At 45.3% G+C, this 57,671-nt stretch carries 66 protein-coding genes, 1 pseudogene and 1 riboswitch (2 of these 68 cut by a window edge); of the genes and pseudogenes, 64 read left to right on the forward strand and 3 right to left on the reverse strand.

Going from position 1 to position 57,671, the window contains the following annotated elements:
• From MKX40_RS07950 to MKX40_RS08105, 32 genes and pseudogenes are all read left to right on the forward strand, one after another.
• Positions 1-43 carry the end of a hypothetical protein gene (locus MKX40_RS07950; protein WP_339240640.1) on the forward strand. Its footprint begins 359 nt before the window's first position, so only the last 43 of its 402 coding nucleotides appear in the window; its start codon lies off the left edge, out of view; the stop codon is at positions 41-43.
• Between the two features lies 1 nt (position 44).
• Positions 45-548, forward strand: a complete 504-nt coding sequence (locus MKX40_RS07955; protein ID WP_339240641.1) for a DUF4188 domain-containing protein — start codon at positions 45-47, stop codon at positions 546-548.
• A 25-nt stretch (positions 549-573) separates the two neighbouring features.
• Positions 574-1,074 (forward strand): hypothetical protein, encoded by a 501-nt coding sequence (locus MKX40_RS07960; RefSeq protein WP_339240642.1) that lies wholly within the window; start codon positions 574-576, stop codon positions 1,072-1,074.
• A 209-nt stretch (positions 1,075-1,283) separates the two neighbouring features.
• Complete coding sequence (locus MKX40_RS07965) at positions 1,284-1,730, forward strand: LytTR family DNA-binding domain-containing protein (RefSeq protein ID WP_339240643.1); 447 nt, start codon at positions 1,284-1,286, stop codon at positions 1,728-1,730.
• Positions 1,727-2,137, forward strand: a complete 411-nt coding sequence (locus MKX40_RS07970) for a hypothetical protein (protein ID WP_339240644.1) — start codon at positions 1,727-1,729, stop codon at positions 2,135-2,137. The genes MKX40_RS07965 and MKX40_RS07970 overlap by 4 nt, the downstream gene beginning before the upstream one ends.
• A gap of 15 nt (positions 2,138-2,152) precedes the next feature.
• Positions 2,153-2,551 carry a hypothetical protein gene (locus tag MKX40_RS07975; protein WP_339240646.1) on the forward strand — a complete coding sequence of 133 codons (399 nt, stop codon included), beginning with the start codon at positions 2,153-2,155 and terminating at the stop codon, positions 2,549-2,551.
• 40 nt (positions 2,552-2,591) lie between these two features.
• Positions 2,592-2,999, forward strand: a complete 408-nt coding sequence (locus MKX40_RS07980; protein WP_339240647.1) for a hypothetical protein — start codon at positions 2,592-2,594, stop codon at positions 2,997-2,999.
• A complete protein-coding gene (locus MKX40_RS07985; protein WP_339240649.1) occupies positions 2,989-3,336 on the forward strand; it encodes a hypothetical protein in 348 nt (115 codons plus the stop codon). Before MKX40_RS07980 ends, MKX40_RS07985 begins: the two co-directional genes overlap by 11 nt.
• A gap of 239 nt (positions 3,337-3,575) precedes the next feature.
• On the forward strand, positions 3,576-4,085 hold the full coding sequence (locus MKX40_RS07990) for a hypothetical protein (RefSeq protein WP_339240650.1): 510 nt from the start codon (positions 3,576-3,578) through the stop codon (positions 4,083-4,085).
• Positions 4,086-4,150: 65 nt separating this feature from the next.
• Positions 4,151-4,993 (forward strand): adenylyl-sulfate kinase, encoded by an 843-nt coding sequence (locus MKX40_RS07995; RefSeq protein WP_339240651.1) that lies wholly within the window; start codon positions 4,151-4,153, stop codon positions 4,991-4,993.
• A gap of 42 nt (positions 4,994-5,035) precedes the next feature.
• A complete protein-coding gene (locus tag MKX40_RS08000; RefSeq protein ID WP_339240652.1) occupies positions 5,036-5,287 on the forward strand; it encodes a hypothetical protein in 252 nt (83 codons plus the stop codon).
• A gap of 372 nt (positions 5,288-5,659) precedes the next feature.
• Positions 5,660-5,845 (forward strand): hypothetical protein, encoded by a 186-nt coding sequence (locus MKX40_RS08005; protein ID WP_339240653.1) that lies wholly within the window; start codon positions 5,660-5,662, stop codon positions 5,843-5,845.
• 53 nt (positions 5,846-5,898) lie between these two features.
• Positions 5,899-6,465, forward strand: a complete 567-nt coding sequence (locus MKX40_RS08010) for a phosphoglycerate mutase family protein (RefSeq protein ID WP_339240655.1) — start codon at positions 5,899-5,901, stop codon at positions 6,463-6,465.
• Positions 6,466-6,486: 21 nt separating this feature from the next.
• A complete protein-coding gene (locus MKX40_RS08015; RefSeq protein ID WP_339240656.1) occupies positions 6,487-7,011 on the forward strand; it encodes a GNAT family N-acetyltransferase in 525 nt (174 codons plus the stop codon).
• A gap of 16 nt (positions 7,012-7,027) precedes the next feature.
• Positions 7,028-7,402 (forward strand): hypothetical protein, encoded by a 375-nt coding sequence (locus MKX40_RS08020; RefSeq protein WP_339240657.1) that lies wholly within the window; start codon positions 7,028-7,030, stop codon positions 7,400-7,402.
• Positions 7,403-7,443: 41 nt separating this feature from the next.
• Positions 7,444-7,986, forward strand: coding sequence for a GNAT family protein (locus tag MKX40_RS08025; RefSeq protein ID WP_339240658.1), 543 nt, complete (start codon positions 7,444-7,446; stop codon positions 7,984-7,986).
• 20 nt (positions 7,987-8,006) lie between these two features.
• Positions 8,007-8,672, forward strand: coding sequence for a Type 1 glutamine amidotransferase-like domain-containing protein (locus MKX40_RS08030; protein WP_339240659.1), 666 nt, complete (start codon positions 8,007-8,009; stop codon positions 8,670-8,672).
• Positions 8,665-9,558, forward strand: a complete 894-nt coding sequence (locus tag MKX40_RS08035) for a PhzF family phenazine biosynthesis protein (RefSeq protein ID WP_339240661.1) — start codon at positions 8,665-8,667, stop codon at positions 9,556-9,558. The genes MKX40_RS08030 and MKX40_RS08035 overlap by 8 nt, the downstream gene beginning before the upstream one ends.
• Before the next feature lie 24 nt (positions 9,559-9,582).
• Positions 9,583-10,173 carry an HD domain-containing protein gene (locus tag MKX40_RS08040; protein WP_339240662.1) on the forward strand — a complete coding sequence of 197 codons (591 nt, stop codon included), beginning with the start codon at positions 9,583-9,585 and terminating at the stop codon, positions 10,171-10,173.
• 39 nt (positions 10,174-10,212) lie between these two features.
• Positions 10,213-10,545 (forward strand): annotated as a pseudogene (locus MKX40_RS08045) (HIT domain-containing protein).
• Positions 10,546-10,724: 179 nt separating this feature from the next.
• On the forward strand, positions 10,725-10,868 hold the full coding sequence (locus tag MKX40_RS08050) for a hypothetical protein (RefSeq protein WP_181155325.1): 144 nt from the start codon (positions 10,725-10,727) through the stop codon (positions 10,866-10,868).
• Positions 10,869-10,975: 107 nt separating this feature from the next.
• A complete protein-coding gene (locus MKX40_RS08055; protein ID WP_339240663.1) occupies positions 10,976-11,755 on the forward strand; it encodes a hypothetical protein in 780 nt (259 codons plus the stop codon).
• A gap of 135 nt (positions 11,756-11,890) precedes the next feature.
• A complete protein-coding gene (locus tag MKX40_RS08060) occupies positions 11,891-12,565 on the forward strand; it encodes a zinc dependent phospholipase C family protein (RefSeq protein WP_339240664.1) in 675 nt (224 codons plus the stop codon).
• A gap of 96 nt (positions 12,566-12,661) precedes the next feature.
• Positions 12,662-13,084, forward strand: a complete 423-nt coding sequence (locus MKX40_RS08065; RefSeq protein WP_339240666.1) for a hypothetical protein — start codon at positions 12,662-12,664, stop codon at positions 13,082-13,084.
• A 27-nt stretch (positions 13,085-13,111) separates the two neighbouring features.
• Positions 13,112-13,690, forward strand: coding sequence for a GNAT family N-acetyltransferase (locus tag MKX40_RS08070; RefSeq protein WP_339240667.1), 579 nt, complete (start codon positions 13,112-13,114; stop codon positions 13,688-13,690).
• Between the two features lie 142 nt (positions 13,691-13,832).
• Positions 13,833-14,330, forward strand: a complete 498-nt coding sequence (locus tag MKX40_RS08075; RefSeq protein WP_339240668.1) for a PH domain-containing protein — start codon at positions 13,833-13,835, stop codon at positions 14,328-14,330.
• Positions 14,327-15,895, forward strand: coding sequence for a PH domain-containing protein (locus MKX40_RS08080; RefSeq protein ID WP_339240669.1), 1,569 nt, complete (start codon positions 14,327-14,329; stop codon positions 15,893-15,895). Before MKX40_RS08075 ends, MKX40_RS08080 begins: the two co-directional genes overlap by 4 nt.
• A 75-nt stretch (positions 15,896-15,970) precedes the next feature.
• Positions 15,971-16,747 carry a Cof-type HAD-IIB family hydrolase gene (locus MKX40_RS08085; RefSeq protein ID WP_339240671.1) on the forward strand — a complete coding sequence of 259 codons (777 nt, stop codon included), beginning with the start codon at positions 15,971-15,973 and terminating at the stop codon, positions 16,745-16,747.
• Positions 16,748-16,858: 111 nt separating this feature from the next.
• A complete protein-coding gene (locus tag MKX40_RS08090; protein WP_339240672.1) occupies positions 16,859-17,029 on the forward strand; it encodes a YHYH domain-containing protein in 171 nt (56 codons plus the stop codon).
• A 35-nt stretch (positions 17,030-17,064) separates the two neighbouring features.
• On the forward strand, positions 17,065-17,727 hold the full coding sequence (locus MKX40_RS08095) for an HAD family hydrolase (protein WP_339240674.1): 663 nt from the start codon (positions 17,065-17,067) through the stop codon (positions 17,725-17,727).
• Between the two features lie 68 nt (positions 17,728-17,795).
• Entirely contained in the window at positions 17,796-18,320 is a 525-nt protein-coding gene (locus MKX40_RS08100) for an NUDIX domain-containing protein (protein ID WP_339240676.1), read from the forward strand.
• Positions 18,310-18,978, forward strand: coding sequence for a DUF3298 domain-containing protein (locus MKX40_RS08105; protein ID WP_339240678.1), 669 nt, complete (start codon positions 18,310-18,312; stop codon positions 18,976-18,978). The genes MKX40_RS08100 and MKX40_RS08105 overlap by 11 nt, the downstream gene beginning before the upstream one ends.
• 111 nt (positions 18,979-19,089) lie before the next feature.
• Here MKX40_RS08105 and MKX40_RS08110 read toward each other — a convergent pair whose 3' ends face one another.
• On the reverse strand, positions 19,090-20,250 hold the full coding sequence (locus tag MKX40_RS08110) for a glycosyltransferase family 1 protein (RefSeq protein WP_339240680.1): 1,161 nt from the start codon (positions 20,248-20,250) through the stop codon (positions 19,090-19,092).
• A 427-nt stretch (positions 20,251-20,677) separates the two neighbouring features.
• On the opposite strand from MKX40_RS08110, the gene MKX40_RS08115 reads away from it, so the two are divergent.
• Both MKX40_RS08115 and MKX40_RS08120 read left to right on the forward strand, forming a co-directional pair.
• A complete protein-coding gene (locus MKX40_RS08115; protein WP_339240681.1) occupies positions 20,678-21,247 on the forward strand; it encodes a hypothetical protein in 570 nt (189 codons plus the stop codon).
• A gap of 28 nt (positions 21,248-21,275) precedes the next feature.
• Positions 21,276-21,560, forward strand: a complete 285-nt coding sequence (locus tag MKX40_RS08120) for a hypothetical protein (RefSeq protein WP_339240683.1) — start codon at positions 21,276-21,278, stop codon at positions 21,558-21,560.
• A 155-nt stretch (positions 21,561-21,715) separates the two neighbouring features.
• Here the strand turns inward: MKX40_RS08120 and MKX40_RS08125 are convergent, their stop codons facing one another.
• Complete coding sequence (locus MKX40_RS08125; protein WP_339240684.1) at positions 21,716-22,489, reverse strand: sporulation protein; 774 nt, start codon at positions 22,487-22,489, stop codon at positions 21,716-21,718.
• Between the two features lie 184 nt (positions 22,490-22,673).
• Between MKX40_RS08125 and MKX40_RS08130 the strand changes: the two genes are divergently transcribed.
• The 21 genes from MKX40_RS08130 (at position 22,674) to MKX40_RS08230 (ending at position 43,170) form a co-directional block, all read left to right on the forward strand.
• Positions 22,674-23,114: a cupin domain-containing protein gene (locus tag MKX40_RS08130; RefSeq protein WP_339240685.1), complete on the forward strand. Its 441-nt coding sequence runs from the start codon at positions 22,674-22,676 to the stop codon at positions 23,112-23,114.
• 19 nt (positions 23,115-23,133) lie between these two features.
• Positions 23,134-23,682 (forward strand): hypothetical protein, encoded by a 549-nt coding sequence (locus tag MKX40_RS08135; protein WP_339240686.1) that lies wholly within the window; start codon positions 23,134-23,136, stop codon positions 23,680-23,682.
• Positions 23,682-24,221 (forward strand): GNAT family N-acetyltransferase, encoded by a 540-nt coding sequence (locus MKX40_RS08140; RefSeq protein ID WP_339240687.1) that lies wholly within the window; start codon positions 23,682-23,684, stop codon positions 24,219-24,221. The genes MKX40_RS08135 and MKX40_RS08140 overlap by 1 nt, the downstream gene beginning before the upstream one ends.
• Before the next feature lie 45 nt (positions 24,222-24,266).
• On the forward strand, positions 24,267-24,791 hold the full coding sequence (locus MKX40_RS08145; RefSeq protein ID WP_339240688.1) for a YfiT family bacillithiol transferase: 525 nt from the start codon (positions 24,267-24,269) through the stop codon (positions 24,789-24,791).
• A 34-nt stretch (positions 24,792-24,825) separates the two neighbouring features.
• Positions 24,826-25,341: a GNAT family N-acetyltransferase gene (locus MKX40_RS08150; RefSeq protein WP_339240689.1), complete on the forward strand. Its 516-nt coding sequence runs from the start codon at positions 24,826-24,828 to the stop codon at positions 25,339-25,341.
• A gap of 30 nt (positions 25,342-25,371) precedes the next feature.
• A riboswitch (ZMP/ZTP riboswitch) is annotated at positions 25,372-25,453 on the forward strand.
• Between the two features lie 153 nt (positions 25,454-25,606).
• On the forward strand, positions 25,607-26,080 hold the full coding sequence (locus MKX40_RS08155) for a GNAT family N-acetyltransferase (protein ID WP_339240691.1): 474 nt from the start codon (positions 25,607-25,609) through the stop codon (positions 26,078-26,080).
• A gap of 258 nt (positions 26,081-26,338) precedes the next feature.
• A complete protein-coding gene (locus MKX40_RS08160) occupies positions 26,339-26,722 on the forward strand; it encodes a VOC family protein (protein WP_339240692.1) in 384 nt (127 codons plus the stop codon).
• A 220-nt stretch (positions 26,723-26,942) separates the two neighbouring features.
• The gene (locus tag MKX40_RS08165; RefSeq protein WP_339240693.1) at positions 26,943-27,662 is read left to right on the forward strand and encodes a class I SAM-dependent methyltransferase; all 720 of its coding nucleotides are present in this window, start codon (positions 26,943-26,945) and stop codon (positions 27,660-27,662) included.
• Positions 27,663-27,731: 69 nt separating this feature from the next.
• Positions 27,732-28,457 carry an SDR family NAD(P)-dependent oxidoreductase gene (locus tag MKX40_RS08170; protein ID WP_339240695.1) on the forward strand — a complete coding sequence of 242 codons (726 nt, stop codon included), beginning with the start codon at positions 27,732-27,734 and terminating at the stop codon, positions 28,455-28,457.
• A 25-nt stretch (positions 28,458-28,482) separates the two neighbouring features.
• Positions 28,483-29,172: a response regulator transcription factor gene (locus MKX40_RS08175; protein ID WP_339240696.1), complete on the forward strand. Its 690-nt coding sequence runs from the start codon at positions 28,483-28,485 to the stop codon at positions 29,170-29,172.
• A complete protein-coding gene (locus tag MKX40_RS08180; RefSeq protein WP_339240698.1) occupies positions 29,169-30,173 on the forward strand; it encodes a sensor histidine kinase in 1,005 nt (334 codons plus the stop codon). Before MKX40_RS08175 ends, MKX40_RS08180 begins: the two co-directional genes overlap by 4 nt.
• Before the next feature lie 116 nt (positions 30,174-30,289).
• Positions 30,290-31,045 carry an ABC transporter ATP-binding protein gene (locus MKX40_RS08185; protein WP_339240699.1) on the forward strand — a complete coding sequence of 252 codons (756 nt, stop codon included), beginning with the start codon at positions 30,290-30,292 and terminating at the stop codon, positions 31,043-31,045.
• Positions 31,042-32,967: an ABC transporter permease gene (locus MKX40_RS08190; RefSeq protein WP_339240701.1), complete on the forward strand. Its 1,926-nt coding sequence runs from the start codon at positions 31,042-31,044 to the stop codon at positions 32,965-32,967. The genes MKX40_RS08185 and MKX40_RS08190 overlap by 4 nt, the downstream gene beginning before the upstream one ends.
• Before the next feature lie 200 nt (positions 32,968-33,167).
• Positions 33,168-33,707: a CDP-diacylglycerol--glycerol-3-phosphate 3-phosphatidyltransferase gene (gene pgsA / locus MKX40_RS08195; RefSeq protein WP_339240703.1), complete on the forward strand. Its 540-nt coding sequence runs from the start codon at positions 33,168-33,170 to the stop codon at positions 33,705-33,707.
• A gap of 189 nt (positions 33,708-33,896) precedes the next feature.
• Positions 33,897-36,566, forward strand: coding sequence for a LuxR C-terminal-related transcriptional regulator (locus MKX40_RS08200; protein WP_339240705.1), 2,670 nt, complete (start codon positions 33,897-33,899; stop codon positions 36,564-36,566).
• A 135-nt stretch (positions 36,567-36,701) separates the two neighbouring features.
• On the forward strand, positions 36,702-38,771 hold the full coding sequence (locus tag MKX40_RS08205; protein ID WP_339240707.1) for an S-layer homology domain-containing protein: 2,070 nt from the start codon (positions 36,702-36,704) through the stop codon (positions 38,769-38,771).
• A gap of 156 nt (positions 38,772-38,927) precedes the next feature.
• Positions 38,928-39,353 carry a GNAT family N-acetyltransferase gene (locus MKX40_RS08210; RefSeq protein WP_339240709.1) on the forward strand — a complete coding sequence of 142 codons (426 nt, stop codon included), beginning with the start codon at positions 38,928-38,930 and terminating at the stop codon, positions 39,351-39,353.
• Between the two features lie 40 nt (positions 39,354-39,393).
• On the forward strand, positions 39,394-39,828 hold the full coding sequence (locus MKX40_RS08215) for a GNAT family N-acetyltransferase (RefSeq protein ID WP_339240711.1): 435 nt from the start codon (positions 39,394-39,396) through the stop codon (positions 39,826-39,828).
• A gap of 291 nt (positions 39,829-40,119) precedes the next feature.
• Positions 40,120-40,542, forward strand: coding sequence for a hypothetical protein (locus MKX40_RS08220; protein WP_339240714.1), 423 nt, complete (start codon positions 40,120-40,122; stop codon positions 40,540-40,542).
• Between the two features lie 178 nt (positions 40,543-40,720).
• Entirely contained in the window at positions 40,721-41,941 is a 1,221-nt protein-coding gene (locus MKX40_RS08225) for an RtcB family protein (RefSeq protein ID WP_339240715.1), read from the forward strand.
• 50 nt (positions 41,942-41,991) lie between these two features.
• Entirely contained in the window at positions 41,992-43,170 is a 1,179-nt protein-coding gene (locus tag MKX40_RS08230) for a DUF4272 domain-containing protein (protein WP_339240717.1), read from the forward strand.
• Positions 43,171-43,320: 150 nt separating this feature from the next.
• Here MKX40_RS08230 and MKX40_RS08235 read toward each other — a convergent pair whose 3' ends face one another.
• Entirely contained in the window at positions 43,321-44,364 is a 1,044-nt protein-coding gene (locus tag MKX40_RS08235) for a LacI family DNA-binding transcriptional regulator (RefSeq protein ID WP_339240718.1), read from the reverse strand.
• A 525-nt stretch (positions 44,365-44,889) separates the two neighbouring features.
• Between MKX40_RS08235 and MKX40_RS08240 the strand changes: the two genes are divergently transcribed.
• The 9 genes from MKX40_RS08240 to MKX40_RS08280 all read left to right on the forward strand — a co-directional run.
• Complete coding sequence (locus MKX40_RS08240) at positions 44,890-46,272, forward strand: extracellular solute-binding protein (protein WP_339240719.1); 1,383 nt, start codon at positions 44,890-44,892, stop codon at positions 46,270-46,272.
• Positions 46,273-46,397: 125 nt separating this feature from the next.
• Positions 46,398-49,322, forward strand: a complete 2,925-nt coding sequence (locus MKX40_RS08245; RefSeq protein ID WP_339240720.1) for an extracellular solute-binding protein — start codon at positions 46,398-46,400, stop codon at positions 49,320-49,322.
• 75 nt (positions 49,323-49,397) lie between these two features.
• Positions 49,398-50,309, forward strand: coding sequence for a sugar ABC transporter permease (locus tag MKX40_RS08250; RefSeq protein WP_091032984.1), 912 nt, complete (start codon positions 49,398-49,400; stop codon positions 50,307-50,309).
• A gap of 3 nt (positions 50,310-50,312) precedes the next feature.
• Positions 50,313-51,176, forward strand: a complete 864-nt coding sequence (locus MKX40_RS08255) for a carbohydrate ABC transporter permease (protein WP_017689719.1) — start codon at positions 50,313-50,315, stop codon at positions 51,174-51,176.
• Between the two features lie 11 nt (positions 51,177-51,187).
• On the forward strand, positions 51,188-52,654 hold the full coding sequence (locus MKX40_RS08260) for an NHL repeat-containing protein (protein ID WP_339240721.1): 1,467 nt from the start codon (positions 51,188-51,190) through the stop codon (positions 52,652-52,654).
• Positions 52,635-53,255 carry a YIP1 family protein gene (locus MKX40_RS08265; protein WP_339240723.1) on the forward strand — a complete coding sequence of 207 codons (621 nt, stop codon included), beginning with the start codon at positions 52,635-52,637 and terminating at the stop codon, positions 53,253-53,255. Before MKX40_RS08260 ends, MKX40_RS08265 begins: the two co-directional genes overlap by 20 nt.
• 14 nt (positions 53,256-53,269) lie before the next feature.
• Positions 53,270-55,855, forward strand: coding sequence for a DUF5696 domain-containing protein (locus tag MKX40_RS08270; protein ID WP_339240724.1), 2,586 nt, complete (start codon positions 53,270-53,272; stop codon positions 55,853-55,855).
• Positions 55,852-56,751: a sugar ABC transporter permease gene (locus tag MKX40_RS08275; RefSeq protein WP_339240725.1), complete on the forward strand. Its 900-nt coding sequence runs from the start codon at positions 55,852-55,854 to the stop codon at positions 56,749-56,751. Before MKX40_RS08270 ends, MKX40_RS08275 begins: the two co-directional genes overlap by 4 nt.
• A 28-nt stretch (positions 56,752-56,779) precedes the next feature.
• Positions 56,780-57,671, forward strand: the 5' portion of a protein-coding gene (locus tag MKX40_RS08280) for a carbohydrate ABC transporter permease (RefSeq protein ID WP_339240727.1). Its footprint extends 119 nt past the window's final position; the window shows 892 of its 1,011 coding nt (coding positions 1-892); the start codon lies at positions 56,780-56,782; the stop codon falls past the right edge of the window.

Here is a 57,671-nt window from a genome sequence, read left to right on the forward strand (position 1 = left end):
GTTTATTGAACGCAGGTACATGTTGGACGAGAAGGAGAAGTGACGTGCCGAACATATATAAGGGAAGATATTCAGCTCAAATTGATGGAGAATTTGTTGTATTTATCATCGGAATGAGGATTAATCGTCTGTGGGCTATACATAAATGGCTGCCTGTTCTACAGTCTATGGGCCCGATGATTAAAGAGCTGTATATGAATCCGGAGACCGGATTTCTGAGTACAGAGTATTTTATAAGCTGGCGTGGAGTGACGTTACTTCAATACTGGCGATCTTACGATGAATTGGAGAAATACGCACGGGGCGGACTGCACTTGGAAGCCTGGAAAAGATTCAACCGCTCCATTGGTTCCGATGGAACAGTAGGGATCTATCATGAAACATATAAAGCTCAGTCGGGTTCCTTCGAGACCATATATGTCAATATGCCCCAATTCGGATTAGCTAGCGCGTCTGAACACGTGCCTTCGACAGGCAAGATGGAGACATCCAGACGCAGAATGAGCGGAGAGAATGACCCGGCCGTGGATACACCAGAGAATCCTTAAATTAGTGAATAGAGAGGAGCATGTTATGAAGGCTAGACTTCGGCCAGAAGATATATATTCCAAGCAATTAAGCTGGCTGTGTATTGAACCGATGCTTGTTTCCGTGCGGGGCAGAGATATGGCCGCCAAAACAGAGATATACCGACAGTTACATGAGGGGCAACAAGCTTTATTTTTGTTCTATTCCTATCACAATCACACGAAGAGTCTGGCAGAATTTTATTGGTTTTCGGCGTATAACATCACCCAGATCAAGAGTTGGAATGGGATTAAAAATGGGATGCGGTTTTTTCATTTAGATGAGATGGTGAATGTACTGGATCAGATAGAAAGCCTGATTACGGAACACAATTGGGTGGATGAAGTGTGGCGTGAGGTGCTGCCAACCGATCTGGAGAAGGACCCGATCCTACTTCAGAGAACAGAAGCATTATATGCTAATTATCAAGCCGTGGCACAAGAAGCTATTACACACATGAACGAGATGATCCTGCAAAATCAGGAGATGTATCTGGAGATCGATTAACATTAACCTAGCACCATTATATGAAAAGACTAACTCATGCCTTGAATGCTCCGGATGAGTATATAGAAGAACTGCTCCCATGGAGTGGTTCTTTTTGGTATCTGTGCAGTGCCGATGCAACAAACTTGCAAAATCCTGCAACAAAACGCAATACAGTGGGATTGTCGTAACTATGCTTGTAATATGAGTTGTGAGAGGAGGGCCAACACATGAAAGTCATTTTTGAAGAGGACACGTCAGTTGAAAAAAGGGTAGCCAAGGTCATTACACATCCAGAGGAAAAGTCGAAGTGGGATCGTATTCAGCAGGCGATCTGCGAATCAGAAACTCAATTAACGGTCATCCATGCCAAGAATAATCGCAATATGCAGATCCAATTGAGCTCGGTGGTTGCCTTTGAATCAGAGGATCGGATGTGCTGTGTCCGGGTGATCTCAGGGGAGAGGTATTTGCTTAATAAACGTCTGAAATTTGTAGAAGAGGATCTGGGTGACGTTCATTTTGTGAAAATTAATAATCAAACGATCATCAATACACGATACATCACCGCATTCTCTGCAACAGACCATGCCCGAATTAAGGTAGACCTGAGCGATCTCTCCAGTTATTTTGTCAGTCGATTTTATATTAAAAACTTTAGGGGGAAATTATCATGATGACTCAACTTAGACATTCTTTTTTTCAAGTATTCACGATGATGACGCTATGGATCACACTCTTGGCAACCATATTCTTTGGTGATCTACCCATTCAGATGTCCTATTTATGGAACATAGCGGGTATTGCTCTCATTGCAGCTGTGTTGTTTGGAGTGATGTATAACATACTGTGGAACCATTTTACGTTAAAACCGGTATGGAATATCGTTATTTCTTCCACATTCAATATTGCTGGAGGTATGGCGATGGTATGGTTATTCTCGGTAGATATGTTCCAGTTCATCGCTCCCTGGTTCCCCGGTATGTGGTTATTATCTATCGTGCTGCACATCATCGCTTTTTATTTTTATGCTAGAATAGATAGCAGGAAAAAAGCGGAAGAGTTAAATAACATTCTCAAGTAGGCAGGGAGTGCACGTATGAACGAGGAAGAACTGTTGCAGCTGTACGGATTGGAACCAGATGAGCTTAACCGGAAGGACATCCGACAGCTGCTACACCAAGAGATAGAGAATCGAAACTTAGAGGATAACGAAGTTCTAAAACTATTGTGCATTATGTTGTTCTGTATCGGGAATGTAGAGGACACCACGCTGATCTGGCAGGCTAAACAAAAGAATCAGGATGCGAGCAGTTATCTTGATGTGCAGTTATTATGTGGTGCAGGGTACGAGGAGACATTCTTTTACCTGGAAAAGATGGACGGGGAACAGGCACATAAGGAATTGCTGTACCTTAGACAGTGCGAGCCGTATGATTTTGTTGATTTCTCCAAAGTGGAATGGGTCTCGAACTATAAACGATATTACGGTGTTTGAGGATAAACGAGTTAACGGACATATTGGAAGGAGGGGGGGGATGCCAAGTTTGCATGACAACATCATATTAAGCTACGAAGTAGATTTAGAGAACGAAAGAATCAGGATGCGTACTCGTTCAAGTCATGCTGTGCCGAAAAATATGGATGTCTTATTCTCTGGTGTAATGGCCCATGCGTTTGATACACCGCTGCATGGCAGCATTATTCTGGATCTGGATGAGTGGGATCTGGGGCATTTTATCCCATCTAATCGCGAATTGTTAGAGTCGGGAAAGGGCTACTGCTGGCCTGTCAGTTATGATTCGTATGACGAATTGCATAACCGGCTGATCGATGAGAAATACAAGTACATGGTGATCTCATCCTCGTATGGATTGAGTGGTTGGGTTTTGGCGAAGAGCGTAGAGATTTCTGTTCAAGAAATGGGTGATCAAGATGAAGCCTGAATACACGCAACATGGTAGCAAGAGGAAGACAGGACTAAGAACAGGCATTGTTGTATTTGTTGTTCTGCTCGTTATTCTAGTCATGACCAATCCAAACGAAGAGGATTTTGTTGCCTGGCTCTCAAGTGAACATGGCATCCATGCTTCGTATAATGTGAATGAAGGCAGGACGTTTACGCAGACAATCGACGGTGACGAAAAGAGGCTTCATTACAAAGGTGGACATATACGCCATATGGGAATCTTTTCAACGTATAGTTATCTTTTCTCGGATCATGAAGAAAAAGAAATCCTGATTGAAGCGGTCGGCATAATGAACATGCTATGGAATCGATAGTTAGATTCACTATGGACAGTTAAAAAAGTTAGGAAAAAGTTCTGCTGATATCCACGCTCTATGCATGATGTAACTTGTGCAGAAAAGCGTGTTTTTGGCGTGAGATGCCTTATACGTTGGAATGGCTAATTTCGTTCGTTCGCAAATCCCACATTATGGGTTATGATGTACCTTGAGAGAAAATTTTACATAGATAGGAAGTCTTCTTATGTAGACGATTGGTGATTGGAGGACGGAATATGAAAAAGTTAATCCTAGTTTCATTATTATTTTTGCTTCTGGTGGCTTGTCAGAACCAGGCAAACACTGAAGATGCGCAGCAAACAATAGATTCCTCAACCTTAAATGTCACAGAAAAAGAGACACAACAGAATGAAGAAATATCGACATCCCAAGAGAAGGAAGACACTCCACCAGAGTATCTCGATGAAACAAACTATAACGAAGACCAATTGGAAATTGTCAAACTGATGAATGCCCGCATGCGTTATTTATACGAAAAGGATGAAGCAGCATATATGAGTCTGATTGATCCTGAATCTCCTATATTAGGTATGGGGAGATACAAAATTCGCAAGGTTACTTCCATGAGCGACATAACGATACAGGAGCAAAGGAAGCTCTATCAGGCAGTGGTGATGGTTAACGAATTAAATGAGAACGACGAAGAGTATAGCAATACGATGGTGTTTTGGAAAAAGAAAGAAGATGGCGATTCTGCGCAATGGGTTATTGCAGATATTGATTAATAACATAATGTCTGACACATGGAAGATCTATATCTTCACATTCACAGAACATAAAGGGTGATGCAATGATGACAAGGCGATTAATACTGATTGAAGGATTACCGGGTTCAGGCAAGTCAACAGTTGCCCAAATGGTATCCGAAATTTTGATAGAAAAGGGCAAGGAGGTACAACTATTTCAGGAAGGGAACCTGGATCACCCTGCTGATTATGAAGGTGTGGCTTACTATGATGCTCGAGACTTCGAGTCCTTATTGAAAACGCATGAAGAATACAGAGAGATTTTGAAAAGTCATGCGACTGCCCATGATCAAGGATACCTGATTCCTTATCGTAAGATGAGAGAACAACGGGGAATAGAGCTCCCCGATCACATTGTACAGGATATTTTCAGCCGAGATATTTACGAAATTTCTTTTGAGCAAAATGTGAAGATGATCACCGAGAAGTGGCAAGATTTTGTCCAAAACGTGTTAAGCACGAATGATGATTACATCACGATATTTGAGTGCTGTTTTATCCAGAATCCACTTACCATGGGTCTCGTAAAATGCAATCAAACCAAAGAGCAGAATATGCAGTATGTATTGGATTTGGGTCGTATCATTCATGCTCTAAATCCGCTTCTCATTTATATCGACCAGAAGAATATATCCTATACCTTTGATAAGGCAGTTCGTGAAAGACCGAAGGAATGGTCAGAAGGTTTTATTAACTATTATACGAACCAGGGTTTGGGGCAAGCGCAAGGTTATCAGGGGGTTCAGGGCACGGTACAAGTTTTACAGGAAAGAAAGAAGCTGGAGTCCGAAATCTATGACTTACTTCAGATGGATAAGGTATGGCTGGATAACTCGGATTATGACCTGGAGGTTTGTAGGCGCAAACTGGAAAAAATTCTGGAGTAACCTTACGAAGCTAAGAAATCGAGAGCAGGTGAACAAAACAACATGAAAAAAACGTTATTTGAGCTTGTAAATGAAGTCGAAGATGAAGTGACCTTTATGGTTTTCCTACAACAATTAAGTAAGGATCGAGAAGGTCATGCAGATGAATGGCAGAATGATTCAATAGCGTCATTTTTGGAAGCGGCAGCGGAGTGGGGACAAGCGTCGATAGATGGATTAAGCCATTACGAGAAGCCGGATGACCCATGGAAGAGATGTGCTCAGATCCTGTATATGGGCAAGATTTATGAGTAATATCAGACTAGATTGCAACGAGTGGAGGAAGTTAGTAACATGATGCATATTCATCTGACAGAAGAAGATTACTGGCAAATGAACAAATTTGCGATGTTTAAACTGTAAGAGAAAGGTGTGCTGATCGCTGTATGTGTGCTGCCTGTGGCTATTGCCATCCTATTTAGACAACTTGATTTTTCATAGAAGTGGAAATGTTTGGAAAGCTTCAATGAGACAAAACAATATTTCTTTATTCTCATTAATAAGGCAAGTGCACATGTGATTCCGAAACGATCTTTTGAAACGGAGGCGGAAGCAGTTCGGTTTGCAGAACAGGTCAGAACATATATGAAAACTGCTCAGCATAATACATAACGGAGGTTTATTTTCATGCTCTTGTTGGAAGTAGCATTAATTGTTGTAACGGCTTTATTGTTAGGGGTTGGTGCAAAAAGCAAAAGGAAAATTTTGCTTAAATGGGGTATAGCCAGTTTGATTTTATTGCTCGGACTCGTTATTTTTTCATTCATCATGGGATTTATAGATGGAGTGTCCGATGGATGGTCAGCAAGATGAGTATCTAAGAAAACAAAAATAATTAGTTGAGAAGCTTGAGGAATAGAGGGCTTATGGACATTACATTTATTCGTCATGGTCATGGTGAACACTTGTTAGATTATCCTAATCAATTAAATTACCTGCATCCTGGTCTCACTGAATTGGGAAAACGTCAAGTTATAGCGTTACGTAAACAAGTGAATTTATCGCCTGAAGACACCATCTTGGTTAGTCCAACGAAACGTACTATTGAAACAGCGCGCCTGCTAGAACCAAAAGGCAATCTTATGTTTAGCCCGTTGGTTGGCCCAAGAATGTTTCCTCAGAATCCGGAGTTTGTTCCTTTCATCTGCGATCAGATCTATTCCAAGCAAGAACTCAGCCATCAATACACTTACATAAGAATGCTTGATTTGGGGCTGGATTGTTGGAAGGAAAGCATTAATCAGATGGATGCATATCGATTCAAGATATTAGCTGAACAGCTTCTGGAGTGGTGCAGGAAACAGAGGGGCAACACGTTTGTCATTTCACATGACGGTACAATATCGAACTACAGGATGTTACTCGGAGAACAAGGGTTAACCAAAAGTGATTTTCTTGGTGAGGCCGGACAGTACACAATCCGAAACGTTTAACGATTTAAAGGAGATCATGTCATGATACATTTTCCCAATGTAGAGACTGAACGTCTGTACCTCAGAGAATTAACCTTAGCAGACCGGCAGGATGTGTATGAACATTTTGCTAAACCGGATGTAACTCGATTTATGGATATTCAGCCTTGCCGCGATGTAAAGGAAGCAGAAGAAATCATACAATTTCACATTGAAGATTCAGGTTGCAGATATGGTCTATTCCATAAATTAGATGGCGAATTCATAGGTACAGCGGGGTTTCACTGTTGGAATACGGATTCACCGTCGAAGGCAGAGATTGGCTTTGACTTATCCCCGGACTATTGGGGACAAAGGTTGATGCAAGAAGCTTTAACCGCAATGTTCGAAATTGGCTGGAACGAGATGAATCTTGATTTTATTGAAGCGACTGTGGAGCAGGCAAATATTCAATCGCAGAGCTTGTTAGAAAAGTTAAACTTTCTGAAGTCCACTGAGTTAGTAGACAATCTCTTCTATTACACTTTACAGAAAAAATATGTTGGGTCTGACATAGACCCCTTTTGAGCAAGGGAGGATTTAAATGAAATCTGTTCCGTTCTCTATACTTTTAGCTAGTGCCATTTTGGGTATCTGTTTTATCATTGGCTGTATAATTTTAACCACTCATGAGAGAAATAGTGAACTCACTCAGGCAGTAGAGCAAGTAGTACCAAACGATAAAGTATTATTGACGATGCAAGAAACTGCCGAGTATCTGAGTATGACTGAAGAACAGGTGATGAGTATTATTAAGGCGGAACAAGGAAGCTTTACCGTATCAGGTTTCTTTGATGGGAAAATGTTCTCGTTCATTAAGGTTCAGGATCAATTTTTTGTGAGTAGAGTTGAGTTGGACTTGTGGGTTCAAGAAGCATCTGCAAGCCACAGAAGATATATTAACGGGCTGATGCAGTAGTCTATGGGAATGGTGGCATAATCCTAAGGAGATGAATTCACATGGAATTCGTGGGACAGAAAATTAAAATAACTACAGTTACAGAACAAGACCTCAACTTCATAGGTCAACTTGAATGTGACACAAGCGTATGGAGCTTCGAGGAAACTGTTGAAACAGATGAGGAAAAGGTCCGTGAGAAATCTCGCAGCCATTTTGCTGTCGCAGATGAGAACCCGTATGCTTATGATTTCGTTATACGGCGCGTGAATGATCCAGAGGATACACCCATTGGGATCGTTCAGATGTGGAGTTACGTGGATCACCGAAAAAGCTGGGAACTTGGATTCGCTGTACTTTCGGAATACGCAGGTAGAGGATACGGGAGTGAAGCTACCCGACTTTTGCTACATTTTGCATTTCAAGAGTTACAAGCTCATAAGGTTGTCGGCATGTGTAATTCACAAAACGTCCGCTCAGTAGCACTGATGCAGTATGTGGGTATGACACGGGAGGCCGTCTTCCAGGAAGAACTATGGTGGAACAAACAGTGGACAGACCAGTATTTCTTCTCAATTTTGGAAAGAGAGTTTAAGCCAGTCTAATAGATACGGGAGGAAATCAGATGACTACGTTGGTTCTGCTAAGTGATTTGGTGTTCGAATCTAACGATAAATTGAATCAGAAAATACGAAGCTTATTCCACAGTGAACAGCCTTCCATCGGCTATATACCATCATGTTCCGACGCGGAGCGAAGGTATTTTGAGCACACTAGACGTTACTATAACCAAATAGGAATAGACAACATTCAATATTATGATCTTGATCTGCAGTACGAGGAGAACACATTTGGCTCTATTTTCGAGTGTGATGCGATACATCTATCCGGCGGAAATACGTTTTATTTTCTAAGTCTATTACAGAAGAGAAATGTGCTAGGTTTGCTGCGTTCCTATGTGAAGAGTGGTGGCATGCTGATTGGGGTCAGCGCAGGCAGTATTCTTACTACACCTACGATAGAGATCGCTGGGCATGGGGAAGATGCAGATGAGAACAATGTAGATCTGAAAGACATGAAAGCACTGGGTTTTGTTGATTTTGAATTTGCACCCCACTGGGATGGTTCGGAAGATGCTTTGGATTCATTAAGAGAGTATACCCGTGTTAACCGTCCAGCTGTATATGCGTGCCAAGATGGTGGCGGGCTTGTAGTTGATGGTGAAAGCGTAGAGTTATATGGAAATGTGTGTCTCGTAGATTACAGAGAAAGTGGGTCTTTTGATGAGTAATATTAAGGTCTATCATTATGATGCTTTCTCCACAGTTCCTGGTCAAGGTAACCCGGCAGGAGTGGTCTTTGATGCTGATCATTTCAGTGAGGCGGAGATGCAGCAGATCGCTTATCAAGTTGGTTTTAATGAGACGGTATTTGTGTTGAAATCTGAAGTAGCTGACGTCCGATTACGTTATTTTACGCCGGGTCATGAAATTAATCTGTGTGGACATGCCACAATGGCATCCCTGTATGGATTAAAGACACGTGGTATGCTGGGTGACCAAGAGTTAATCACGATTGAAACTAATGTAGGCATACTACCTATTCGATTTGAGCGAAATGACAACATCATTTACATGGAGATGAAACAGGATCATCCGCAGTTTATACCGTTCCAGGGGGATATCGAGAAGCTGGTAAGCGCCATAAACCTCACTCTGGATGAAGTGGATCATTCTATGCCAATCGTTTATGGGAGTACGGGAACCTGGACGTTGTTAATCCCCATTCGTGATTTGAACTCTTTTATGAAAATGAAACCGGATTCTTCCCTGTTCCCAGAAATTTTAATTGAGAATCCCAAAGCTTCCCTGCATCCCTTTTGTTTCGAAACTCGTGATTCCGATGCGATGATGCATGCCAGACATTTCTCTTCACCTTACTCAGGTACGACGGAAGATCCAGTGACTGGAACAGCCTCCGGGGTGATGGGTGCTTATTATTTAACCTATGTGAAACCGGAGATCGATGAGGTACAGTTTGTGGTAGAGCAGGGGCATGAGATTGGAAGAGATGGAAAGGTTCAAGTGAGCGTAATTCGGGATGGAGAGGATATGGATGTCAGAATGAAGGGGACAGCTGTTTTTGTGCGTGAACTGAACGTTGAATTGGATACCTAATCTATACATAAAGGAGGATGTGCTATGAGCGAATCATTACAGGATCAGATTCAATTTCTCATTGAGATTGATAAACTCAAAACGATTGAACGAAAGACGAGAATTATGCATGATGAGAGACTTGAAAATGATGCAGAGCATTCTTGGCATCTGGCAATGATGGCGCTGGTTTTACAGAGTCATGCCAACACGGATGTGGATATGCTCAAAGTCATTAAGATGCTTCTCGTTCATGATCTGGTTGAGATCGATGCCGGCGATACTTTTGCCTACGATGCAGTGGGGTATACGGATAAATATGATCGTGAACTCAAAGCGGCTCATCGACTGTTTGGTATGTTGCCTAAGGAACAGGCTGAAGAACTACTCCACTTATGGTTAGAGTTTGAAGCAAAACAGACGTCTGAAGCACAATTTGCCTCATCTCTCGATCGATTGCAGCCTATTATCCACAACCATCAGAATGAGGGAGATACATGGCAGAAATATAACATTACAAGTGAACAGGTGTTAAACAGAAACCGTGAGATTGCGAACGGTTCCGAGACATTGTGGGAGTATGCGCAGCAGCTTATTCAGGAATCTGTGGACCAGGGAATCTTGACCAAATCATAAGTTTACGCTCTAACGTACGCACTTTGAAGAAGGGGGAGTATGATGACGCAGGACTTTTATTGTGATGAGGTGCTGAGTGGTAAAACGCAAGTTAAAGTTGTCATGGAAACCAATAACGTTATGGCTTATCATCACACTCGGCCATACTACAAGCATCACATTGTTGTGATTCCCAAGATGCATATTTAGTCCTTCATTTCAGAAGAGGAAGAGAATAATGATGAGCTACTCTTAGAAATGATGCAAGTCATTAAAAAGGTAGCTGCTGACATGTTAGCTCAGACAGGCTCATCGAAGATTGTAACTAACTTGGGCAGTTATCAAGACTCGAAGCATCAGCATTGGCATATAGTCAGTGGTGAACGAACTTAGGAAACGGTAGACCGGTTTATAAATCTTCCACCTTTCATAAAGGGACGTGGAGGATTTTTTTTGTTTTGAATCAATAAGCACCCCGAATAACCTTTACATCCACCATAAAAGTTAACTGAGGGAAAATATGCTAGAATAGGAAGTGATAATTTAATAGGTTCATAGGAGGAATAACAATTATGATTACAATGTTTCTAATGTTGATTAATGTGTTGTTATATGGACTCGGTGTGTATGCGCTGATCCTGTTTATTAAGCTGGCCCGGCGTGGGATTCAGGCACTGGATATCTACCTGTATGAGAAACGCGGCGAACGTTTCTAACGTTCACTATCTCACACTCGAACAGAATTATCATTTTTCTCTCAGTGTTTTATCTCTCCTAATCTAGTATGATTAACGCATCATTTCAGTAAAGAGAGGTTCACGACATGGAAGCTTTTTTAGAGCAGATTAACGAGTTAAACGAGCTTCAGAAGAACTTGGTTAGCCTACATCCTCTGTTTGCAGAACATTATCCAGTGGTTGTCGCCTATGAAGCTTTATTATATATCTATGATTATTCGTCCAAGACGCAGCAATATGAGTGGGTAAAGACGGTGCCGGACGATTTATATATTCCAGATGAATGCCTTGCAGCCATGCCAGTGCCTCATATGGATGGACGTATGTGTGCGATTGTTACGGACGCAGCATTCAAAGACCTGGAGCAGAAAGTCTATTTGTTCCACGAATATGTTCATTGCTATGTATATGAGAGTTATGATGAGCGAATCGTCAACCGTCTTCAGATTAAACATAAAATGACGCGATTGAAGCGTGTGACATGGGAACTGGATTATGAGTTTCCGTATGAAGATGCAGTCGTCGTGGAGCGGATTAACGCATTGTTGTCTGCTTTGAAGAGTAGAGACCTAACACAAGTACACACAGCTAGAAAGGCGTTGTTTACTTCATTAACTGAAGAACAAGCTGAGTACTGGAGTTGGTTGGAATGGAACGAGGGTTACGCACGTTATATTGAGAATCTGATTCGGGCAAAATTCGGACAGGAAAGCAATCATATGGGAGACACAGCCCCGTTTAACCGCTTGATGTTCTATGAATGTGGGTCTGAATATATTAGTCTGCTTGTGAAGGAGCACCCGGAGTACCATACGGATCTGGAGCAATTGTTTGATCGAATGCAAGCAGAGAGAATACAGGATTAATCATGTATCTACGGTAAAAAGGTGAAACATAGCGGAGTCACACTATTCCAGTGATCTGTACGTTCCACCAGTAGGTATATCATATCGTTTTTTTAATTAATGTAGAATACTTCCCGATAAAAGGAGATCAACTCTATGCCGCTACCCATGGTTCATCTCAATATTGCTAATCGGATTGCTGACTCGCTGCAAATGCAGGCTGATCGAAGTTCATTCTATCTGGGGAACATCGCCCCGGATTCCATACATATGCGTGAAGGCACAACCAGAGAGGATAAGGAATATACCCATTTTAACCCGAAAGATGATGGAGATTACGTTGGAGGGCTCCACGAACGCTACTCATCCTATATGCAACCACTCATCGATGAAGGATGGAAGTGGTTTGTGCGGGGGTACTTTATGCATGTGCTAACGGATTATTACTGGTTCCGCAGCGTGCATCCTGAATTTGTAGAACGGGTCAACAAGGCAGACTTATCCATAGGTACGAGTAGATCCAAGGAAGAACTGGCGCGTTTATACTATCAGGAGACGGACCAGATCGATTTTAATCTCTATCAAGGTTCGAGTTGGAGCGAAGAGGTGTGGCAGCTGCTCAACAGTTCACCAGGTTATGACATGATGGATCGCTTAACTGCTGATGAGATTGTACGTTGGAGGGACCACACGTTTTCTTTTCTGAATGGGGAAGAACCTGGAATTACTCCTGAGTTCATTACGGGGGAGAAGATCCAAGTATTTGTGGAAGAGACCGTAGAGCGACTGAGCACTTTGTTGTCTTCATGGGACCCGGAGTTACGTAACTGAATATGACAAGTTGAGTGCAATTGAGTCATTAGAACTGTATTTATTACTTCTCTGTTCATCACTTGTATTTAACACGAAGTCAGGGGGGCACGCAGTATGGTGAGATATGTAGGAGTGTTGCTCGTAGTCGTCATTGCCACGATCATTGCAGGGTGCAGTCAACCGAATGAATCGAACGCGGAAGAAGGGCTTCCTGTACTAATCACTTTAACGTGTAATCCCAACCTCGCCTCGGAACCATGCCAAGATGTTGAGTTTGATCGACCTGACGAGATTCGGATCATGATGGAAGCCATACATAAAGCTGAAAGTTTGCCGGGGAATCTGAATTATGGTACGCAGTACAAGATGAGTATTAATAATGCAGATGGTTCGGTTACCCGGTATGATTTTTCACTAGGAATGGATCCCAAGATGCAAGGACTGTTAGTAAACGAGGAAGACACGCATACTGGATATAGCATTGCTCTTGAGGATGCGAATCAACTAAGAAGACTGATTCAGCGACGTACAGATTAAGAAGGTATATGGAACGGAGAAGAACCTGTGGATGACAAAATTACTATTGAACCATTGACACGATCGGACGCTGATGGAGCGTATCAGGTGTTCGAGACAACGATCCCGGCAGCATTTGAACAGGAGGGCATAGGCTCGCTACTGGATGATATCCAGGATGAAATAGCACATAAGAGAGCATTAATTCACACTGCATTGCAGCCAGATCATAACAAGGAAGCAAATATATTTTTCCTCGTGGCCAAAATGGGTAAGTCCATTGTAGGCACAATCTCGTATGGACCTTGTGGTGAGGAGATTCGAGAATGTACAGAGGGCAGGCTGAATGATATTGGAGAGCTGGGTAGCCTTTACGTGATGCCCGAGGTTCAAGGGAAAGGGATTGGTTCGGCGCTCATAGTCGCACTGGTTACTGAGCTTCAGCGGCGTGGAATCAAACAATGCTGCCTGGATAGCGGCTATCAAATCGCACAGAAGAAGTGGCAACGCAAATTCGGTGAACCCTATGTCGTAGTGAAGAACTATTGGGGTGAAGGAACAGATCATATGGTTTGGCTGTGTAACGTACAGGATTTTATAGAGGGTGTTCAAAAAGCCCGCTTTTGATTACAAATAAAGAGATGACGACCTGTACTTTACAGGGGTCATCTCTTTTACTAAGTGAATCTTTCTGCATCGATGGTAGACGATTATTCGTACAGTGTATTATGTGTGTTTTTATGTAGCCGAAGGAAAAAGGAGTGAACATATGTCAATCCAATGGAAGATACCCGAGCAACGGCTCTCCCCTCATGCGGTAAATCTATGGAGAATTAGCGCCATCCTATGGAATGTCATAGGTTTCCTGATCCTTGCCGTACTGTTAATACTCGACTCCATCTATGGATGGAAGACGTGGGTCGGTTGGATCCTGTGGGGGGTTACGGCCATATCCGTGCTCTATGCGGCGTGGGATATTTTCATCCAGCCTGCATGGTTATATAAGCATTGGTACTATGATGTGAATGAGGAGTTTCTGCAATTGAAGCGTGGGGCGCTAACCAAGGTACATCAGATCATCCCTATGGCTAAGATACAATCGGTTACAACAAATCAGGGACCTTTGATGCGAAAATATGGACTCTATTCCGTATCGGTTGGCACGATGGGGTCATCGCATGAAATCCCGGCATTGCCTGAGGAAGTCGCGCTTGCGCTCCGTCATCAGATTGCGTCCTATGCACGGATTAATGAGGTGGATGAATGATCGATATGAAGCGACATCATCCATTAACCATACTGTGGAGTCTGTGGAAACTGGTGAAGAATTCGTTTGCCATCATCCTTTTTTTGTTTGTTTTCCGTCAGGGCTCAGAGTCCCAATGGCTTTTCTATGGTAGGATCGCCTTTTATGCAGGTATCTCCATCGGCATCGTGTCAATCATCTGGAAGTGGTTTACTTCTCGTTATACTGCAGACGATAAGGCCTTTCACATCTATAGTGGTGTGTTTAACCGCACCCGAAGAACGATACCATATACCAAAGTGCAAAATGTGAATCGCCACACGACTCTGTTTCATCGTCTGCTCAACGTGACATCGATCCGATTTGAGACAGGGATTAAGGGAGAAGATGCTACCTTTCAGTTACATGTTGTTTCACTTTCCGAAGCAGAACAGTTGGAGAAGATTGTGGCGGGTTATATGACAGAAGATGCAGAAGCAGAAACGGTAGAAGCAACAGAGGAACATGAACCGTTGGATGCAGTTAAAGATATGGAAGAGGGAGAAGCAAAATCCCACTCTGTTATAACCGATCAAGCCATGTCTCTGCCTGCAAAAGAGAAACAAGAACGGGTTGTTCATTATCATTCGACCCGCAAGGATATAATCAAAGCGTCGTTTACCTCGCTCAGCTTTCTCGTATTGATTCCAGTCCTGGGTACACTTTATTCCTGGGTGAAAGATTTCTTCCCCGATGAAGAAGTAACGGAAAGTTTATTCTTAACATGGCTTGATTCCTGGTGGATTGCCGGTTTGATGATTTTGGTTTTATTGGTCATATCCATCGCTCTGGGGATTGTCAGAACCTTTGTGAAGTATGGAAACTTTCAGATCACCTCGGATGCCAAGCGGATCTATATCTCGAAGGGCATGATGGAACAAACGTCATTTTCAATCTTGAAAGAACGAGTTCAGGCTGTGAAAATTACACAGTCTCCGATGAAAAGGTTGCTTGGACTAGCGGAAGTAGAACTGACCACTGCAGGTAGTCTGGGGGAATCCGAGCAGGAGGTAAACTCGCTCTATCCCTTCTTGCCGGTGAAGCAAGCCTATACCATGATTGAAGAGATACTACCATCCTATCAGGTGACGCAGGAGATGGAAAAACTTCCGAGAATATCACTATGGCTACGTCTGCTCAAACCAAGCTGGGGATGGATCATGATTACAGGTGTATTGTGGTATTTCAAACCATTTGTTTTTGGGCAGAAGCATGCCTGGTGGATGATTTCGGCGATTCTGCTCGTGTGGATTGCAACAAGCAGAGTGATGGAATTTTTCCATACCAGATACACTTTACATCAAAATTTCATTCAACTTCGTACTGGGGCGCTCACTTCAACACTCTTTATCTCCAAACGCGAGAAAGTCATCGAAGTACAGATCACCCGTAACGTGTTACAGCGCTGGTTCGGTGTTGCTTCCATTCACACGGTAAACCGTGCCAAACCTGTCCTGCATCATCATGCACATGACATTCCCCTAGATACGGCGGAATCATTTCAATTATGGTACATGGGACGTACCCAAGATGTTCAGACCCGGTAAATCGCAAGAGCAAGTGCAGGAAGACCGCATCAGGTTATTCTGTACTTGCTCTTTTAATAGAGGAGGAAGGATATTTTGATGAAAGCTGTGTTCTTTGATGTGGATGGTACATTGCTGAGCGAAATAGATCGGAGTTTGTCACCGCGTACAGCAGAGTCGATCCGGGAATTGATTCGTAAAGGCGTTCAAGTCGTACTTGTAACAGGTAGACCCTATAATCTATGCGAAGAATTCAGAAATCTCGGAATCGAGACGATCATTTCGGCTAATGGGGCATTGATCAAAGCAGGTAATGAAGTGATACATAAGTCTGTACTTTCTGCACAGATGGTAAGAGCATTCAGTGAGTTTGCCGAGTTGCAGGGGCACAGTATTTCATATTTTACAGAATCATTTGAGACGAACGGGTTGTGTACAGCAGATGGTCGTGTTACTGATGCCTTAAGAGATACGCTTGGACTCATGGTTTCCCCGGAGAAAATCAGCACGTTGGAACAGGACGTATATTGCATCTGCTTATATGCGGATGAAGCGGAGACGGAGAAATTCCAATCCAGATTTCCTTCTTTACGATTCGTGAGATTCCATCCGTATGTAGTAAATGTGCTGGAAGCAAGCGAAGTCAGCAAATCGATAGCCGCAGAGAAAGTCCTCAATTACCTGAAGATATCCAGAGAGGATACAATGGCCTTTGGCGATGGGGAGAATGATGTGGATCTGCTAACGTATGCGGGAATCGGAATTGCGATGGGAAATGGCGGAGAACGGATTAAACAAAGCGCCGATTATGTCACCCTGCGAGCAAGTGAAGATGGCGTTACCCATGCGCTGGAGCAATTTAAGGTTATATGAGGATTCTCACATAAAATAAAGATGAAGGATATCCCAATTGTGGGTTTTCATGTAGAATGATATAGCACGTATTAAGCCCTAAAGCATAGGGTGTTTATCGAAGGGTGACTTATGAAAAAGGTTGTTATTGTAATTCTGTCTCTTGTTGTACTTGTTGGTGTATCTTCTTCCGCTTATGCTCATCCAGGCAGACTGGATAAGAACGGTGGACATAACTGTTCAGCCAAATCCAAGCAAAAGGGTCTGTGCAAGGGTTATCACTATCATAAAAAGAAAAAATAAGCACTGCTTTACATTCTTGAACAGGGGGAAGAGGAATGAATCATATTAAAGCCGTTATTTTTGATTTGGACAATACAATTCTAAACAGAACGATGACTTTTGACGGATTCACGCAACGTTTAATGAACACTTATTTTGGTCACCTTGAGTCAACTGAAGAGATAAGCAAGCGAATTATTGAACTAGACCAGGATGGTTATAAGGACAAACCCCTCCTGTTCAACGAATTGTTGCATGAATTGCCATGGGCAGAGCATCCGCCACATGCAGAACTGATGGAGTTCTACGGCAGAGAGTATGTACGAAGTTCAGTTCTAATGGAACAGGCGCGAGAAGTCGTTCAGCATCTGCGGGGGAAATATCAAACCGGGTTAATTACCAATGGGCAGACTGATATTCAGTATGGGAAAATCGATCAACTCGGTATCCGGGATGACTACGACCATATTATTGTTTCAGAAGAGGCAGGAGTCAAAAAGCCTGATCCACGCATCTTTCAACTTGCACTTGATCATTTCGGTCTAACTCCGGAGCAGTGCATCTACATTGGCGATCATCCGGTGAACGATATTCAAGGTGCAGCAAGCGTAGGCATGAGCACCATCTGGATGAAGGTCAACCAACCTTGGCAGGACAGCATCACGATTAGTCCTTTACATACGATTGAACATCTAAGTGAGCTAAAGGAATTGCTTTAGAGGACAGTTAGATAAGTAAAATCTAATATCACAGTTTCGAAAGCGAGGTACATATGGAGATTAGACAGATGGCTACAGCGTTTTTGAGCAATGGCTCAGACATGCTGATGATGAAGAAGGCAGGCAGCAGATTGTTTGATTTTGAATTTTGGGGCGGTATAGGCGGGCATCTGGAGCAAGGGGAACTGAACGCACCCATGACTGCCAGCTATCGGGAGATTGAAGAAGAGACCGGATTCAAGCCAGAGGATATTGAACACTTTCGACTTCGAACTATTCTGTTAGAGGTTAGCGGTGGTGAGATTTGGCAGCAGTTTGTCTATTTTGGAGAGACGAAGCATCGACAATTTGTACCTTCCGATGAAGGAGAGTTATTCTGGATACCGCAAGATGAGGTACTGGATTTACATGCGTCTATTCTGGTCAAAGCGACGCTTAGGCACTATTTACAACAGCCGGGAGCAGAAGACATCTGGATTGGCAACGTTCAGAGCGGAACAGACTTAAAGGGCACTCCACAGGTCATATGGAACAGAATGCAGGAAGCGAAATCATTTGAGCCCAAGGGGGTTGCCAATAATATTGAAAGATAGAACTGGAAGAAAAAAATGGAGATGGATTAATTACCTGTTGATCACTGTACTAATTGCTGTCATTCTTCCGAGTAGTCATGTAGAGGCAGGCAACACGATTACAGTGAAAACGAAGGTCCAATATTACAAAGGACAGCCATACATACATCTAACAGGTGGAAAGAAATCTGTGACGGATAAGTTGAACAAGACGTTTAAACTCCACGCAGTGAAAGCAGCTCGCCTGGACAAAGAAGAAAAGCAATCAAACAAAGCTTATTTCTACACTACCATGGCCAGTGTAAAATATAATGCAAAAGAAAAGTTGTCTGTAGTATATGAAGATCATGTATACACTGGCGGAGCACATGGAATGGATGCGACAACATCATATAACTATGATTTAAGAACAGGGGAAGAACTGAAGCTAAGCGAGTATGTTAAAGATGATATTCAGATGGAGAAGGTAGAGAGATCCATCTCCAACAGTCTATTAGCCATGTATAATGCTGGAGTTTCTATTTTTGAAGAGAATATTTATGATTTTCAGCTTGATCAAACATCTGAATTCTTTTTGTATGACAAAGGGATTGTCATCCGATTCTATCCTTATGAGGTTGCACCCTATGCTAAAGGGTTTGTAGATATCAAAGTCCCATACACTAAATTCAACCAATAGATATATGCAATAAAAGACATGATCCAGTTCAATGAGATCATGTCTTTTTATATCAATATCGTAATATCAATACATAATATGTCTTTAACGAATGAAGTCTTTACGACCAGATCAGGCTGTAATAATCCGATCTTTCGTTTGTCTGTTCCGATGTTCGATAGCTTCCTCATAATCCACGATCAATGTATCAAAAATATGCTCCCACGACCGCTGTTCAGCCAGCTTTTTGCCTTCCAGTCCCATCATCCTCAATTGGTCCACGTGATTTCCCCAGAGACATATCTCCCGAATCAGTGCATCAGCCTGACCTGGCTCGAACAATACTCCATTACGGTGGTGGGATACCAGATCTTTTACACCTCCGGCATTGGCCGCCACCACAGGAAGCCCTGAAGCCATCGCTTCCAGCACCACATTGCCAAATGTCTCCGTAGCGGAAGGAAACACAAACAGATCCGCCGAAGCATACATAACAGCAAGGTCTTCCCCGTGCATATAACCTGTAAAGGTGACATTTGGTGGGGAGTGCAGACGCATTTTGGGAAGAGATGGGCCGTCACCAACGATAATCCAGTGTACACGGGACTGCATCTTCTGGGGCAACTGTTGCATCGTAGTCGTGAGCGTAGCGATATCTTTTTCCGGGGCAATGCGTCCAACGTAGAGTAAAATAAGGGGAGCAGTGATGTGGTATCGTTCACGGATATCCGAGCTGCGTTTATCAGGGGAGTACAGGTTGCAATCAATTCCGCGAGACCAAAGCTTCAGACGCTGAATGCCTTGGACTTGAAGGGTGTTTATCGTTTCCCGAGATGGGGCAAGGGTTGCATCACAGGTGCGGTGGAACCATTGGATATATTTCCAATAGAGAGGGATCATACTTTTCAACCGGTAATATTCGAGGTAACGATCAAAGTGGGTATGGTAGGAGACAACATGTGGAAGGTGATGTTTGAGCGCATACCTCAGGCCAAGCAGCCCCATATTAAAAGGCGTGGCGATATGCAGCAGATCGGGTTGAAAGGTTTGCAGCTGCTTATGAGTGTCTGTTCTGTTTGGTAGTGCAATGCGGCATTCAGGATACAGAAAAAAAGGGATGTTGGCAACCGATCGGACTTGAGTCTCATGGCTTCCTTCAATGATGGAGTTCGGAGTAAACAGCAGATGTTCAATTCTTCTGCGGTTCAGATGGTTACTCAAGCGGTGGAGCGTGCCAGCAACACCATTGGTTTCCGGAAGATAGGTGTCTGTGAACAAGGCCAGGCGCATCATTACCCCTCCCATGACTCGTGATGCCAAGATCATAACAGCGGAACATTTTCCCGAGGTCAAGTGCATGTTAACTTGACGATATTCCCTGTAAATTTGATAACAGGATAGACATACTAACTACTATAGGTTCAACTTATATAATGTATTCTGCTATGATGTAATAACGTGTCGGCGTAGTTGAGCTTGATATTTACACGATAACGGAGAGGACAGAAAAAAACTGAAGAAGCGGAGCTAAAAGCTTTCTGCAAGAAAGCTGCTTCGGAAGCATACACTTCGCCTTTATCACTGGAGTTTCCCCGTTAATAAAGGGAATGAGAACAATCTGGGGATAACAGCGAGCGGAAGTTTATTCTGGCCGCGTAGTGGTCCAGTGTAAAAAAATCGTTTAACTATTCAGATAGAGAGATACAGGAGGCAGAGAAAGATGAACAAGTTACAAGAAGAACTGCAGGAGTTGTTACCACTCGATCAGTTTGAAGAGATGTCAGGTGAAGAAGTGGTGGGGAGTGTTGCCATGGACCTTTATCGGGCTGAATTCGCAACGATTCGAGAGAGTGGGCCGGAACTTCCGCAAGTATTGCGAGATATCATTCTAATCATCGATCTGGATACCGAGCTGTCCATGAACGGTATGACCGGTTTCCTTGAGAATGCCAGCGGGCAGTATCTGAGTGAGACGATAACAGCTATGGAACGGATCGGCAATGATGCAGATGCCGTGATCCTGAAGAAGATAGAGCAGATGTTGTCCGAAAGCGGCGTAACGAACGGGCAATTGCGAGATAATGTGAATGGCCTGTCTGAAGATGACATTACGACAAGCCTGCAAACGCATGGGGAACAGATTCATGAGGTATTGCAGGAGATTGAATTGGAAGCCGCGAATTTAAGCATGCAAGCAGATAACGAGGAAAGCTTCGACTTGCTGTATCAGTATGTGGATGCCAACAAAGGTCTGCTGAAAAAGGAGATGCAGCATTTCTTGTCTAATTGAATTGGGAATAGGGGGCGAAATGACAAACATGAACAAAAGATTAGCAACGGAATCCGTTCTGGTTACCCTGTTATTCATCATCGGTTTTGCAGCTTGGAATGTTGTGCAAGGCATGATCATGACCATGAATTACGCACCTGATCTGACAAACACCGCTTCTTCCGTTACCCCATTGCAATCCAAGGTTGCCTTTGGAACTATGGTTCGATGGGATACAACATCCATGATTATGGCTGTTGCCGGGTTCATTTTGCTCGCCGCTGCATATTACGGTCTTCGATCAGGAATGCAACGCTGGACACAGCGTTCCTGAAGGTGTGTCCTCGTAAGCTACATGTCTGTCCCATGTTCCTTACGCTGTCTTTGCACGGGGAGAACTTCGAAGCCTTATTATCCGGAAAACCAAAAAACCGTCCTTCATCAGATTTATCTGATAGAGGACGGTTTTATTTTTTCACAGACTACAGACTAGATATGTTTGGAAATAACCTCTTCCAGTCCTTGAGCGACAGAATGTGCACCTCGTGCCAGATGTCTTTCATACAGATGCAAGCGGACAAAACTTTCATCCGTCCCCATGGCTTCGGAGAATATTCCACTGAGCCCACGAGCACGGCGGTCGATCTGTAATAACAGTTCGAGCGAATCGCCCATTGGATAGAACAGGACTTCCAACTCATCCAGATGTCCACGGAACTTGTTTGTTGGTACATATTCGAATTCCTGCACAAATGGCAGATTTCCGCCAAGCTTCGGCGCATAGTCGTTGGTCACTTCACGCAGCTTGAAGCCAAGAATATCGATCGCATCGAGCACAGTATTCATGTCTTTGCTAGGAACAACATGCAGTCTGTCACGGTCTGATGGGTCCACCGCGCTTGAGATATCGAGCCCCGTTTCTACCCAAACTTCTGCACGATGCAGTGTAATTGGCAGATTTTCTGGCAGGTCAAATGAAAATTCTTTCTCCAATTTGGCTCCAGGCTGTAAAGTAAAACCTTCGGTGAGCAGGTATTTGGCGATAATGGCTGTTTCTTTTACTTTGCGATCATCGTGCTCCCGTATGTAATGGGTTTTGATTGAAAGATAGATTCGATCTACGTTCTGTTCCACATCTCCACCTTCAATGTACACAACCCCCGAGATGATTCCTCCAGGCGTGACTTCTGGGGTATGCAATTCCGTATTTACTTTGGCTGCTCCAACACCTACACTGGCTAACATTTTCTTGAAAAATGACATGCGCTCAACCTCCAGATCAGATGGTTTTATTATAGGCCATACATACGACTTCGACCTTAATACGGAAACTGGGAGAGAGGCGTTTCAAATTTTGGCAAAGATATTCGCATATTCAAACAGGAGATTCGCTTAGTCGATGTCGAATGTTAGATTAAAGGGATTTTTTGTCAGGAGATGAAGACAATTGAACACAGAATTTTCAGAACAGAAATATGGTGAGACCGGTGTCAAAACCAGCTTTGAGCAGATGGCAAATGGGGAACAGAAATATAAAATGATATCCGAAGATGGCAGTTATTATTGCAGAACCGTTGCTTCTTCCCAGGGAGCATGGCAAAACAGTCATGTACATATCAGTCTAACGGAGTTTTATGTGGTGCAATCCGGATGGATTGCTTATGCCAGTTATGGAGACGATCAGGTGTTTTCCATTCGAGTGATGCGTGAAGGAGAGCATATTATTGTCCAACCTGGAGTCCACCACAATATATACATGTCTGCACATAGCGCGATCCATACAATCAAACATGGATTGAATACATCCAGTGATTGGATGGCATCACCTGAGTTGGATAGGTTAACTCAATCTGTAACAGAGAAGGAGCTGCTCCAGAAGTATGATTAACCAGACGGGAGGCAGACAGATGCGTAAAAGAACAATATTGTGGATTACGGGAATAACGATCATATTCTTGGTGACTCTGCTCATCTATAGCTATGTTATTCCAAGTGTGAATGCCAAAGATGTTGTGATGGCAGGTACCATCAGGCAGATTGATACGGATGCAGTTGAGGTAGAGTTAGAGATAACGCGAAAAAGAGAAGACAAAGATCAACATATGGTGTATCCCGTTGTCCCGGGGTGGGGAGGAGCCACATTCACTGAAGAACAAGATAATGCGTGGTACGTGCCTTCGTCTGTTGGCAGCTCCTATCTTGATCAAGTCATTCTGGAAGAGTATCTGAAGGTGCAGGGGAAAACGAGGAAATCAGCTGAGAATCTGATAGGGTTTGCAATCCCTGATGAGATGGGGAGTTACAAGTTGAGGTTTACGCTCAGATCCTTGGATGGAACGACTCAACCGCTTGAAAATCCCATCGTGTATTATGTTCACAACGAGCAGTTGTTGGGGAAGGATCTAAGTTGGGTTACGGGTGAAAATCTGGAGATCATTAAGGAGTATGCAGAGTGATGAGTGTATACGAATCAAACGGAATCACCGTACGTTTCTTGGAAACAGAAGATGAACACCAGCTGGTGAAGTGGCTGACTGACCCGGAAGTCCTTCAATACTATGAAGGCCGTGATCGGCCGCATGATCTGGAGCAGGTAAGAGAGCATTTCTACAATCAGGATGATGATGCTACCCGTTGTATCGTTGAGTATGCAGGAAGTCCCATAGGATACATTCAGTTCTATAAGCTTGAGGAAGAAGAACGAACGGAGTATGGTTATGGAGACACGGATGAGATCATCTATGGAACGGATCAGTTCATTGGTGAGATAGATTATTGGAACAAAGGTATCGGAACATTGCTGGTGCAATCCATGCTAGCCTATCTCATTCATGAAAAACAAGCCCGTAAAGTGGTTATGGACCCTCAATCCTGGAACTTGCGAGCGATATCCTGTTATGAGAAATGTGGTTTTCAAAGGATTATGCTGTTGGAGAAACATGAGCTGCATGAAGGGCAGATGAGAGACTGCTGGCTCATGGAATATGCACGTTAGAATATTAAGAGCTATTTTCATCATACAAACAAGGAGGAATAATGGATGGACGAACGATTTCCGATAGGCCCATTTGTACACACGGGTGAAGTTACTTTGGCACAGCGGGAGAAGTGGATTCAGGACATTGCTGAGCTACCTGAACGCGCGCGAGAAGCGGTAAAGGGGCTGAGTGAAGAGCAATTAAGTCTGCCGTATCGAGAAGGTGGATGGATGCTCAAACAGGTCATTCACCACATGGCAGACAGCCATATGAACAGTATGATTCGTTTCAAGTTGGCACTGACCGAGGATACACCTACAATTCGACCGTATTATGAAGAGCGTTGGGCTGAACTGAGTGATTCAAGGGACCTGGATGTTGAGTTCTCACTTCAAATTCTGGATGCGCTCCATCGTCGGTGGGTGGTTCTGTTAAAGGCACTGACAGATGCGGATTATGCCAAACAATTCTATCATCCCTCATCGCAAGAAACGACGAGACTGGATTATAATCTGGGCATGTATGCTTGGCATGGCAAACACCATGTTGCTCATATTACATCGCTTCGAGATCGACTGGAAATTTAGTTAGGATAAATATCTTATTAAGGAGAATTTATTAATGACTGTACATATCAGATTATTAAATGAGAGTGATCCTGTAATCATATCCAAGGCGTTTCAGGAGCAGGGGTGGGGGAGATACGCTGAGCAGTATCTTCATTACTTGGCTGAACAACAGAATGGGGACCGTGTAACCTTGGTAGCGGAGTTGAATGGAGAATTTGCCGGATACGTGAATGTATTGTGGCATTCCAAATACCCTTCTTTCAGGGAACAAGGCATTCCCGAAATTAACGATTTTAATGTGCTGATCAAGTTCCAGCGCCAAGGTATTGGTTCACGGTTGATGGACCGCGCAGAGGAAGTTATTTCGGAACGAACGGATGTAGCAGGTATTGGTGTAGGTGTATTTTCCGATTATGGCAAAGCGCAAGTTTTATATGCCCATCGCGGATACATACCGGACGGTCATGGTGTTCACAGACACGATCATTACATTCAGCCAGGTGAAGAAACGATTATGGACGACGATGTTGTACTTTATCTTACGAAGAAATTAAGAGGCATACAATAAGTGTGAGTGATGTATACTGGTTTTTAAATATCGATTGTGTGTGACTGGCGTAAACGTGGAGTGAACCACGAGGAAGCACATATATTATATGCCGTACGCCTGGGCAAAGTGTTTGATCTTTTGATCAAACACTTTATTTATTATTCGGGTACGAGAGGACGGGTGGCGGCAATGAAAATGGCGTTTGTTTTATTTGATGGAATGACAAGCATGGATTTGGCTGGATTCTGTGAAGCTGTGATCTTTAAGGGGAGGGGGTGGCAAGATGACTATTCGTCTTTTTCAAACGATTGATCAGCCAGCAGTGCTGAAAATGATGACGGACCATCATTTTCAATTCCCTTCGTTTATACGCGAACAGTATCCTGCGCGCTGGGATTTATTTTTAAATATGATGGATGAACGGATCAGTGCTTATTATGTCATGGTTGACGAAGCAGATGTTGTCATAGGTCATGCTGGTTATATCTTTCAGCCTACGGTTAACCGATATGAAATCGTTGGCGTTGTTACGTGTAAATCACACCTTCGACAAGGTGTAGCACGTACACTAATTACTGAAATATGCATGAAAATAGCTGGATTTGGATGTAGTGATATCATGCTTTACACACTTGATCATGCAGAAAATGAAGCGGCGCTCGTATTTTATGAACGAATGAATTTTCAAAAGGAAGGTATCGATATGAATTATTATACCTCGGGGTTCCATAGGCTGGCTCTTGTCAAAACATTATAAGTAACTTCAAGAAATCCATTTTACTCAAAATCTGATCTTGATTTGTTAAGCTAATTTAACCTATCTGCATAGTGAAGGGGAAGCTCCTATTCTCCAAAGTAGGATCGCTACAACGGTCTGATCTGAAACTTCGATCAAAGCAGTGTAATGCCAAAGAAAGATAATGAAAAAGCTGTCCTGCATGTTATACTCTATTGGAAGTTGAGGAATGATAAGCAGGATGTTGAGAGATTAGATGATCAGAGGAGTGAATGATGCATGTTTAGCAAAGTCGGCCAAATTATGTTGTATGTCAACAATCAGGATGAATCACTAGCATTTTGGACGGAAGTTGCAGGATTCCACATTGTGGATGAAGTAAACCTCGACGAGGGCATGAGATGGATTGAGATTGCGCCTACCCCAGATTCGCAGACGAGCATTATTCTCCATGACAAAGAGTTTGTCGAGCGGATGTCGGCGGGTGTAAATCTGGGTACACCATCATTAATGTTCTTCACCGAAAATCTGGATCAACTATATGCTGACTTGTCTGGAAAACATGTAACGGTTGGAGAGATTGTCGAGATGCCAACGGGGCGTGTCTTCAACTTTGCTGATAACGAAAAAAATTACTTTGCAGTCTTGGAGCGGACGAAGTAAACTTCAACTAAAAACTACTACAATTGTAAGCGATCGACATCCAAGTCGGTCGTTTTTTTGTTGGAAAAATCTTATATTTCAGAGTAGAAAAATACAAGAAAAATAGAGGATTAATGGTTAAAAATGTTATAATAAAGTGTAGCTAATTTAATGAAAATTGACGAGAAATGAAGGGTATGAACTGAAGTTTCGGATGGAGGATTTAAGGAGGAATGTGGTAGTGGAAAAAACGATTAAAAGTGTACAGGATCTATATGATATGCTCGATGCAGACTTCAGATCTGCCAAGCAATTTTGGGAGCCTTTCTATGAGGACCGGAACAGACCCATACCCTTTTTCCCAAACAAACCGGATGAGAATCTGGTAGCACATGTGAACGCAGGTTTGCTTGCAGGTGGCAAGGCACTGGAACTGGGTTGTGGTCCAGGCAGAAATGCATTGTATTTGACCCGCCAAGGATATCAGGTAGATGCTTATGATCTTTCCAAGACAGCTATTGCCTGGGCTAAGGAGAGGGCGGCAGAAGAGCAACTGGACGTACATTTTGAATGTCGCTCCGTGTTCGAACTGGCCCCGCAGCAAGAATATGATCTTGTCTACGACTCGGGTTGTCTGCATCATCTGCTACCTCATCAGCGGATTCCTTACATAGAGATGATTCACCAAGCGCTCAAGCCCGGAGGATACTTTGGGATGAGCTGTTTTGCTCCTGGTTTTGGCGGTCAAGGTGGGCCGGAGAGCGTCATGGATGATTGGCAGGTATATCAAGAGAAGTCGATGAAAGGCGGACTGGCCTTTACGGAGGAAAAGCTCCGTTATTTACTGCAAGATCCATTTGAATGCGTGGAATTACGTCCTATGAAGGCGATGGGCCAGGATGAGAATTGTTTTGGATTACCCATTTTGTGGGTGACCATGTGGAGAAAACCTGGCGTGTAGTTATAGAGTTATAAAGTCATAGGGTGGAGTTTAACTAATACTGCATTGAGCGAGAGAAGGCGGGGGAATATGAGACAGAGGTATTTTATCATTACAGGTACATCCAAAGGAATTGGCAAACAGCTCGCGGAGTTGTTGTTAGCCAGGGGAGACTGGGTCTATGGCATTTCACGCGGGCATTCGCACGAGTTGGAATCAAGCGAGGAATGGAGCGGGCGTTACCATCATGTTCAGTACGATCTAGCCGACCTGACGGGGATTGATGATATGGTTACACATGTATTGGACAAAATCCGTTCTCAGGAAGCTGATTGCATTGGACTCATTAATAATGCAGCGATGCTGGAGCCTCTAGGACCCATAGAACAATGCAGTGCGGCAGAGATAAGTCAGAGTCTTAACATCAGTCTTGCAGCGCCAATGATACTGAGCTCATCTTTTATTCAACAAACCAATCACCTGTCCGCCAGACGTAAAATTGTTAATCTCTCATCGGGTTCGGGAAGTTATCCCGCGCCTTCAATGGCAGTGTACTGTACATCCAAAGCAGGCCTGAACATGTTCACCCAATGCGTATCTTTGGAGCAAACGGGTCAACAGAATCCTGTTGAGATCATTGCTTTTGATCCGGGGATGGTCGATACAGAGTTACAGGCTGCTGCACGAGGCAAAAGTACAGAGGAGTTTGCGCTTGCAGGCATGTTCAATCAAGTGTATGAAGCAGGCCAATTAAGATCGCCACGAGACGTCGCGATACAGTTGATCGAGCGGATGGATGGACACAATCAACCTTAGAAGAACAGAAACGTGGTGAACTCTCTTGTTTAAAATTATGCTCATTGAAGACGACGAATCGTTATTTAATGAAATCAAGGAACGGTTATCCCAATGGTCGTATGACGTGTATGGTGTGCAGGACTTTGGCAAGGTATTGCAGGAGTATAGCGTAATTCAGCCGCAATTGGTCATTATTGATATTCAGTTGCCCCAATATGACGGGTTCCATTGGTGTCGGATCATTCGTTCGCATTCCAATGTGCCGATTATCTTTTTGTCCTCACGGGATCATCCTGCGGATATGGTCATGTCTATGCATTTGGGTGCAGACGATTTTATCCAGAAGCCGTTTCACTTCGATGTATTGATTGCCAAGATTCAGGCAACTCTGCGGAGGGTGTACAACTACAATACAGAGCATATTGAACTCCGGACTTGGCGCGGTGCTGCAATTGAATATGTGAAAAATACACTCACTTGCGGGGATGAATCTGTTTTGTTAACCAAAAATGAGATGTTCATCCTTAAAGTGCTGGTGGAGCACAAAAATCAGATCGTTACCCGTGAGGATCTCATCCGGAGCTTGTGGGATTACGAGCATTTCGTGAGTGACAATACGCTGACGGTTAACGTTAATCGGTTACGGAAGAAGCTTGAACCCATCGGCTTGGAGCGATACATTGAAACCAAGGTAGGTCAGGGGTACATGGCAACGGAAGAGGCAGAAGCATGATCGGTAAGTACATACGAGAAAGGGCTAGTTGGTTATGTCTACTGGTAAGCATACAACTTATTATTTTATTGGTAGCTTACCTGGACTCGTCCATTCCATTCCAATCTGTGGTGTATATCGTAGTGCTGAATGTGGTGGTCTGTCTTGTTTTTATCTGGGCGAGATATCTGAAAGAGACTCGTTTCTATAAAAAGTTGAGCACCTGGGATCAAACTTATAATCTGGGAGAACTCGATATCGCCGATAGTCCATATGAGCAGATCGTACATGAGGCCCTCAGTTCCCAGACACAGCGATATCGTAAGGAGTCGTCACATCATTTTATCGCTTTGGAACAGGAGAAGGACGAGATGTTGTCCTGGATTCATGAGGTGAAGACCCCACTGACTGCGTTGCAACTGATGATCGAGCGCTTGCCAGATGATAAGCTACAGAGCCAAATGACATATGAATGGTTACGAATCCATCAGTTGCTGGATCAGCAGCTTCATCAGAAGCGGATTCCGTTCATGCATAATGATCTGTTCATCGAAGAGACGGAATTTGAACCGATATTGAATAGTGAGATTCGAGCACTGAGATCGTGGTGCATATCCAAGGGGATTGGCTTTGATGTGTCGTTGATGGTATCGCGTGTGCTCACAGACAGCAAATGGTTAGGCTTCATCCTCCGGCAGTTGTTGAGCAATGCGGTGAAATATAGCGATTCATCGGACATCCTCATTGAAAGTCGGGAACAGGATGGACATGTCATACTGATGATTAAGGATCACGGGCGAGGGATTGAGGCTCAGGATCTGCCGCGTATATTTGATAAAGGATTTACGTCTACCCGAGGCAGAATGGATGGAGCGGCGACTGGGATGGGGCTGTATCTGGTTTGTCAGGTGGTCCCAACCCTTCATATGCGCATTCATGTAGAGTCTTCTCCTGGCGAGGGCACTACCGTCACACTTACTTTTCCGCGAAAGAACGACATGGTGCATCTTGCAGGCGTGTGACAATAATGTCACATGCTTTTTGGTTTTGTTCGGTGAATCACACGATAACACTGCACATCCCGCCTATGATATAGACATGGGCATTTTGCAGAAGTTCAAAGAGGAGTGAGTGGGATATGTGGATACTGGAAGCCAAAAAAATTCATAAAGTCTATGGTAATAAACTGAATAAACAGGAAGTGCTGAAGGGGATTGATCTCGGGGTAAGCAAGGGAGAGTTTGTCGGTATTATGGGGCCATCGGGTTCGGGTAAAACGACACTGCTTAATGTACTTTCCTCCATCGATCGGGTGAGCCAGGGCACGATTGATATTGAGGGCAAGGAATTCACCGGAATGAAGGAGAAACAGCTGGCTGAGTTCCGCAAACATCATCTGGGCTTTATTTTTCAGGAATATAATCTGCTGGATACCCTTACGGTGAAGGAAAATGTATTATTGCCGCTCTCGATCACAAGTATTCCAAAACAGGAGGCACACCAGAAGTTTGAACAGATTGCCAATGAACTGGGCATCTACGAATTGAAGGACAAGTATCCATCTGAGATTTCAGGTGGGCAGAAGCAGCGGACTTCAGCAGCACGAGCATTTGTCCATGAGCCAAGTATCATCTTTGCGGATGAGCCAACCGGAGCGCTTGATTCCAAGTCTGCCTCCGATCTGCTCGGCAAGTTAAGTGAGATGAACAGTACCCGAAAGGCAACCATTATTATGGTTACCCATGATCCGGTTGCTGCAAGTTATTGCAGCAGAGTGATCTTCATTCGAGACGGTCAGATCTACACCCAGCTGAATAAAGGAGACGAGTCCCGGCAATCGTTCTTTAATGACATTATCAAAACCCAGGGCGTATTGGGTGGTGTACAGCAATGAGCTTGAATTATATTATCTTCCGTAATTTAAGGAAAAACTTGAAGAATTATTATCTCTATGTATTTACGCTTGTGTTCAGTGTGGCTTTGTATTTTTCCTTTGTGACGTTACAGTATGATCCTTCCATGGATGAGGTAGCTGCTTCAACAAAAGGTGCGGCAGCCATAGGCGCATCTTCGGTGTTATTAATCGGTATTGTCGGTATTTTTCTGCTATATGCCAATACCATTTTTATTAAGCGACGCAGCAAAGAAATTGGATTATTTCAATTGATTGGACTGACGAAGGGCAGAATTTTTGGTGTTTTGAGCGCCGAGAACAGTATCCTTTATTTTGGCTCCATGGCCATTGGTGTGTTGATTGGTTTTCTTGCGTCCAAGCTTGTATTGATGATATTGTTCAAAATTCTCGGTGTGGATGCGATTACCAAACTGTACTTTTCTCCGATGGCACTGCTGCAAACGGTGATCGTCTTTACGATCATGTATCTGCTCATTATGCTGATGAATTATATCTTTATCAAGCGCCAGAGTATTCTCGCGCTCTTTCGGGTGTCATCCACTTCGGAGCAGCAGGTGCAGAAGATGTCGTTTGGACAGATGATTGTTGGCGTCTTGGGCATTGCCCTGATTGTGTATGGATACTTCGTGTCTGCTCGGCTGTTCAGTGGCGAGGCAATGGATATGCAGCAGTTGATGTATACGATGATCCTGATTCTGTTCTCGGTCATACTGGGGACATACCTGTTCTATAAGGGGTCGGTAAGTTTTATCTTTAATCTGGTTCGCAAAAGCAAAAACGGCTACCTATCTATTCATGAGGTGTTATCGTTATCTTCAATCATGTTCCGCATGAAGTCTAATGCCCTGCTGCTCACGATTATTACAACCGTATCTGCGCTTGCGATTGGCATGTTGTCACTCAGTTACATTTCATATTATTCGGCAGAAGCTCAGGCCAAGGAAAGTTTGCCGGAGGATTTCTCTTTTGCTCAGGAGGATGTGAAAAGTCGTTTTGTAGCGGAGTTGGAACACAAACAGATTGCTTATGAAGAGAAGCATAGAGAGCCTATTTATATTGAAATTGATGCACAAGAAGTGATGGATGACTCCATGACGGAACAATACCTGTTCAGTAGTGTACTGAGTGACAGTATGGTAGATAACATTGATGTGCAAGCAGGTGAAGTGGTCTTCATGGGATATGGAAATGCCATTCAGCAGTTAATTTCCATTCAGGAGAAAGGTCCAATCGTCTTGCACGGGTTGAAACATAGGCTGGCACAACAACTTATCGGAACAACTAAACAAGGCGTCCTTCCCACGTACTATACTAGGGGCACGCCTGTAGCGGTCGTGGATGAGACGGTATATCAGCAACTGAAGCAGGATATCGATCCCGAGCTGCAGAAAGTCGAGTGGGCTGACTACTATGGTGTACGTATTGTGAACGAGGGGCAGGCTGAAGATGCCTATGCCGTATATAAGGAGCAGCAGTTGGAAGCCCCAAGTTTCTCCCAGGTTGAGTTCAGAAATAACCAACGTAACACGATGGGCCTAATTATGTTCATTGTTGGATTCCTCGGTTTGACGTTTTTAATTACATCAGGATGTATCCTGTACTTTAAACAAATGAATGAGAGTGAAGAGGAGAAGGGCAATTATACCATTCTGCGAAAGCTCGGATTTACGCAAGGCAATCTGTTGCGTGGCATTCAGATCAAGCAGTTGTTTAACTTCGGTATTCCACTCATGGTAGGATTGAGCCATAGTTATTTTGCCGTGAAATCAGGTTGGTTTTTCTTTGGCACGGAGCTGGCGACACCTACGGTCATTGTCATGATTGTCTATACATTGTTATATTCGATCTTTGGTCTGTTGTCCGTGTGGTATTATAAACGGGTAATTAAGGAAGCTTTGTAGAATTGGGATCAGGCGTATGCGGATTTAACAAAAATAGTTTGAGTAAAGGGCAGCTGTAATATATACAGACTGTTCTTTTTTCTTTTTCTAAGTATATTACCTCGTAAAAAAAGGATGATAATGGAATTGAGTCGAAATGATGATAGAATCACGGAATCTGATCCACGGATAACATTTGAATCGAGGAGAGGTGATGTTCAATGAATTATGCAAATAAAATCACGTTGGCAAGAATTGCGTTGATTCCATTGTTTATGCTCTGTTTCCTTAATCAGAGTAGCTTTTTGTTTGCAATAATTATATTTGCAGTAGCGGCAGGTACGGATAAATTGGATGGGTATGTGGCGAGAAAATATAATCAAATCACGAATCTGGGGAAGCTTCTTGATCCGCTGGCGGATAAACTGTTGATTGCGGTAGCGTTAATCCTGATGGTTCAGGAAAATATGATCAGTTCATGGATTGCTGTAATCATTATTGGGCGTGAAATAGTTATTACAGCTTTACGAATGGTGGCAACGGAGCAGGGCATTGCTCTTGCAGCCGATCGATATGGCAAGATCAAAATGGTGCTTCAGGTGGCAGCGATTATTGCAATTTTGTTGAACAATGTTTCGTTCAGTTTGCTGACTGAGGTTCGGGTTGACCTAGTTCTATTATGGCTGGCGGCAGGTGTTACGCTGTTATCGGGATTGAATTATATTGTAATGAACTATCAGTTGCTTCGGACAGAAAAATAGAAGAGCCAATCGGATAATGGTTGATAATCCGAATGTTACCCTGTACTTCATGTACAGGGGTTGTTTGTCGTTGATTTCCGTTCAAAAATATGTGGGGCATAGTCATGGTTCCTTGTATACTTAGAATATCTGAATATACATAAAATGAATCGGAAAACAGGCACAACGGTGCTGATTCAGGAGGATCTCATGCAACAGGAACATACCGCTGGTCACCACGGGGACTGGCTTCAATTTATGATTTTAACAACCAAACTGGAACTTCCACCTTTGCCAGCGGACACAATGGAACGTCCACGGCTAAGTTTGCAACACGAAGAATTGTTCCAATCCAAAGTCACGTTGTTGACTGCCCCGGCGGGTTCAGGGAAGTCAACACTTTTAGGTAGCTGGGTGAGAAGTGCAGCTATTCATGCAGCCTGTGTCTGCCTGGATGATAAAGATCAGGACCCGCTTCAGTTTTGGCTCTACATTATTCATGCACTGGATCGCGTGAGTAAGGGTCTCTGCGGGGATGTACTGCCGCATTTTTTGCAACGGTACCCGGTAGATCCCAGGTCGGCATTGATATTATTGCTGAACCGTGTTGCCCAGACCAATCAACATGCGCTACTCATTCTGGATGACTATCATGCAGTTACCCAGCCGGAGATTCATGAACAGATGCAGTACTTTATTGAAAATCTTCCGCTATCCATTCATCTGGTCCTGTCTAGTCGCACATATCCTCCGTTCATGCTTGAAAAGATGCGTCTGAGAGGTGAGTTGAAGCAATTTACACTTCAGGAACTGGCATTTACGCCAGAAGAGGGCATTGAATTTTGCCAAGAGATCATGCATCTGGATATTACCGGGGGAGATGCGCGTGGATGGGTACAGCAGACAGAGGGTTGGGCTGCCGGTTTGAAGCTGCTCGCTTTATCTCACGCATGGGGTGGAAACGCTTCGGTCAGCCCTATGAATTCGATATCATCACCTCTGTCTCGTGAAGATTATGGAACAACTGGCGAGAGAACGATTTCGGATTACTTGCTCGAAGAGGTATTCCAGCGTCAGTCACCGCAAATGCAGCAATTTCTTCTCCGAACAGCGATCACGAGAAGAATGAACAGCAGTCTATGTAAGGTATTAAGTAATATGCAGGAAGCTCCGCAATTGTTAAGGCAACTGGAGAAGGAGCATCTTTTTCTTGTTCCACTTGATCGGGAAGCACACTGGTATCGTTATCATCATTTGTTCTCTGCATTTCTAAAGCGTGAACTGGATCGTTGTGGCACAGAACAAGTAAATGAATTACATGCTCTTGCTGCAGTTTGGTATGAGCAACAAGGGTACACGGCTGAAGCGTTGGATCATTATATTCTCGGACAGCATATGCAGGATGCAGCGAGACTGCTTGAAGAGTTGTTTGCCCATTTTATTATGGGAGAGTGGTGGACGCTCCGGCGATACTTTGATGTTGTGCCACTGGAGATCGTGAAATCACGTCCCAAATTATATATGTCTTATCTGTTCCTTGTTGCACGTGAAATGCCTTATGGACAGATGGTGAAGCAACTTGATGAACTGGAACATGTGATCCGGGTGCATCTTCAAGGGCAGCTGGAACCAGAGATTATCGGGTATTTGTTGCAAGTTATATGTGTAATGCGAGCTTATATGGCCTATCTGAACAGAGATTTGGAGGGGTTGGCTCATTATTTGGTGTCCTATATTGATCAGGGATATCCTGATGATATTGCCTTTCAGTATATGGACTATGACCGGAGAGAGAGTATGCGCCTGCGCAGCTTTCATGGTGTTAATGGCTACTTGAGGCGTGGGGAAGCTTGCTTCGGGGCGATTACGGAACGTTGGTATGCTGAACATGCCTACGTGACGTCCTATTACGGTGTTGGATATGGTGAGATTTTAATGGAACAGGATCGAATTACAGAAGCGATAAGTTATGCGGACCGAGCGCTTGAAGTGGCTTTGCAGATCAAGGTGGCTGCGCTGCTCGTTCCTGCGTATGTACTCAAGGCCAGACTTGAACTTACAATGGGCCGACCTGAAGAAGGTTTGAAACTGCTTCAGCAGGTCTTGGGTGTATTATCTGTGAAGGACATGGAATACTGGCAGCCAGTACTGGAAGCACATCAACACCGAATTTTAATTGAAATGAGTCCAGTGGAATCGTCCCATACCATTCTGACTAAGCCTGCAAACGAAGGAGATGCAGCTGTTGAGATCAGCTGTGATCAGATCTTTCGATCCATGGTTCGCATACGTGCGATGATCATCCTTGAACAGTATGATCATGCACGAGAGGAATTGAGACGAATCCGTAAACTGGCTGAAGAACGGGACTTGCTTGCTGAACAGGTAGAGTGTGCTCTGCTAGAGTCAATCATGCTGCAAAAGCAGGCATCTACAGATGCCGGTGTTGTGGCGTTATCCCGTGCTCTGGTGCTGGGAGGACCCGAAGGGTATATCCGTTCATTTGTTGCTGAAGGTGAACAGATAAAGCGGCTGCTACAGGACTACCTGTCTCTGCGTCGCACGAAGGCAATACACGATGATGGTGTGAAAATGGCTTATGTGAAACAGTTATTGTCTGCTTTCGCAAGAGACAAACGGTTAAGAGGCCTCTCATCTGTAGGAGAGGCGAAGCTGGATACAAAGGAAGTGGGACTCAGCCCGATGGAGCAAAAAATATTCGGTCACATCGCAGAGGGCATGACCAGCAAACAGATTGCTGCCGAGTTTGGCATTTCACCTGGAACCGTTAATACACACATTCGCCGAGTGTTCGCGAAGTTGGGTGCGAGTAGTCGTACTCATGCTGTACAGATTGCGGAGCAACGGGGATTGTTATGATGTAGTGAAACGATGTCTACTCTTTTGTAGACTGTTTTCGAGTTAAGGTCTCTCCTACAATGAAGATAATCAAATAACGCTGACGAGTCTTTGCTGACACCAGAGTTATGTTCACGTGGGAGGTAACGTTAAGAGATGTCAACACGAATAACCAAACGTAAAGTTCATACGAAAAATAAGATCCGTAAGGTCTCGCCTTATTGGGCAGCCCTTCTGTCTTTATCTGTCATTTCTGTTCCCGGGACAGTGCATGCAGCGACTGATGCAGTAAACATTCGGGATTTGCAGCAGGCAGCACCATGGGCCAAGCAAGCTATTGAAAGGGCTGCCGAGCAACAGATGATTCTGGCGGACAAAGCAGGGAATTTCAATCCGAGCGCAACGTTAACAAGAGGCGACCTTGCGTATACGCTGGCTCAACTATTGGAGTTGAACGTGTTGTCCTCAGTCCAGCTTCCAGATCTGTTATTCAGGGATCTGGATCATAACGCTGAGAATGGAACCTATATTCATGCCCTTCAAGTGGCAGGAATTATGAATGGTTATCCCGATGGTACGTTTCGTCCTGCCGGTCTGGTAACGAGGGAAGAGCTGGCAACGACAATTATTCGGGCTCTGAAGGCTAAAGGATATGATCAAACATTAAATTTGACCAAAGAGTTGTCATTTAAGGATACTTCCGATATTAGTGCCTGGGCATTGCCTAGTGTACAACAGGCTGTTGAATTGGGAATCTTGAAAGGGGACAATGGAAACTTTGCGCCGAAGCGTTCTACCTCCAGACAGGAAATGGCTGTGATCGCACTACGCACAACTGAAGTCATTCAAGTGCTTGATGAAGCTGCGAAACAAGGGGGTACCAACTCGGAATCCAATCCTGATGAGCCAGGAAAGGGAATTGAGGTGCAGGGTACAACTTCAGGCGGCAATAGCGCAGGAAACGCAAACAGTAATTCCGGGGTGACACCAGGGAATGGAACTGGAAGTACGGGTGGAGGAGGTGGATCTGCGCCAACTACGCCAACTACGCCAACGAATCCTTCCACTCCGTCCAATCCAGGTACGGGGAACAGGGCGCCACTGGTTAGTAGTGGCGGTTTGCCTGATCAGGAACTTACACTAGATCATGCCCCATTGGACTTGGATGTCTCCACGTATTTTAGTGATCCAGATGGTGATGAATTGCAATTCAGTGTCATAACCGGAGATGCAACCATCGTTTCCTCTACTGTCGTAGAAAAAGTGATTCGACTTGTTCCACAGGCTGCTGGAGAAACAACGTTGACGATCAAAGCAGCTGACGTCCAGGGTGCCAGTGTCACGGCACAACTCAACGTTAAGGTACAGGCCAATACGATAAGTCGTCAATTTCCTGATCCATATTTGGCTGGAGCTATTGCGTATTGGTTGCAAAAGGATGTGGATGATCCACTGACCAAAGATGAATTGGTGGAAGCTCTCATTCAGACCAATGGAGGATTGTATGCCAGAAATGCGGGCATTTCCGATCTGACAGGTGTCGAGATCTTCAAAGGGCTGAACGTAACTGAAATCGACCTCTCCGGAAATGAAATAAGCAAAGCAGATGCCTCTGGATTTGATCGCTTGAATTGGCTTGATTTATCCGGTAACGAACTTACGCAAATTAATGTGACAGGACTGGATCAGCTGGAGTATCTGAATCTTGCGAATAATCGACTTGCTTTATTGGATGTGAGCGGACTAGACTCCTTGCAAGAACTGGATATGAACAGTAATGAGCTTGTTCATTTACCCGTTGGAATTGCTGGATTACCTGATCTGCAATATCTGGATGTGAGTAACAATCCCATAACACTGAGAGAAGAGCCTGACTTCACACTGCATCACACGTTGCTGCAACGTTTGGACAGGTATGACTTCGATGATGCGTCTCCTGTATTGGTAGAGGCACCTGCGGGTAATACCGCTTATGTTCATGGGGATGAGGTTGAGATTGACCTGTCCTTTATGTTTGAGGATGAAGATGACGTTAGATCAACTCTCACACTAGAGGCTGACTCCCCTGATCCACAACTGGCAGATGTCAGAATGATTGGACAGAAACTATACGTTACTGCACTGGGGACGAGTAGTGAGCCTATTCGGATTGAGGTGAAAGCTACCGACCCTCTGGGCAGAACCGGTGTAGGTCACGTGTACGTTGATCTGAGAGGAATAGAGTAGCGTAACTTAGAACAGCATATGTGAACTAATGCAAGTTACATCAACGTGCCTTCCTATATGGAAGGTTCGTTGTTTTTATTTTGTGTGAGATAACTTTATGTTAAAATATGCAAGAAATGAATGAGGCTGTGAGTAATGATGATAGGGGAGAAGAGGATGTCTAAAGGAAATATCAACCCGAGTACTTCAGAGGATTCAGATTATATTCGCCAGCAACTTATTGCATTTAATGCTGCACATGTGGGCGCGGAATTAAGGCATCGTTACGCGGAGTTGAATTTCAATATCAAAAATGAGACTGGCGAGATTGTTGCAGGTGTGATTAGTACACTTTGCTGGAACTGGCTGGAGGTTGATATTCTCTGGGTTGATTCTGAACAGCGGCATCGGGGATATGGTTCACAGTTGTTGCTTAAAGTTGAGCGAATTGCACGAGAGAAATCTTGTGATTTTGTCATGTTAAATACCTTTTCCTATCAAGCACCAGAATTTTACAAGAAGCACGGATACCAATTGATCACAACGATCGAGAATGCACCGACTGGACACAGTCATTATTATTTTAAGAAGGACCTCACGTAAGAGAACATACGCGAAATAGGATAAAATCAGGAGGATGACGATGGTTACCATTAAAGAAATCGGACTTGAAGACTTACCATCACTAAGCCAGCTATACAATGAGTTGATGGGAACGCCTACCAATGAGCAGCAGATGAAAAAGATGTTCCATTACATACAGCAGAATCCCCATTATCATGTGCTTGGTGCGTTTTACAATGGCAAACTGGTTGGGTCCGTTATGGGGATTGAGTGTATGGATCTGGTGGGTCCATGCAAACCATTCATGGTTGTGGAGAATGTGATTGTATCGGATCAGGTGCGCAGGCAGGGCATTGGGCAGAGATTGATGCTCCAGATTGAGCGTATTGCCAAAGATCTGGGTTGTGGTTACATGATTCTGGTGTCTGGCGATCAGCGCAAGGAAGCGCATATATTTTATGAGAAGCTGGGTTTCAAGGATGAGAAGGTTCAGGGTTACCGGAAGCATCTTTAAAAAACCATTCAAGAGGTTGTTCAAAAAGTGCAATTTTGATTACGAAGAATGCCTGGTGGCATCTCAGCATCGAATATGGAATTCAGCCGAAATGTCCGTTGCTCACGTAGTTTTCTCTACGCTCTGCTACTCCATTTCTAGCTTCATCCCATCTTCTTGGTACTGAAAACCGCACTTTTTGAACACATAATTCAAGTGAGAATTTTTTACACAAGTGGAAGGATTACTTAAGGAATATGGCGAATAAGGCATAGTCTTAACAAATGAAACGAATAAGAGGGAGGCACTCTCGTGCTCAAAAAATGGGCTAATGTTTTCATGATTCTGAGCCTGGTATTCGCCGTATGTTCCCCAACCTCCTATGCTGCCGCCAAAACGGTTAAGGTCACCGTGACGTTGGTGAGCGCAGAGCTTGTCGAGAACAACTCTGTCGGTAATGAATGGGCCATCGGAGCAAGTGTGAATGGCAAAGTTCTGGAAGAGGGTTCATCGGTCACCTTAAATCTGAAGTCTACAGGTACGTTGAAACTGGAGGCCGTCGCTGAAGAACAGGACAAAATTCCCGATTACGGGAGTAAAAGTACCAACGTCAAACTATCTTCGTTCTCCAAGTCAACCAACAAGACGCTTTCTGTGGTGGTGACCGAGAACAGAGGTCGGTATTCTGGTAACACAGCGACTTGGGCGTTCAAATTTAAGATTAGCAAGAAGTGAATAGGTACCAAACGTGTGATAAAAGGGAGCCGAGCTCTCTTTTTTTATGTGTAAATAATTGGTGATCTGAAGGATGATAACGTTTCGAGCTACGCTGATCTTTGTTAAACTAATGAAAGTATCAGATCAAAATTTAAGATGAAATATTCAAAATAATACATAGGAGGTTAACACAATCATGCGTATCGTAGATAACATTAAAGTCTGGGGGGAGCCGCTGGAGAACGCCGTAAGTCAGGCGGTGACTTGCTCGCAATATGGAGATGTCTTGGGTGTGGCTCTGATGGCCGACCACCACAAAGGTTACTCGCAACCCATCGGTGGGGTTGTCGCTTATCGGAATATGATCAGTCCGTCAGGTGTCGGATATGATATTGCCTGTGGTAACAAGGCTGTGCGCACCAACCTGATGTGGGATGATATTCGGGATCAGATTGTGACGATTATGGATGACATCAATTCGAATATATCTTTCGGCGTGGGTCGTAACAATCCAACACCCGTGGATCATGAACTGTTCGACGACGCGAGCTGGAAGCTGTTTGATACCATTGAACCGGGATTACAGCATAAGCTGAAGACGCTCGCACGCAACCAACTTGGAACCGTAGGCAGTGGCAATCATTTCGTGGATATTTTTGTAGAAGAGGCCACGGGAAAGGTGTGGATCGCGAATCATTTTGGCAGCCGCGGGTTCGGTCACAAAGTGGCGAGTGGGTTCCTTAACCTTGCCGCAGGGCGTCAGTTCAGTGGCAAAGCGCCGGGTGAATCCATGGATCAACCGCCTACGTTGTTTAACCTGAACAGCGAAATGGGTGATATGTATTGGGATGGAATGACTCTGGCGGGCAGATACGCTTATGCAGGACGTGATTATGTCATTGAACAGGTGCTTGGAATTCTCGGGGCAAATGCTGAATACACCGTACATAACCATCACAACTTTGCCTGGAAAGAACAGCATATGGGTGAAGAGGTCGTCGTGGTTCGCAAAGGTGCAACGCCACTGGCACCTGGGCAGCTCGGTTTTGTCGGAGGTAGTATGGGTGATATCTCGGTGATTGTGGAGGGGATCCACAGTGAAGAAAATACCGAGTCATTCCGCAGCACCGTGCATGGGGCAGGGCGCACGATGAGCCGAACCCAGGCGGCTGGCAAAATGAATTACAAGCTGCGCACACGCATGGGCGGTGAGATTAGCGAAGCACAGATGCATGAGGCGATTCGTGCTTACGGCGTTGAACTGCGGGGAGCGGGCACGGACGAAAGTCCGTTTGTGTATAAGAAACTGCAAGACGTACTGAACGCACATGCGAATACGCTGAAAATCAACCATGTGCTACGTCCCGTTGGTGTCGCCATGGCCGGAGGTAATGAATTCGATCCGTATAAGGATTAGTCATATATGTTCAACTGAACATTTACACGATAACGGAGAGGGTGGACTTCATGAGAAATTGTGCAATATACAGCTCTCAGTTTGACCTGGATCAGCTGTTTGAAGTGATTCAATCCATTTATCCTGAGGGTACGATTAAACGCAGGGAAGACAAGACCCATATTCAAGTGACTCAGAAAAAATGGCTGAGTAAAAAAACCAAAGGTTTTAATATCATGACCAGCCAGACACATCCTGAGGAATTTACGACCATGATTCAGGGGATGCTTGGATTTTTGAGTCAGATTGAGGGGCGCAATGCTTCGCTCCAGGAAAAGGTATTGATTAAATGTTCCACACTGAACATGGTGATTGGTATTGAGACAGAAGAGGATATCTCGGAAGAATTCTTCGGCGAATTGCTGCGCTTGGCGGATGCTCTGGATGCCGTCATTTTCTGGGGAGGAGGATCTCTGCTGAATGCACATGGCCAGTTATTGCTGGACGTGAATGGAGAATCTGAGGTGGAGGATTACACGGTGACAGCGCACACCAGTTTCCTGGACGATGCTGGAACCCAGACAGAGTCTGCAATTCAACGTAAAGCCCGTTCAGAGCAACGGTTGACGGAACAAGGCATTCCTTATAATGCGAACTTGCCTGCAAGGGCCGGAGAAGAGCACACCACCATTCGGAGTAAAGAGGAAGTCGCGCGCCGTGCGGTAGCCTTGTGTCTTGCCGCGCTTAAGGGAGAGTGTCTGGGAGCAGGCGAAAGCGCGGAGGATACCGCAGCTCTGGTTCAGGAAGTGATCGACAAGTATGAGGCTGAATCCGTTTTTTCACCCGTAGAGAAGAGGTTTATCGACCAACACGGAGCGGAGCAGCGGGAGATCATCGCCTTCTCTTGGGGATATGAAGCGTACCACGTGATGTTGTGGGCGCTTGGTTATGTGGAGGAATTGGGTGCACCAACGGTGTTGTGTAACGTAGGGAAGGATGTCGGTTATTTGCAACAGAAGGACAGCTTTGCCGACTTTCTCTCCGATGCATCTCTGCGTAGCAAGAGCGAGATTCTGGATGAAGCAGATCTGATCTACCGTTATAACTGGGTGTGTGTGGATAGTCGTGTCAATGACAAAACACCTCCCGCTGGCTTGAATGGTGGAGTGGCTTATGAACGTCACCGTGCTTTGAACTGGCTGATCTGTTATCTGGATCAGGAGTGGGATGATGTGCGTACAGATACGTAGAACACAACATACAACAATGCAAATACCCCGATAGCCGCTCAAATACGGTTAAAGGGGTGTTTGGCGTGTGGTTCTGTGTGGACACAAACTTTATTCCATGCATGCTTCAATATGTGTATTCACACATATTTACCACCATATATTCTGCTTTTATCCGCTATGCCTGCCGAACTGTTCACGGATGATGACGTCAGCAAGAATCAACTTTTTCTCGACGTTGCTTTCTGGATTCGCTATGCGCCATAACATCTGATCCACCGCACGCGCACCGAGCAATTCCTTGTTCACATTGACTGTAGCCAGTAATGGGATATGGTCGTATAGATTATCAAATCCCGTGACAACGCACTGATCGGGTACACGAATCCCCATACTCTCAAGGGCTTCTATGGTATATAGCCCATAAAAGTCATTCGCACATACAAACACTTCAGGCAGATTATCCTCATGGATTACCGAAGTGAACGTCTGGCGGAACTCATCCAATGCCTGATTGCTCAGCTCGGGAATCTGACTTATTTCCATCCCATGGCCCATAAGTACAGAAGTGTATGCAATCCAGCGTTCATAGAAGCTTTGAGCATCCCCGATATTTCCAACGAACTGGAAAGTTTTGAAGCCCTTGCGGAGCAAATAGAGCATGATCTCCCGCATGGATGCAAAGTTATCGGTGAATATGCTATCACTGTGAAAAACAGGGTCCAGATGATCGACCATTACAACCGGAATACTGAGCCGCTTGATTTCAAGCAGAATCGGGGTCGAGATCGAGCCAACGGTAATGATTCCACGAATGGCATCCGGGTTGAGTAGGGTGAATAGCTGGTCTGCGGATGGTTCCGTCAAGGTTAGAATATTAATGCCTTTTTGGTTCAGCTTGGAAGAAATCCCGTTAAAGACGGGTCCCCAGTATACGGAGTCCTGATTTTGGTATCGAACATTGGGAAACAAAATTAAGATGGTACCGCTTGAACGTGTGTTTTTCGAGTCATGTGATGATTCACTGTTGTGAGACAGTTCACCAGACAAGAGGCTGTTATCTTTGAAATACCCAAGTTTGCCAGCGGCCTTGAGAATGACATCCCTCGTCTGATCGCTGACTCCCGATTTTCCAGATAAAGCTCGTGACACCGCGAATTTCGACAAACCTGTAAAATGTGCAATCTCCTGAATTGTTACCTTCGTTTTCATCATACCATCCTTACACTCGTAATTCTGCCGTATTCCTTGTTTGGAGCGATATCCAACTGATTCTAGTATAGCATGATGTATTTCTCTTAATCTAATAACGGACAGAGAATTCAAAATGTTAGAGAAGCACAGCATTTCAGGATACGCAATCCACGTGAAGATAAGCACATTTTCAGATAGAATGACGAATTTTGTCTGTAAAATTATTATTTTGTTATTATTTAAAAATAACAAAATAATAAAAGTTATATTTATGGTTTTAATAAGGTGTACTTAGGAACAAGGATTTTAGTAAGTGTAAAAACAGGGTTTTAACCATATTATCAGCATTTTATCAGAATAAATAGAAAATGTTAACAATAAAAATGTTGACGCTTACATTTTGCTGTGTTAAATTTTGTTTGTCAAAAACAAACGATAAAATAACAAATGGTGGTGATTGTTTATTTTTTGATTGGTTTCTGAGTGGGGTTAGCGATTTAGGGTGAACCATGATTGGTATACACATTCGGGGAGGTTGTTAAAAACATGATTAGAAGATGGAATGTTGTACCTCTGATGTTATTGGCCGTGATGCTTTTTGTATCCGCTTGCAGTGGTGGGGGGACAGCACAGACGGGAAGCGAAACAGAGGGAACAACGAACTCAGGTAACAGCACCGAAGTCGCTGAAACAGAGAAAGAGGACGTAGTGGAAGAAGCTGTGGCAAATGTGCCTGATCTGGGTGGACGTGTCATCAAGGTTGCTGCCTGGTGGGATCTGAAACCGGCGGGAGAGACCGCCTCCGATAAGGCCAGACTCGATAAAATTGCAGAGGTCGAGAAGAAATACAACGTAAAACTGGAGTTCGTCAACGTACCTTTCGAAGAATACATGAACAAATTTACCACGTCTGCACTGGCCGGCGAACCATTCGCCGACATCGTTCAGATGGAATACAAATCCGCACTACCCGCCATCCTCAAAGGGCAACTGTTGCCCCTCTCCGAATTCACTACACCTGAGAACAACATCAACCAGGAAGCAAACCTGATCACAAAGTTTCCTGCTATTGCAGGCAATGAATATGCCTTCGAATCACCAACCAGCATTGGTCTGGGACTTCACTATAACCGAGACTTGTTCAAGAAACTGTCATTACCTGATCCACAAGAATTGTATAACCAGGGCGAATGGGATTGGGACAAATTCATGGAACTCGCCAAGCAGGCAACCAAAGATACCAATAATGACGGCAAAACAGATGTATATGGATTTTCTGGCTGGGCCCTTGATGTCGTTCGCCATTTTACCGCTGCAAATGGTGGAACCATCGTGGATGATGCCAATAGCAAGGAAGGATTATCTGATCCGAAAACGATTGAAGCAACCGAATTCGTTAAACGCCTGTATAACGTGGAAAACGTCGTGAAGGTCAAAACCGGTGACAAAACCAACTGGGAGGAGAGCAACACTTTTAAGGATGGAGACGTTGCTCTGTTCACTGCTGCTGAATGGCAGTTGGGCGATCTCACCTTTGCTGTCGGTGTTGTACCCATTCCGAATGGGCCACAGGGCAGCAAAGAGGTAACGTATGCAAACAACGCGGCATCGGCAAAATTCATTCCAAAAGGTGTGGAGGATCCAAAGATCGTCTACCAAATCTATGAAGAGACCTTCGACATCCCGCAGATCGAAGAGTATCCAGGTCAGGACTATCTGGAAAGTCGTTATACCGACGAGAAGGATATTGCCATCATTCGCGAGCACATCGCTGGAACAGGCCGTATCTTGCTGGATGATGCCTACACGGGATACCCTTTCGGGGATTTTGTGAACGATATCATCAAGGACAATGCTTCCGTCACAGCAACAGCTGAGAAATACAAAGCACAGGCACAAGCTGCCATTGATAAACTCGGCAAACAATAACAACACTTATCACCAGCAAACGATTCAGGCAGGGGCTCGTGTCGGCAATGTTGCACGGAGCCCCTTTTTCCTGAACCACCAAATCGGCTTTGCTGGCATCAGCCTTGATGAGGAGGACTCGCAGGATGGCTGGAATTCTACAACGTAAGACATGGATATTCTCCACAGTGATCATCGTGGCGGCAGCTTGCATCATTCTATATGTAACTTCCGGCGCTGATGAGAGTGCAGACGTTCCACCTGGCAGTCTGCCTGCCATTGAAGTGGATGCGATCTTGCAGCAGACCCGGCAGAAGAAGGGATACGAACAGTATCGCTCTGGAACAGACCAGGCTTCGCAGCCAAGTGTGGACATCACCATTGAAGCGGGAGATTACATAAGAGCCGAAGGTGAAGACGTCCGCAAACTCACTAATTATGAGGGAATGGATGGTGTATCTCTCCATACCGGAGAGACCGGACAAGTCGATTGGACCATTAACGTGCCGGAGACCGGGCTGTATAACCTGTCCGCAATCTATTATCCCGTTGAAGGCAAGAGCTCAGCTATTGAACGTGCATTGTACATTGACGGTGAACTTCCTTTTGCGGAAGCCGCCTATTTGCAGTTTGATCGGGTATGGGCCAATGAGAAAGATGTTGTGGAGCAGGACAATCAAGGCAATGACCTTCGTCCGAGACAAGTAGAGCAACCACGCTGGATGGAAGAAACGTTTCAGGACTCCGACGGGTACGAGCAGGCTCCATTCAAGTTTTATTTGGAAAAAGGGGAACACACCCTAACGCTAAAATCTTCGCGTGAACCCATGGTGATTCGGTCCATACGCCTTTTCAATGAGAAGACAGCCGTTCCTTACGCAGAGACTGCGGGGGCACAACAGTCGGATTCCTCCGGGCAGCCGAAGGATGTCCTTATTCGCATTGAAGGAGAAGCCGCTATTGCCAAATCTTCACCTACGTTATACCCGACGAACGAAAGGTCAAGTTCTGCAGTATCTCCTTACAGTGCTTCCCAGGTACGCATCAATACGATTGGTGGCTTTAACTGGCGTCTGCCAGGACAATGGATTGAATGGGAAGTGGATGTGCCGGAGAGCGGACTGTATCATATCGGTTTTACCGCACAGCAGAATTTTGTCAAAGGCATCTATTCTACTCGCAAACTGACCATTGACGGTGAAGTTCCGTTCGCAGAGATGGCCCAAGCGCCTTTTCGTTATCAAAGTGACTATCGCATTGACGTCATGGGTGGCAAGGAAGCATACAAGTTTCAATTGGAAAAAGGAAAACATGTGCTGCGGCTGGAGAACAGCCTGGGTGATTTTGCGCCCCTCATCCGAAATGTGGAGGACAGTCTGTACAACTTGAACTCCATGTACCGGCGCATTCTGATGATTACAGGTACCAAGCCCGATGAATTCCGGGATTATCGGGTGGAACAGCAGATCCCGAACCTGCTGGAAGTGTTCAGTGGGGAGAGTAAACGACTCAAAGACGTGGCCGCACAGCTTCGTCTTCTATCAGGACAGTCCAGCGATCAGGAAGCACTGATCAAGACGATGGCGCAGCAACTGGACGAGATGATTGACAAGCCAAATACCATACCAAGAAGGCTTGGAGCATACAAAACCAACACAGGGGGTCTCGGCACATGGGTGCAGCAGGCACGAGAGCAGCCCCTTGAGATCGACGCCCTGTACGTCACTTCCATCGACCAAGATATTCCCGGTACAGGCATGGGGCCAATTGCCAAGCTCGGTCATGAAGCGAAGATATTCTATCATTCGTTCTTCATTGATTATAACCAGATCGGCAATGTAGCTACATCAGAAGATCAGCGCACCGTAACCGTCTGGATTGGCAGCGGGCGGGACCAGGCGAATACGATGAAGGCGATGATTGACAAGACATTTACACCAGACAGTGGCATTAACGTGAACTTGAAGCTGGTCAACATGGGAACCTTGCTGCCAGCGACCTTGTCGGGCGAAGGACCCGATATTGCCATGCAGATCGGCAATGATCTGCCCGTGAATTTTGCCATGCGGAATTCGGCTGTAGATCTGACGCAATTCAGTGACTATGGCACCGTAGGGCAGGAGTTCAGGGAAAGTGCAATCGTACCGTATGCCTATGACTCAGGCGTATATGCCTTGCCGGAGACGCAGACCTTTAACATGCTGTTTTACCGTAAGGATGTGCTCGAAGAACTGGGACTTGAAGTACCTCAGAACTGGGAGGATGTTGAGGCTCTGCTCGCGATTCTGAGCAAAAACCATATGGAATTTGGCATGCCGGTTGTAACCCAGGCCAATATGCAGGGGGTCAATATTCCACCGAACTCGCAGTATGCCACAATGCTGCTTCAGAACGGAGGCGCCTTCTATAGGAATGATGACAAGGAATCGGATCTGGATTCCCGGATCGGGATTGAGACCTTTAAGCGATGGACAGAGTTCTATACCGATTACAAGCTGGAACGGGAATATGATTTTGCCAACCGTTTCCGGACAGGACAGATGCCTATTGGGCTAACGGATTACACCATGTACAACCAGCTGTCCGTATTTGCACCAGAGATTCGGGGATTATGGGGATTCGTTCCTGTCCCGGGAACCGTTCAGGCGGATGGAACCTTGAATCGGGACGTACCGGGTGGAGGCAGTGCAGTCATGATGCTGGAGGGTGCCAAGGATCAGGATGCGGCGTGGGCGTTCATGAAATGGTGGACCAGTGCACCGATTCAGGCGGAATTCGGACGGGAGATGGAAGGTCTGATGGGCGCAGCGGCTCGTTATCCAACGGCCAACATCAAGGCACTGGATTCCCTGCCGTGGCCTGCCGAGGATTACGCCAATCTGAAGGCGCAATTTGAAACAGTGAAGGGTATTCCCGAAGTACCTGGTGGTTATTTTACAGGCCGCCATCTATTCAATGCATTTTACAAAACCGTTGTTGGCCAAGTGGAAGCCAGGGAATCCATCATGGATTATACCCAATATATTCAGGACGAGATTCGAGTGAAGCGTAATGAATTTGGTCTTCCGTAAGCAGAGGGAGGGTTAATCGTGCCACAAATATCACTCCGAGACGGACAAAACAGTCCTCCTGAGAAAGCGTCAAGGATGGGCATGAAATCGTGGTGGAGCTGGAAGCTCCAGGAAATGAAGGCCAGCAAACATTCCTATGTTCTGCTTGCACCTTATATGCTGCTGTTCGTCATGTTTACCGTGATTCCGGTTGTCATCTCGATCATACTCAGCTTCACCTACTTTAATATGCTGGAATTTCCGCGGTTTATTGGCTGGCAGAACTACACCCGCCTGTTTCTGGAGGATGATGTATTCCTGATTGCGATCAAGAATACGTTGTTGTTCGCCATTATTACCGGGCCAATCAGTTATATTGCCTGTTTCGTCTTCGCGTGGATCATTAATGAGTTAACACCGAAATGGAGAGCGTTCATGACGTTGATCTTCTACGCGCCCTCCATCTCGGGCAATGTGTATTTTATCTGGCTCATGATATTCTCGGGAGATCGTTATGGTATTGCCAATGGGCTGTTGATCAAATGGGGTTTTCTGCTGGAACCGATCCAGTGGCTGAAGACGGAAGCCTATATTATGCCCATCCTCATTCTCGTGCAGTTGTGGCTGAGTCTGGGAACCGGATTTCTGGCATTTATCGCGGGTTTGCAGACGGTGGACCGGACGTTATATGAAGCGGGCGCGGTGGATGGGATCAAAAATCGCTGGCAGGAGCTGTGGTACATTACCTTGCCTTCGATGCGTCCACAGCTCATGTTCGGCGCGGTCATTCAGCTCACAACTTCGTTTGCCGTGGCTGATGTGTCGATTGCACTGGCCGGGTTCCCAAGCGTGAACTATGCGGCAGAGACGGTGGTCACCCACTTGATCGACTTTGGTACAACGCGGTTTGAGATGGGATACGCATCGGCGATTGCGACCGTGCTGTTCATGATCATGGTGGGCACCAACTTGCTGGTACAGAAACTGCTTCGAAGGGTGGGAGAATAACCTATGGCTGCAATTGCAACAGGCAAAAAGCGAGTGAATCGCTCGCTATCGGGAAGCCTCTCCCTGTTTGCCCTTCTGCTCGTATTTGGTGCCTTCATGGTGCTGCCGCTGATCTATGCGATCAACAATGCATTCAAACCATTGGATGAGATTTTCACCTTTCCGCCAACGCTGTTTGTCAAAAATCCCACATTCAGCAACTTTACAGATCTGCTGAATCTGCTGAGTGACTCGTGGGTGCCGTTTTCACGCTATATATTCAACACGGTATTTATTACAGGTATCGGAATTGTAGGTCATGTGCTTCTGGCTTCCGCAGCCGCCTACCCGCTTGCGAAGCACAAGTTTCCAGGCAAAGTATTCATGTTCCAAGTGGTCGTACTATCACTGATGTTCACACCGGCAGTTACGGCCATTCCGAACTATATGATCATGTCATGGCTCGGATGGATTGACACGTACTGGGCTGTTATTATTCCGGCATTTGCCTATTCACTTGGGTTATATCTGATGAAACAGTTCATGGAGCAGATCCCGGATGCACTGCTGGAAGCGGCCAAGATTGATGGTGCCAGTGAATACCGGATCTTCTGGTCCATTGTCATGCCCAATGTGAAGCCAGCCTGGCTTACATTGATCATTCTGCTGTTCCAGATGTTATGGGGCAGTGATGGCAATGGGTACATCTACAGCGAGCAGCTCAAGACCCTGCATTATGCAGCAGGTCAGATTATTCAGGGCGGAATATCCCGGGCAGGAGCAGGTGCTGCGGTAGCACTGATTTTGATGAGTGTGCCGATCACGCTATTTATTTTCTCTCAGAGCCGAATCATTGAGACGATGGCGAGCTCGGGCATGAAGGATTAAGGGGGAACGATATGGCACGCACAGTGAAAAGATGGCTTGTTCTCCTGGCGGCAGTATCTCTGCTGCTGGTGAATGCCGTGCCTGCGGCGGCCTCCCCGGCGCCGTATGAGAGTTATAACTACAACTACTGGAAAGAGGCTGTTCCTTCACCAGATGCCTATCTGCCCAAGCGCACCATTTCAGGCCGTGACCTCGGCATTAGTGAGTTCAAAGACCCCGGTGATGTGAACGTTTCTCCGTCCGGGTTGATCTACATTTTGGATAGTGGCAACAATCGAATTGTCGTATTGGACCCGGAATTTAAGTTGCTGCGCGTTATCGATGGATTCATGACAGAGGGCAGCAAAGAGAGCTTTAATCTTCCGGGCGGATTGTTCGTGAATGAAGAAGAACACATATACATCGCCGATACGGGAAACAGTCGAGTGGTTGTTTTGGATGGAGAAGGGAGGCTGCTTCATATCATAACCGAGCCGGAGTCGGATATCCTGTCGACCCAATTCCAGTTCCAGCCCTTGAAACTGACGGTTGATCATGTAGGTCGCGTATATGTTGTGGCACAAGGGGTCTACGAAGGCATTATGCAGTTTGACGAGAGTGGGACATTTATCGGATACGTCGGTACCAACAAAGTGGAGCGGGACTACGGCGAATATATCTGGCGCATGTTATCCACCAAAGCCCAGCGTGCACAGATGGTTCTGTTTGTGCCAACAGAGTTCTCGAATGCGGATATTGACCCCAAAGGATTCGTGTATGCGACGAATATTGATCCAGGCTCGAATGAACCGATCAAACGGCTGAATCCGTCTGGCGAAGATGTACTGAAGCGGTTTGGTTATTACGACGTCAAAGGCGATATCCGGTTCCGTAACAATCCCGGTCCATCCAAACTGATTGATGTGAAAGTGCTCGGCGATGGCATGTACAGTGTACTGGATGCGACACAGAATCGGGTGTTCACGTACGACGATGAAGGTCATCTGCTCTACATATATGGTGGCAAAGGAAATCAGGTGGGCACGCTCAAAACGCCAGTTGCGATTGAACAATCGGGTGAGCACCACTTGGTTCTGGACCGGGGGAAGAACAATCTTGTTGTCTACGAGCCAAGCCGTTTTGGTTCCCGTGTGAATGAAGCGGTCGCACTCCACTATCGAGGCGAGGACACGGAAGCCGTGAATATATGGAGAGAAGTGCTTAAGTTGAATGCCAACTATGACATCGCCTATATCGGCATCGGCAAGTCCTTATTAATGGAGAAGAAAAACGAGGAGGCGCTGGGTTACTTCGAACTTGGGATGGATCGCAAGAGTTATTCTGTCGCGTTCAAGAGGCATCGGCGAGAGATGATGAAGGAACATTTTGGTACATTCCTGACCGCTGTGATTGCGCTGATTGTCATTCTGATCCTGACCCGGGTGGCGGCTAAATGGAGACGGAGGAGGCAGGTCGATCGTGAAGCAGGATTTCATTAAGTTTCCGCTGCATCTCATTTTTCACCCCATTGATGCATTCTGGGACCTCAAGTCGGATAACCGGGGACGGCTGTTTGTTGCTTTGGCAGCACTCGCGCTTACCATTATCATGATGATTCTGCAAAAGCAGTATGCGGGATTTCTCGTCAATTACATTGACCCTCGCACGATTAACAGCATCATTGAGATTGCCACAGTTGCGGTGCCTTTCTTTCTATGGTGTATGGCCAATTGGGCAGTAACAACCTTGATGGAAGGGGAAGGCAAGTTCAGGGAAATCGTGCTGGCAACAGGTTACTCGCTCATTCCGGTTATTCTGGTCTATGCCCCGATGATCGTGATTAGCCGGTTCATGGTGCAGGAGGAGACTGCTTTTTATTACCTGTTCAATAGCATCGCGTTTTTCTGGTTTGTACTGCTTCTGTTCATTGGCATGATGACGGTACACCAGTACACGGTGGTTAAAACGATCGTTACGATGGTGCTGACACTCATTGTGATGGGTATTATTGTATTCCTTGGCGCACTTGTCTTCAGCATGCTGCAACAGCTGTACGAATTCGGTTATAACATTTACCGCGAGTTGATTTTTCGGACCTAAAGGAGGCGGCATCCGTGAACCAAAGGCAACGACTATATACGGTGCTGGCTGGTGGTGCAGCTGTAATCATGATTGCAGCCGGGCTGATGTATATAAACAACAGGGGCATTCCTGCCGTAGAAGCTGCGGCTTATCTGGACACAACAACCAGAGCTATGCCTGTCACGGAGGAACCATTGAAGTTCCTTGTCGACTCTTCGCAGGGGGTGCCTGGTATGCAATTGGTCGCCGAAGATCAGGGCTTGGCTCTGTACTATAACGAGGAGACAACGGAAATTGCAGTACGTGACGGGAAAAGTGGAGAGGTCTGGTACAGCAACCCGAAAGAACGGGCTGAGGATGGTCTTGCTTCTGCGTATGAGAAAGAAGTGCTGTCCTCCCAGTTGAACGTGTCTTTCCGGGATTCGATGGGCACTTTGGAGAACTTTCCAAATTTCAGTTCGAGTATAAGCAACAAACAATTCACAGTGGGCCAGATCGATCAAGGGATTCGTGTCAACTATACACTTGGTGATACATCACTTGGGATTGATGCATTGCCGAAGTTGATTAGCAAACAGCGACTGGAGGAGAAGGTTCTTTCCAAGCTGGACGCTTCTGTCGCTAGATACACATCTGCCCGTTATTATCCAACCAAGAACAATCCGGATATTCTGGAACGGCTGGATGGACAGATTTCGAAGCAGCTTGTGCTGAACAAGATGTTGAGTGCATTTGAGACGGCAGGTTACACGGCGGACGATCTCGCTTTTGACAATCATGAGAATGGAGTCGAAGGCGGAGGCGTATCGGATAAGCCAAGCTTCGTGATTTCTGTGGAATACCGATTGGATCAAGGGGCGCTTGTTGTGACCGTGCCTCTGAGTCAGATAGAGGAAAGTGGGCAATACCGTATCCGAAATATTGATTTGCTCGCTTATTTTGGTGCTGCGGATACGAAAGGTGAAGGCTACATGCTGGTACCTGACGGTTCGGGTAGTCTGATCCACCTGAACAACGGGAAAACCCAGGAAGAGCAGTATGTACAGCGTGTCTATGGTGCAGACCCGAATGATAATTCGCTCAGTCGTCCTCAGGTTAGTGAATCCGCGCATATGCCTGTGTTTGGTCTGAAGAACGGGGAGAATGCGTGGTTTGCAGTCATTGAAAAAGGGGACGGCATAGCCAGTATCTCCGCGGATATTGGAGGCAGACAGAACAGCTACAACCATGTGCATGCAACCTTCTCGTTGCGGGGTGAGGATGAACTGGAGATGTACACCTCGCAGAAAATGCAGGAGATTCAGCTGCTTGGCGAAGAGCCTTACCGTGGAGACATTCAGGTCCGCTATCATTTCCTTCATGGAGAAGATGCCAGTTACTCGGGAATGGCCCGCCTGTATCAACAGCAGTTAATAGAACAGGATGTGCTGAAACCCCTCGCGGAAAAGACAGCGTTGCCGTTTTATGTAGATGTGCTTGGTGCAGTGGACAAAAAGGCTTCGTTCCTTAGCGTACCCTATCGGACCACTTTAGCTATGACGACGTACGAACAGGCCATTGAAATGGCAGCGAAGTTACAGCAGAATGGTGTGAACCGTGTACAAATGCGGTATCAGGGATGGTTCGGCGGTGGTGTCAGCCATCATACGCCAACCCAGGTGAAGTTGGACAAGGAAGTAGGCAGTCGTTCCGAACTTCAGGCATTGTCAACTAAGCTGGAGCAGTCGGGTGGAGCTTTGTACCCGGATGTGGCTTTCCAGCATATTTATCACGATGATATGCGTTTTGCTCCTTCCTCGGATGCGGCGCGGTTTGTTACTAAGGAGACAGCAGAACTGTATCCATACAACTCTGCGCTTAATCGTATGGATCAGAGTAAGGACAGCTATTATCTGCTCTCAGCGGCCAAGCTTCCTTATGTGGTGAGTGAGTTTACTGATCAATTCAATCAACTGGACCTCGGTGGATTATCCCTTCGTGATCTGGGGCAGGTCCTGACTTCGGATTACCGGGATAGTCGGGTGATTCATCGGGAGACGGCAAAAAACATAGTGAAGGAGCAGCTGGGCATGTTGGCACAGTCCTATCCGAACCTGATGGTATCCGCAGCGAATAGCTACGCTTGGGGTAGCGCACAACATGTTGTAAATGTACCCGCAGGGTCAAGTCGGTTCAATATTACCGATGAAGAAGTTCCTTTTTATACGATGGTCATTCATGGATACATGAACTATACGGCATCTCCAATGAACATGTCGGGGGATCAGGATCTCCGCAAACAGTTGCTGCGAAGCTTGGAGCTTGGAGCAGCTCCGTATTTCCAATGGACCTATGAACCATCATCCAGGCTGAAGCTGACGAATTATGATTCGGCCTACGCAACGGAGTACAGTTATTGGGTGGATGACGCCATTGCTTTGTATAAGCAGGCCGAAGACGTACTGGGAGATGTGGTGAATGAGAAGATCCTCAGACATGAACGCATTCAGGAAGGTGTGGTCCGAGTCACCTATACTGGCGGTACAACCATTATTGTGAATTACAATGCGGATGCAGTAACTGTGGATGGAACGACGGTTGGCGGGACGGACTATGTGGTGGGAGGAGTGAACCGATGAGAACCATTCGATTATCACTGAAGTCACGGAGAGCGCTGCTTGGACTTGCATTTATTTCGCCGTGGCTGCTCGGTTTCATCTTCCTCTTTGCCACACCGCTCCTGCAATCGATTCGGTTCAGTCTGAGTAATCTGTCCGTTGCTCCGGGAGGATACGTTCTGGACTTTGTTGGATTCAAAAATTTCAAGGATGCGCTTCTGGTTGATGCTACATACAACCGGATTCTGGTGGATTCCGTAGGAGCGATGTTGCTGAATGTGCCGATGATTCTGTTCTTCAGTCTGTTTACAGCAACACTGCTTAACCAGAAGTTCAGAGGTAGGACGATGGCACGTGCGATCTTCTTTCTGCCGGTTATTCTGGCTTCCAGTGCAGTTGCAGCAGCAGAGTCTGCGGGATTAATCAATCTAATGGGGGATGCAAGTGCTGGCGATGCGGCCGCTGATGGTGGTGCCTCGTTCAATGTGGTATCCATTGTGCGGATGCTGGCGGATGTGGGATTGCCAATGGCCTATGTGGATTACATCGTTGAAGCCATCATGCGGATCTATGAGATTATTAGCAGTTCGGGTGTGCAGATTCTGATCTTCCTCGCCGCGCTGCAATCGGTACCGGGATCAATGTATGAGGTTGCGAAGATCGAAGGGGCGACAGCCTATGAATCGTTCTGGAAAATAACATTTCCCATGGTCAGTCCATTGATTCTGACAAATGTCATCTATACAATCATTGATTCCTTTGCCGGAAGTCCGGTCACGCAGGCGATCTATCAGACCGCATTCAAAACCCAGAACTTTGGCTTAAGCTCGGCGATGTCCTGGCTGTATACGCTGGTGATTGGCCTTGTACTGATCGTAGTGGGCTGGGCACTGTCACGGCGTGTTCATTACAACTGACAGTTCACATTGAGGGAGGTTTCAGATTATGGCTGCATCAGGGACAGATCGCATGGTGGTAGTTCCGAAGCAGAATTACCACATGCAGCGGGTGCGAAACAAGACATCGGACCTTCTCTATTCCATATTCAGATATGCTTTGGTCATTGGTATTTCATTTATTATTTTATACCCGTTATTTCTCAAAGTGTCAGTGGCGTTCAAGGATAAGCAGGATATCTACAATCCAACGATCTATATGATTCCTCAGCACGTTACATTGGATAATATCCGGCTTGCGGCACAAGTGATGGATTACCTGCCTCTGCTGGCAAACACGTTATTGTTCGTTACCATCACAACGCTTCTGACAGCCATATCCTGTGCACTTGCCGGATACGGCTTTGCTCGGTTTTCTTTTCCAGGTAGCAATGTGCTCTTTGTCCTGGTCATTCTCACCATTCTGGTGCCAACAAGCACACTCATGGTGCCGATGTATCTGCATTTCCGCAGCTTTGACTTTATGGGCATCATCCAGTTGTTTACCGGAAAGAATGGCATTAATCTGCTGAATACGTATTGGCCTTCCGTGATTACGGCGGCAACAGCGGGAGGGCTGAAGGCGGGGTTGTTCATCTATATTTTCCGGCAGTTCTTCAAGGGCATGCCGAAGGAGATCGAGGAGGCCGCCCTGATTGACGGCGCTGGCGGATTCAAGACGTTTGCCCGTATCATGTTGCCCAATGCCATCTCACCACTGATTACGGTCATTCTGTTCTCCTTTGTGTGGCAGTACAACGATACGTTCTATTCGGCATTATTCATGAGTGAAAGTCCACTGATTTCACTGAAGGTGGCTTCCTTGCCTGCTCAGGCGAACCAGTTGATTCCGCAACTGATGGGCTTTGGTTCTAACTCGGGCATTAAGGCCGATCCGAACT

Origin of the sequence: Paenibacillus sp. FSL R5-0517 (genome assembly GCF_037974355.1) — a bacterium.
Taxonomy (GTDB): Bacteria; Bacillota; Bacilli; order Paenibacillales; family Paenibacillaceae; genus Paenibacillus.

Excerpts from the sequence above, each read along its gene's own strand:
- MKX40_RS08090 (WP_339240672.1), top strand. The coding sequence starts at position 16,859 with ATGAAAAAGGTTGTTATTGTAATTCTGTCTCTTGTTGTACTTGTTGGT.
- pgsA (WP_339240703.1), top strand. The coding sequence starts at position 33,168 with ATGAATTATGCAAATAAAATCACGTTGGCAAGAATTGCGTTGATTCCA.
- MKX40_RS08185 (WP_339240699.1), top strand. The coding sequence starts at position 30,290 with ATGTGGATACTGGAAGCCAAAAAAATTCATAAAGTCTATGGTAATAAA.
- MKX40_RS07970 (WP_339240644.1), top strand. The coding sequence starts at position 1,727 with ATGATGACTCAACTTAGACATTCTTTTTTTCAAGTATTCACGATGATG.
- MKX40_RS08200 (WP_339240705.1), top strand. The coding sequence starts at position 33,897 with ATGCAACAGGAACATACCGCTGGTCACCACGGGGACTGGCTTCAATTT.
- MKX40_RS08095 (WP_339240674.1), top strand. The coding sequence starts at position 17,065 with ATGAATCATATTAAAGCCGTTATTTTTGATTTGGACAATACAATTCTA.
- MKX40_RS08110 (WP_339240680.1), bottom strand. The coding sequence starts at position 20,250 with ATGATGCGCCTGGCCTTGTTCACAGACACCTATCTTCCGGAAACCAAT.
- MKX40_RS07960 (WP_339240642.1), top strand. The coding sequence starts at position 574 with ATGAAGGCTAGACTTCGGCCAGAAGATATATATTCCAAGCAATTAAGC.
- MKX40_RS08005 (WP_339240653.1), top strand. The coding sequence starts at position 5,660 with ATGCTCTTGTTGGAAGTAGCATTAATTGTTGTAACGGCTTTATTGTTA.
- MKX40_RS08050 (WP_181155325.1), top strand. The coding sequence starts at position 10,725 with ATGATTACAATGTTTCTAATGTTGATTAATGTGTTGTTATATGGACTC.
- MKX40_RS08125 (WP_339240684.1), bottom strand. The coding sequence starts at position 22,489 with ATGTCATTTTTCAAGAAAATGTTAGCCAGTGTAGGTGTTGGAGCAGCC.
- MKX40_RS08230 (WP_339240717.1), top strand. The coding sequence starts at position 41,992 with ATGAGAAATTGTGCAATATACAGCTCTCAGTTTGACCTGGATCAGCTG.
- MKX40_RS08225 (WP_339240715.1), top strand. The coding sequence starts at position 40,721 with ATGCGTATCGTAGATAACATTAAAGTCTGGGGGGAGCCGCTGGAGAAC.
- MKX40_RS07965 (WP_339240643.1), top strand. The coding sequence starts at position 1,284 with ATGAAAGTCATTTTTGAAGAGGACACGTCAGTTGAAAAAAGGGTAGCC.
- MKX40_RS08140 (WP_339240687.1), top strand. The coding sequence starts at position 23,682 with ATGAGTGTATACGAATCAAACGGAATCACCGTACGTTTCTTGGAAACA.
- MKX40_RS08205 (WP_339240707.1), top strand. The coding sequence starts at position 36,702 with ATGTCAACACGAATAACCAAACGTAAAGTTCATACGAAAAATAAGATC.
- MKX40_RS08080 (WP_339240669.1), top strand. The coding sequence starts at position 14,327 with ATGATCGATATGAAGCGACATCATCCATTAACCATACTGTGGAGTCTG.
- MKX40_RS08150 (WP_339240689.1), top strand. The coding sequence starts at position 24,826 with ATGACTGTACATATCAGATTATTAAATGAGAGTGATCCTGTAATCATA.
- MKX40_RS07980 (WP_339240647.1), top strand. The coding sequence starts at position 2,592 with ATGCCAAGTTTGCATGACAACATCATATTAAGCTACGAAGTAGATTTA.
- MKX40_RS08170 (WP_339240695.1), top strand. The coding sequence starts at position 27,732 with ATGAGACAGAGGTATTTTATCATTACAGGTACATCCAAAGGAATTGGC.
- MKX40_RS08260 (WP_339240721.1), top strand. The coding sequence starts at position 51,188 with ATGGCACGCACAGTGAAAAGATGGCTTGTTCTCCTGGCGGCAGTATCT.
- MKX40_RS08190 (WP_339240701.1), top strand. The coding sequence starts at position 31,042 with ATGAGCTTGAATTATATTATCTTCCGTAATTTAAGGAAAAACTTGAAG.
- MKX40_RS08065 (WP_339240666.1), top strand. The coding sequence starts at position 12,662 with ATGGTGAGATATGTAGGAGTGTTGCTCGTAGTCGTCATTGCCACGATC.
- MKX40_RS08145 (WP_339240688.1), top strand. The coding sequence starts at position 24,267 with ATGGACGAACGATTTCCGATAGGCCCATTTGTACACACGGGTGAAGTT.
- MKX40_RS08235 (WP_339240718.1), bottom strand. The coding sequence starts at position 44,364 with ATGATGAAAACGAAGGTAACAATTCAGGAGATTGCACATTTTACAGGT.
- MKX40_RS08100 (WP_339240676.1), top strand. The coding sequence starts at position 17,796 with ATGGCTACAGCGTTTTTGAGCAATGGCTCAGACATGCTGATGATGAAG.
- MKX40_RS07995 (WP_339240651.1), top strand. The coding sequence starts at position 4,151 with ATGATGACAAGGCGATTAATACTGATTGAAGGATTACCGGGTTCAGGC.
- MKX40_RS08255 (WP_017689719.1), top strand. The coding sequence starts at position 50,313 with ATGGCTGCAATTGCAACAGGCAAAAAGCGAGTGAATCGCTCGCTATCG.
- MKX40_RS07975 (WP_339240646.1), top strand. The coding sequence starts at position 2,153 with ATGAACGAGGAAGAACTGTTGCAGCTGTACGGATTGGAACCAGATGAG.
- MKX40_RS08060 (WP_339240664.1), top strand. The coding sequence starts at position 11,891 with ATGCCGCTACCCATGGTTCATCTCAATATTGCTAATCGGATTGCTGAC.
- MKX40_RS08015 (WP_339240656.1), top strand. The coding sequence starts at position 6,487 with ATGATACATTTTCCCAATGTAGAGACTGAACGTCTGTACCTCAGAGAA.
- MKX40_RS08055 (WP_339240663.1), top strand. The coding sequence starts at position 10,976 with ATGGAAGCTTTTTTAGAGCAGATTAACGAGTTAAACGAGCTTCAGAAG.
- MKX40_RS08035 (WP_339240661.1), top strand. The coding sequence starts at position 8,665 with ATGAGTAATATTAAGGTCTATCATTATGATGCTTTCTCCACAGTTCCT.
- MKX40_RS08245 (WP_339240720.1), top strand. The coding sequence starts at position 46,398 with ATGGCTGGAATTCTACAACGTAAGACATGGATATTCTCCACAGTGATC.
- MKX40_RS08210 (WP_339240709.1), top strand. The coding sequence starts at position 38,928 with ATGTCTAAAGGAAATATCAACCCGAGTACTTCAGAGGATTCAGATTAT.
- MKX40_RS08120 (WP_339240683.1), top strand. The coding sequence starts at position 21,276 with ATGAACAAAAGATTAGCAACGGAATCCGTTCTGGTTACCCTGTTATTC.
- MKX40_RS08160 (WP_339240692.1), top strand. The coding sequence starts at position 26,339 with ATGTTTAGCAAAGTCGGCCAAATTATGTTGTATGTCAACAATCAGGAT.
- MKX40_RS08010 (WP_339240655.1), top strand. The coding sequence starts at position 5,899 with ATGGACATTACATTTATTCGTCATGGTCATGGTGAACACTTGTTAGAT.
- MKX40_RS08020 (WP_339240657.1), top strand. The coding sequence starts at position 7,028 with ATGAAATCTGTTCCGTTCTCTATACTTTTAGCTAGTGCCATTTTGGGT.
- MKX40_RS08250 (WP_091032984.1), top strand. The coding sequence starts at position 49,398 with ATGGGCATGAAATCGTGGTGGAGCTGGAAGCTCCAGGAAATGAAGGCC.
- MKX40_RS08000 (WP_339240652.1), top strand. The coding sequence starts at position 5,036 with ATGAAAAAAACGTTATTTGAGCTTGTAAATGAAGTCGAAGATGAAGTG.
- MKX40_RS08135 (WP_339240686.1), top strand. The coding sequence starts at position 23,134 with ATGCGTAAAAGAACAATATTGTGGATTACGGGAATAACGATCATATTC.
- MKX40_RS08075 (WP_339240668.1), top strand. The coding sequence starts at position 13,833 with ATGTCAATCCAATGGAAGATACCCGAGCAACGGCTCTCCCCTCATGCG.
- MKX40_RS08240 (WP_339240719.1), top strand. The coding sequence starts at position 44,890 with ATGATTAGAAGATGGAATGTTGTACCTCTGATGTTATTGGCCGTGATG.
- MKX40_RS08275 (WP_339240725.1), top strand. The coding sequence starts at position 55,852 with ATGAGAACCATTCGATTATCACTGAAGTCACGGAGAGCGCTGCTTGGA.
- MKX40_RS08155 (WP_339240691.1), top strand. The coding sequence starts at position 25,607 with ATGACTATTCGTCTTTTTCAAACGATTGATCAGCCAGCAGTGCTGAAA.
- MKX40_RS08025 (WP_339240658.1), top strand. The coding sequence starts at position 7,444 with ATGGAATTCGTGGGACAGAAAATTAAAATAACTACAGTTACAGAACAA.
- MKX40_RS08040 (WP_339240662.1), top strand. The coding sequence starts at position 9,583 with ATGAGCGAATCATTACAGGATCAGATTCAATTTCTCATTGAGATTGAT.
- MKX40_RS08215 (WP_339240711.1), top strand. The coding sequence starts at position 39,394 with ATGGTTACCATTAAAGAAATCGGACTTGAAGACTTACCATCACTAAGC.
- MKX40_RS08115 (WP_339240681.1), top strand. The coding sequence starts at position 20,678 with ATGAACAAGTTACAAGAAGAACTGCAGGAGTTGTTACCACTCGATCAG.
- MKX40_RS07990 (WP_339240650.1), top strand. The coding sequence starts at position 3,576 with ATGAAAAAGTTAATCCTAGTTTCATTATTATTTTTGCTTCTGGTGGCT.
- MKX40_RS07985 (WP_339240649.1), top strand. The coding sequence starts at position 2,989 with ATGAAGCCTGAATACACGCAACATGGTAGCAAGAGGAAGACAGGACTA.
- MKX40_RS08030 (WP_339240659.1), top strand. The coding sequence starts at position 8,007 with ATGACTACGTTGGTTCTGCTAAGTGATTTGGTGTTCGAATCTAACGAT.
- MKX40_RS08180 (WP_339240698.1), top strand. The coding sequence starts at position 29,169 with ATGATCGGTAAGTACATACGAGAAAGGGCTAGTTGGTTATGTCTACTG.